Below are 57,671 nucleotides of genomic sequence, written 5' to 3'. Positions count from 1 at the left end.
GCCAGGAATTTCTAAGTTAATTACGTGAGAAACACCTTCGATATCAATCCCACGTGCAGCAAGGTCCGTTGCGACCACGAATTGATAATCCATTTGTTGGATTTGTTTCATCACACGGCGACGTTCTCTTGAAGGGATATCTCCGTGAATCGTTGCCACTTTGAAGTTATGATTGCGAAGGTCTTTTGTCACTTCGTCCGCTTTTTGTTTCGTATTGACGAAAATAAGGACTAGGTAAGGATGTCCCATCACCAGTAATTGACGAAGAACGTCCATTGGATTTTGAGCCTTTGTTACAAGCAATTGATTTTTAATCGTTGGTGAAACGAGTTGTGTATTCTCGATTTGAATGACCTTTGGATTGCCCAAGTATTTCTTCAAGAATGGTCTGATCTTATCTGGAATCGTTGCAGAGAAAACGGACATTTGTAAGTTTTCTGGCATACGAGATGCGATTTCATCGACGGTTTCTAAGAATCCTAAGTCAAATGTCATATCCGCTTCGTCGACGACCATCATTTGTACCGTTTGAACGAAGAGGGCATTCTCTTGCATTAAATCAAAAATACGACCCGGTGTCCCAATCACGATATGTGGTTGGGTTTGCGTCAGTTTAGCCACTTGACGTTTTTTATCGGTACCACCGATACATTTTTCTAATAGAATTTCTGTATCACTAAAGGTAATCAACTGGGCTGCTACAGCTGTTAATTGCTCGGCGAGTTCACGGCTTGGGACTGTAATCACTAATTGCAACTCTTGGCGACTAGGGTCAATTTTGTTGATGAGTGGTAATAGGAAACTATGGCTCTTTCCGCTTCCTGTTTGCGATTGACCAATCACAGATTCTCCTTTTAATAAAAGAGGAATGATGCGTTCTTGAATAGGAGTTGGTTGTGTAAATTTTAAGTCAGCCAATGCTTTTTGCAAATAAGGCTGTAATGCGTAATCTGTAAATTTCATGTTTTCATCTCTTTTCTTTCTCTGTGTAGCGGGATTATTATACCATAAATTGAAGATTAAAGGTGGAATTGGGAAAGTGGGCATAATTTTTGCCTATGGTGTTTAGTGGATGGTATGATAATTAAAGAAAGAAACAGTTTTCAAAACTGTATTTAAAATTAGGAGGAATCTAGTAATGACTTATGAATTACCAAAATTAGAATACGCATTTGACGTATTAGAACCACATTTTGATGCACGTACAATGGAAATCCACCATGACAAACATCACAATGCATATGTTACAAATTTAAACGCAGCGGTAGAAAAACACCCTGAATTATTCGAAAAAACAGTTGAAGAATTAGTTAGCGATTTAAACGCTGTTCCAGAAGATATCCGTGTAGCTGTTCGCAACAATGGTGGTGGGCATGCAAACCATAGCTTATTCTGGACTCAATTATCTCTTGATGGTGCAAAAGCTCCAGAAGGTGCTTTATTAGCAGCTATCAACGAAGCATTCGGAAGCTTCGACGAATTCAAAGCAGCATTCGCACAAGCAGCAGCAACTCGTTTTGGGTCTGGTTGGGCTTGGTTAGTTCTTTCTAACGGAAAATTAGAAGTCGTTTCTACTCCAAACCAAGATAACCCTCTATCAGAAGGCAAAACTCCATTATTAGGATTAGATGTATGGGAACATGCATACTACTTAAACTACCAAAACCGTCGTCCAGACTACATTTCAGCATTCTGGAATGTTGTGAACTGGGATGAAGTAGCTCGTCGTTTCGAAGCTGCTAAATAATCTATAAAAACGAAGACCGATGTCTCCTAGGAGTCATCGGTCTTTTTGCGTCTGGTTAACAAAATCAGAATAATAAACACGATAGAAGCAAAGCTAATCATCGAACCTTCAATCAGATAAGGAGTCGTATAATGATATTCGACAGAATGTTTTCCTGGGGAAATACTAAATCCGAGAAGAGAATCGAGAATTTTAAAAGTTTCTACAGGTTGACCATCTACACGAACCGTCCATCCAATTGAGTAAGGAATCGTCGTTAAAACTGTACTTTCTTCTTCTACCGTCATCGTTCCAGAAAAATGGGTAGAGGAGAAGGTATCTATTTTTAATTCTTGAGCTTTCGTTTGTTGAATTCTATCTTGTAATAATGTTTCATTTAAGGAATAAAGATTCAATCTTGTAAATGAAAATTGATCTTTTTGAATCGTGAACTCTATCGTTTGAGGGATTCCTTTTTTCTTGGAAGCAATACTTAAAAGAACGGGTCTTGATTCAACAGGATAAAAGAAATACTCTTTTCCATTTAAGGTCATCGTGAAACTATCTTCTTCCATATCTCCCGCTAATTCTAAATAGATAGGATCATCGGTTTCTGGCGTGAAGGTTAATTTAATGCTCCCTTTTTCTTCACTATTTTCCAACTGTATCGTTTGGTGAGCAAAAGGGCGACCTTTAATATTACTGTAAGCCATTTGAGAAGGAATTCTCGTGAAAATATCCTTTGGTGAATGGGTTCCTGCAAGAGCGTTAGATAATTGATTTTGCATGGCAACCGGCTGATTAACGGGGACTTTCATCGCTTTTAATATGGGTTTCATTGGATAAGCAATAGAAAGAACATTGTCATTTTGAACAACAGTACCTTCTTCAAATTGCTGTGCAACGTCCATCATTTCTAAATCTTTTCTTTCCCATCGATGATTATAAGAAGCCTGGTCATTTGCTATAAAACTTGTTTTAATTCCAAGAAGGGCATCCGTTAGTAACGTTCCATTACTATAACTTACGTAGGCCACTCCTTGTCGAACACCGATAGCTTCAAAGAAACGTTCACTTTCTTTTTCAAAGGTAGATGAAAAATGAGAGATTCCGTAAGTAGGAACTTGAAGACTATCATTTTTTGAACGCGCAATTGTTTTTTCACTTCTAAAGAACGTGTTGTCAGGTGCTGATAGAGATTTGCTCCAAAGCTCTAAAGAGGCTTGATAGTTAGTGAAATCTGAATTCATCACATATCCCAGTCTAGCCAAGTTAATTCCACTATTCAACACAAGTTCAATGAGGACTAAACTAATCCATAACCCACGAGAACGCTTCTTGAATCTGGTTTGAGCAATTAATCCATAGAGAATACCCATTGAAATTCCAAACCCTAGGACGATTTGCCAGGATTGAAGGTAAGATTGGGGATAAAGGATAAAACCAATACTGATGCTAAGCATAAAAAAGAAAAATGTAAAAGCTTCAAACATTGAAATCTTTGAGGACTTCAAGGTTTGTTGATACCCGATGTAAACAATCCAGAAACTAAATAAGAATGAGAAACGGTAAGGATACCAATTCGGAAGTTGACCAGCATGCCAAATTCGATCTAAAAAATCGATATTAAAACTCACTAAAAAGAAGAGAGTAATGACAAAGGCGATGATTTTTTCAGCGAGTCTAATTATCTTATGAGTAAAATAGGTAAAAAAGGAAAAGAGTGCCAAGCTACCAACAAAAATATTTGGGTATCCTTTAGGCATTTGCTGAAAGTCAAAACTACCAATGAATAATTTTGATAGCATCAACAAAGGATTGTATTCTGATTTTAGAGACCAGAGACTTTGCTTTGCTGCTCCTTTACTTCCAAGTAAACTATAAGCACTTGGAAGTAGAACAATCATAATGAGCCCAATTGCTAATATACTGTATAAAGCAAAACGAGCTCCGGTTTTAAGAAAATCCTTCCATTGAAAGCTTCTTTTTTGAAGCAAATAAGCATAAGGAAAATAAAATACTAAAAAGAGGCAAATCATATATCCTGTATAATAATTGGCCAAAACGGTGATTGCCAAAGGGAGAATATAACGAATCGGATTTTCATTGTTAATGATGGAGTCGACCCCTAATAAAATGAGTGGAAGACCTATCAAGGCATCTAGCCACATAATATTGAGTTGGTTGACTGAAAGATAACTCATAAATCCATAAGAGAGTGAAAACAGGAGTGCATTCATATTTCTTTCCCCAAATTTCTTATCTAAAAAATAGGCAAAGCTGACCGTGCAAAAAATGAGTTTCAAGAAAATCAAAAGAGAAACTCCTATTGTAATGTATGATTTTGGAATCATGAGAAATATCAAGTTAAAAGGACTGAATAAATAATAAGACCATAAGCTTACCATTTCTCCACCAATGGATTTGGAAAAGCTGTAAAAAAACTGTTCAGGATGGTGTAATAGAGTATCCTGATAATAAGCAAAGAAATCGACGTATTGTTGACCCAAATCGACGGTCAGCCAGGTACGATTTCCAAAAGGAGTCATTGAAAAAAGAATAAATATAAAAAGTAGAAGGAATACGGGGATTAAAATACTAAGGCTATAGTATTTTCTTTTATTCCAATTGCTTTTAGATTTCATAGGGACCTCCTTAGTTGTATTCAATGATAGCATAGCACGTTCTTAGATTTGCTGCACGAAAAATTTGGTGAGAAGACCAAAATCTTAGTATTTTATTAACCCCTTTTTATATAGTTCAAAAGGGAATTTATGGTATACTGTTATGAGTTACTAGAATATGCATGGAGTTTATTATGTTGAATAAAAGAAAATCAAAAAACAAAAAGAAAAAATCACATATTCCATTTCGTTTAAATTTATTATTTTTAATAGTATTCTTTTCATTTATTGCGTTGATTAGCCGTTTGGCATATGTTCAATTGGTTAAAGGGGATGAATTTGTTGCTCTCGTTCAACGAACTGAAACAACCACTTCTAAAAAAGCTGTTCCACGAGGATCTATCTATGATAGCCAAGGTCGAGTTTTAGTAGGGAACAAGCCTAAATTATCGATTAACTATACAAGACCTGCAGATGCGAAAGCCTCAAAAATGTTAGAAATCGCCAAAAAATTAACTTCATTGATTTCAGTCGATACTTCTGAATTAAAAGAGCGTGATTTGAAAGATTATTGGGTAGCTTTAAATCCTGACAAGTTAGATGGATTACTGACGGCTGAAGAAAAGAAACAAATTTCAAAAGAAAACCTCTCTTCAAGTCAAACGTATGAGATGCAATTAGCTCATATTCCTTCAGATGAGTTAAACTATAGTGAAGCTGAAAAACAAGTGATTGCTATTTTCACAAAGATGAATAGTGCTTATTCTCTTTCAACTGTTACGCTCAAAAATGAAGGAGTAACCGAGCAAGAAGTCGCAAAAATCAGTGAACGATTAGGCGAGCTTCGTGGAGTAGATATTGATTCTGATTGGGACCGTGAGTATCCAATGGGGGACATGTTAAAAACAATCCTTGGAACGGTTTCTTCTGAAAAAACAGGATTGCCTTCTTCAAAAGTAAAATCATTACTATCTCAAGGATATTCACTCAACGATCGTGTCGGAACGAGTTATTTAGAAGAACAGTATGAGAATGTTTTAAGTGGTTCTAAGACTGTCGTTCAATCTCAAACGAATACAAAAGGACAAGTCATCAAAAATAACGAAACTTATCCAGGGAAAGCAGGTTCTAATTTAGTATTAACCATTGATACTGAATTCCAGAAAAAAATAGAAGAAATTGCCAAAACTTCTGTTGAAGAAATGACGGACCCAGCTGCTGACCGCGTGTATATCGTTGTAATGAATCCTAAAAATGGAGACGTTCTAGGAATTACGGGTAAGAAAAAGAAATTTGATGGGAATTTCCAATCCAATGGAGTGGAAGACGATGCTTTAGGAGCGATTAACAACTCATTTGGAATGGGGTCAGTAGTTAAACCAGCGACTGTTCTATCGGGTTATATGGATGGAGCATTGACGCTTGAAGATAATAAAATAGTCGATGAACCGATTGAATTTGAAGCTTCTAAACCGAAGAGTTCATGGTTTAATCGCAATGGACAAATTGAATTAACCGATTTAGATGCATTGGAACGTTCTTCAAACGTATATATGATTAAATTAGCGATGAAAATGGGTGGACAAGCAGAATACGTGAAGGGCGGAAAATTGAATATCAATTTAAGCCTATTTGATAAATTGCGTGAATATTATGCTCAATTTGGATTGGGTGTAAGAACTGGGATTGATCTACCAAATGAAGGAAAAGGATATAATGGTGGAACAGCCGATGCCTTTTCTGCACTTGACTTTGCGTTCGGTCAGTTTGACTTATATACACCGCTTCAATTGGCTCAATATATGTCTACGATTGCTAACGGAGGAACACGTATTGCTCCTCGTTTAGTGAAAGAAATTCATGAAACGAGCCCTAAAGGTGGAATTGGAAATCTTGAAGATGTCATTCCAACCAAAATTATGAATACTCTTCAAGTAGAGAAGAAAATTCTGGATCATATTAAAGAAGGACTATACCGTGTTACTCATGGGGAGAACGGAACATCTGCTTCTACTTTCAAAAATTACTCTCCTGAAGTGGCTGGTAAAACAGGGACTGCAGAAGCATTCTATTCTGGGCCAAATCCTGCTTATAAGAATGAGGCTGTAGAAAACTCAACATTCATTTCGTACGCTCCGTATGATAATCCTGAAATTGTTGTATCTGTAGTAGCACCATATTTTAAAGATGGATCGCCATCAGATTATGCTGCTAAAATTGCTAAAAAAGTGTATGAAGCTTATTTTGGTAAAAAAAGTAATTCTGAAACCAATGCTGCAACAGTAAATACACAAGTACAACAAAATAACAGACAATAATTCGAAAATGAGTGATAGTTTTATCACTCATTTTTTGTCTTTAAAGTTTAGTAAAATCGATTGTTGAAATGCTTAAAACCAATTATAATAAAGCAAAATGGAGGCGAAATTATGGATTTTACAGAAAAAACAATTCAAAGAGATATTAAATATTCAGGACGTATTTTTACAGTAACACAAGATATCGTGGAGCTACCGAATGGGAAAACTTCTACGCGAGACCTCGTATTTCATACGGGAGCAGTAGCAGTACTCGTGATTCGTGACGGAAAGATGCTACTCGTTCGTCAATATAGAAAACCATTAGAAATGCACTTCTTGGAAATTCCAGCAGGGAAATTAGACTCGAAGGAAGAAGTGCCTCTAGAAGCCGCAAAACGTGAATTAGAAGAAGAAACAAACCTAGTTGCCGAAGAATGGGTGAAGATGATGGAAATGGTCTCTACCCCTGGATTCTGCGATGAGAAAATTACATTATTCCAAGCAAAAAATGTGACGGTCCAAGAAAATGCGAAACCAGCAGACGAAGATGAATTTGTTGAAATCTTATGGATGCCACTCGAAGAAGTGATGCAAAAAATCCAAACGGGTGAAATTGCGGATGCGAAGACGATTATTGCAGCACAGTATGCTTGGATGCATAAAGGAGAATAATCAATGCCAAATGAACCTTTATTAACGAGAAAATCGTATAAAGAACAATTAGAAAAACAGAATCGAGAGTTAGAAGAACTAGAAACTAGGCAAGAGCGAAGAGACAGTCGTGGACGCTCTTATGAAAAGGAGGAAGAGTTGTACGCTGAACGCGAGGAAGAAGCTTCACAAGTACACCGCACGCCAAAATCAGGACTTAGAAGATACAATCATTTTCTAAATGTATGGCTGGTTTCTGTCATTGTGATTTTAATCATTGTGATTGCGATTCAAATGTTCTTTTAAACCAATTAAGATTAGTTTTTCTTTTCATTTTGAAGCCATTATGATAGGATAAAGCATATATAGAAAACACATTGATGGAAAAGGGTTTTTAACAAAGCTTTTCAGGGAGGAAGATCCTGACTGCAAGTCTTCCAAGTCACGTTTCAAACTTTTCACTTCCGGAGTGACCATTGGGATTCACTGATGAATAATGGTTCGGGTCGCCCCCGTTAACAGCGTCCAAGTGTCTTGAGCCTGCCTCAAGGAACAAGGGTGGTACCGCGAAATTTCGTCCCTTATAGTCTATTGGCTATAAGGGATTTTTATTTTTTATAAGGAGGAATACAATGAATTTAGAAGAAATGAAAGTGCAGTTTGATGCGATTCGTAAAGATGTACTTGCTTCTTTAGAAGAAGTAAAAACATTAAAAGAGCTCGATCAAATTCGTGTACAACAATTAGGGAAAAAAGGACCCATCACGGAAGTTCTTAAAAACATTAAAAACTTAGCCAACGAAGAGAAACCAAAAGTAGGGGCTCTTGCCAATGAATTACGTTCTTTCTTAGAAGAAAAAATCGCTTCTGTTAAAGAAGTGCTTGAAGCAAAAGCGTTAGAAGAAGCGTTACAATCTGAGACCATCGACGTCACAATGCCAGGTCGTCCAGTCGAACGTGGAACTGCTCATGTATTAGCGCACGTTCAAGACCAAGTGGAAGATTTCTTCATCGGCCTTGGATACCAAGTAGTAGAAGGCCCAGAAGTGGAATCAGACCACTATAACTTTGAGATGATGAACTTGCCAAAAGATCACCCAGCGCGTGATATGCAAGATACATTCTACATCACTCCAGAGTACTTACTTCGCACACAAACTTCTCCAGTACAAGCTCGTACAATGGAAAAACATGACTTTACAAAAGGTCCATTGAAGATGTTAAGTCCGGGCCGTGTATTCCGTCGTGATAACGATGATGCAACGCACTCACATCAGTTCTATCAAATCGAAGGTCTTGTGATCGATAAACATATTACGATGTCAGACTTAAAAGGAACTCTTGCGGCATTTGCTAAAGAAATGTTCGGGGAAGACCGTGAAGTGCGTCTTCGCCCAAGTTACTTCCCATTCACGGAACCCTCTCTAGAAGTGGATATTAGCTGCTTCAAATGCGGTGGCGAAGGCTGTTCTGTATGTAAAGGAACAGGTTGGATTGAAGTATTAGGTAGTGGTATGGTTCATCCAAACGTTCTTGAAGCTGCTGGTGTAGATTCAAGTGTTTACGGTGGATTTGCCTTCGGATTAGGCCAAGACCGTATCGCAATGTTGAAATATGGGATTGAAGATATTCGTTCATTATATACAAACGATGTACGTTTCTTAAGCCAATTTACGAAAGAATCATAAGAGGAGGAAGAACATGAAATTATCATACGAATGGTTAAATGAATATATTGATTTATCACAAATCACTCCTCAAGAATTAGGAGAAAAAATGTCTCGCACAGGGATCGAAGTCGATAGCGTTACGGTTCCAGGCGAAGGATTAAAAGGATTAGTGGTTGGGTTAGCAACCCAAGTCGTTGACCATCCAGATTCAGACCACTTACACGTTGTCACAGTTGAAGTAGGTGATGACGAGCCGCTTCAAATCGTGTGTGGCGCTCCAAATATCGCAGCAGGTCAAAAGATTATCGTGGCGACTCACGGTGCACGCATTGCGGGCGGTCATAAAATTAAACGTGGAAAACTACGTGGCGTAGAATCTCAAGGAATGATTTGTTCCTTACAAGAAATCGGCGTGCCAAGTAACTTAGTACCCAAAGAATACGAAGATGGAATTTACGTCTTTACTGATGACAGCATTGAAGTAGGAAGCGACGCCGTTCATGTATTAGCGCTTGATTCAGCAATCGTGGAACTTGATATCACTGCTAACCGTTCTGACGCGTTAAGCATGCGCGGTTCTGTTCACGAAATTGGTGCGATTTACAACTTGAAGAACAATTTAGAACCAGATGCATTCGAAAAAGGAACTTCTTCTGAAATTCCAGGCGTTGTTACAGTTTCTGTAGAAAACGAAGCAGACGCTCCTGCATACCACGCATTCTTAATCGAAGGTGTTAAAGTGGCTCCAAGTCCACAATGGATGCAAAACCGTTTAATCGCGGCTGGCGTTCGTCCAATCAATAATTTAGTGGACGTAACCAACTACATCTTAATGGAATACGGTCAACCGCTTCATGCATTTGACTACGATAAATTACCTGAAAAAGCGATCCATGTTCGTCGCGCAACTGAAGGCGAAACATTAGTGACTTTAGATGGGGAAGAACGTACATTAGAAAACGAAATCGTGATTACTTCAGGCGGCCAACCAGTCGCATTAGCTGGGGTAATGGGTGGATTAGACACTGAAATCTCAGAAGAGACAACTACAGTGTTATTAGAAGCAGCCTTGTTCGATCCTAAAGCGGTTCGTCTTGCGTCACAAAAACATAACTTACGTAGCGAATCAAGTGCTCGTTTTGAAAAAGGCATTAACAAAGCAACCATTGTTCAAGCTGGAAAACGCGCAGCAGCATTGATTGCCAAGCTTGGTGGCGGAACTGTGAAAGAGGCCTTTGCTTCTTCACAAAGCTATGACTTAGAATTACCAGTTGTAAGCATCACTCTAGAACGCTTAAACCACGTTTTAGGAACAAGCTTAACACTTGATGAAGTGAAACAAGTATTTGCACAATTAGAATACCCAACAACTGTAGAAGGAACACGTTTCGACGTGACAATTCCTGCATGGAGATTTGATATTTCTATCGAAGCAGACTTAGTGGAAGAAGTAGGACGTATTTACGGATACGACAAGATTCCTGCAACATTACCAACAACTGAAAGTACAGTGGGTGGGTTAACAGATAAACAACGCTTCATCCGTTACACTCGTCAATTCATGCAAGGAGCTGGACTTTCACAAGCGTACACTTATGCCTTAACAACTCCAGAAAAATCAAAATGGTTTACGAAGAAAGACGCAACAAGCGTGCGTTTAAGCTGGCCAATGAGTGAAGATCGTAGCGAATTACGTCAATCACTATTACCAAGTTTATTAGAAGCCGTTCAATACAACGTGGCTCGTTCACAAAACAACGTGAAATTATTTGAAGCAGGCCGTGTGTTCAAACTAGGAGCTGCTGGAAGTGAAGATTTCATCGAAAACGAGGTCATCGCGGGTATTTTAACAGGAGACGTGACAAGTGCGAACTGGAACCATAAAGCAGAGAAAGTGGATTTCTATGTGGTAAAAGGAATTCTAGAAGCGTACTTCGCACAATTAGACTGCTTAGACCGTGTACGTTTCGAGCCTTTAACAGATATTGAAGAATTACACCCAGGACAATCAGCACGTATTCTTTTAGACGGAGAAGTGATTGGTTTAATCGGTAAAGTTCATCCAACGGTTCAAAAAGCATTAGACTTACAAGACACATTCGTCTTCGAGTTAGATGTGGAACCATTACTTGCAGCTAACTTACAAGAAGCAGTGATTCAATCGGTTGCGAAATATCCAAGCATGACGCGCGATATTGCTATCTTAGCACCAACTTCATTAACACATGCTGAGTTAGTGGATGTTATCCGTGAAAATGCTGGTGAGTTCTTATCAAAAGTAACGTTATTCGACGTTTATAAAGGGGAACATGTGCCAGAAGGATTCCAATCATTAGCGTATTCATTATTGTTTGTGAACCGCAATGCGACGTTGGAGGAAGACGTTATTAAGTCCGCCATGACTCGAGTAGAAGAAGCATTAGTGTCTTTAGACAACGTATCTATTCGATAAAATAAAGTAAGTACGAAGATTATTTTATGTAGTACTATAAAAACTTAGATTACCTTCGGTTATCTTCATAATAACGACAATAGCTGTATCGGATTGTGCCAAGGTCTCAATCTTATCGAGCCTCAAACGGGGGAGTAAGACCAAAGACAAAAGCGGACTCACACTGTGAGTCCTTTTTGCTTTGTAGTCTTACCCCCGCAAGGCTGATTAGAATTAAGCGAATCACGAGTGGTGAAGCTTAATTCAATCAGCTACTGCGTCTAACTCTATAGAGTTTTTTAGGTAAGGAATGAATTCCTAACTCCTGCTAATTCGCATCGATTACACTCGCTATTGTTGTTATTATAGAAACCGAGGTAATCTACGTTTTTATACATAAGATAGCTAATCTTCGTACTTTTTTGTTGTGCTAGTTTATAAAGTGCTAATACTCCTTCTACGCTCGTAAAATAAGAAGAGCATGGGGCACCGGCTCGAGCCGGTGTCTCTCGCCTTTGAAGCCTCAAAGCTGGAGTAGGAAATAAATTTCTTACCCCAGCTTATTCGTTTCAATGCTAGTCCCACTATTCTTTCAATAAACTGATTCTTTTTTGTAATCCTTGAACACTTTGATTAAAAGCACTAATGTTGTTCTACGCTCGCTGAGAAGGAAGGGAAGAGGATGACATTACCAAATATGGCAATTTTGTATCATTTTTGATACGTATCATAAATGATACAAAAGAAGATGTAACAAAAATGTGACGTCACATTTTTGTTACATCGTAAATTTTAGACAAGAACACAGCACCAAGGACATTCAAGGAATGTCTTTGGTGCTGTGTTTATTGGGTTGAGGTTATTTTTTTACATATCCATTTTTTTCTAATTTTTTAACAGCTTCACTATAATATAGTGGATCATTTTTTGGTGGATATTTCTTTGGATTACGTTTGTTTAGTTCTACAAAGTCCATTGTATTATAGTCAAACGTGTTTTTACGGGTATATACCCCGTCCTTAAATTCAAGCGTTCCTTCGATTCCCTTAACACCTTTTGTTTCGTCAAAAGCTTTTTGGATGGTTACTTTAAATTGTTCTGGATCTTGACCCATTTCTTTTGGATTATAAACATAAGTACCTTCTTGTTTATAAACAACGTCATCTTTGTAGTAGTACTTCAATGTAACAGTAACACCAGGCTCTTTGTATTCGTAAGTTGCTTCGCCTGTTTGATTGCTTTTAGCAGATTGAGTGGTCGTCGCTTTTGTAGTTGCAGCTTGAGTAGTAGGTGCTTGTGTAGTTGCTTGAGCAACGGTTGTTTGCGCTGAAGTTTCATCAACTTTCTTTTCTCCACTTTGACATGCTGCTAGAGCAAAAGCAGTCGATAATAATGCAATAACTTTATAAGTCTTTTTCATGATTTTCTCCTTAAACATCGATTATATTATTTTTGTTGGAAACCAGCTTCTAAAAGTACTTTTTTCATGGCTTCGAAGCTCGTAGAATATTCATTCAGTTTAAATTTAGGATCAATTTCTTTTAGCTTAGCAACATCAATTTTTGTATAATCCATATCAAAAGTTTGGATTAGTTTTTCACCTTCAGTTTCAAGCTTAACGAGAAATCCTTCCATATCTTTGAATTGTTCCTTCGTAATTTTATAAGTTGCTTCAACCGTTTCTTTTTGTGCCTTAGCAATGATTTCTTTTGTTTCCTCTGTTATGCCAGGTAATGATGTAAAGTCAAAGATATTCTTAGTGATCTGTCTAGTCACTTGATCACCTTTATGATAAACGATCATAGTTGTAATGCTTCCTGGAAGAGAAATTTCGAATACAGCTTGATCTTCCTGAGCATTTGAATCATCTGCTTTTGCAACGGTTGTTTGAGCGGTAGTCGTAGGAGAAGCCGTTGTTGTCTGCGTCGTTGTTTGCTCGACAGTGGTTTGAGCTTGCGTCGTTTGGACTACCGTTGTGGGATCCTTTTCTTCGGAATCTTTATTTTGTCCACAAGCAACCAGAAAGAAACCACATGTGGCAAGAAGAGCCAATTGTTTGGTACGTGTATTCATATTAATTTCCTTTCATAACGATTCCTTCGAGGATCAAGTAAGACTATTGAACTTCTTTGAATCCTTCTTTAACTAGGAAGTTTTTAGTAACTTCATAGCTTACTGTATTATCATCTTTTGGTTTAAAGCTTGGAACGAGTTCTTTTAATTTAGCAAAGTCTGTTTTTGAATAGTCGATTGTAAAGTTTTGGATGACTTTACCATCTTTGACCTCAACTGATGAAGAGATTCCTTCTACACCTTTATAAGCTGCAAAAGCTGTCTCGAGTTGTGTTTTGATTTGTTCTTCAGTAGCTTTAGTTTCCATTTCTTTTACGTTGTAAACATTCTCAGTCGTTTGTTTTACAAGAACGTCACCTTTAGAGTACATGATTACACGAGAAGTTACGCCCTTATCAGACTGTTCTAACACTGTTTTCTTTTCACCTTCAGTTGCTGCAGTAGTTGTAGCTACCGTAGTTGTTGTTGGAGCGGTTGTTGTAGCAGTAGTAGTTGTTTCTTTTGTGGTAGATGATGTAGTAGTGGTTGTACTATTATCTTTTTGACCACAACCAGCTAATACTAAACCTGTAGTAAATAAAATGGCTAATACTTTCGATTTTTTGTTCATGATCTTTTCCTCACTTTTCTTGTTTTAATTATAGGAAAACCGGACGAAGAGTATATTCTTCCCCCGGTTTTATGAATATCCTTTTATTTCTTTTCTTTGTATCCAGCTTGTAATAAAGATTCTTTAGAAGCTTTAAAGCTGATTTTATCGCCGTCTCCAGTGAATTCTTGAGGGAATGCTTTTCTTAATTCAGAAACTTTAGCTTTAGTGTAATCCACTGTTAAAGTTTGAATGATAGTACCATCTTTAGATTCAATACTAGCAGTAACGCCATCAACAGCTGTATATTTATTATTTACTCCTTCGATTTGTTTTTTAGCGTCTTCTTCAGTTACGCCTAATTTCTTTAAATCATAAGTATTTGTAGCAGTTTGTTTTGTTACTAAATCGTTATTATAGTAATAAGTTAAAACTGAAGTTACTCCGTTTTGATTTAATTCAAATGAAGATGATTCTTCTTTACCGCATCCTAGTAATACGAATAGTGCTGCGAAAAATACAGCGATTAATTTCAAAGTTTTTTTCATGAAATTCATCCTTTCAATTTGTAATATATTTGTATTATAAATCTAAAGATTATATTATGCAAGAAATTTTGTAAAATTCTTGGGAGTATCTAAAGAGAAGCATGTTCATTAGTTAGATTTTATAGGGATATGCTATACTAAATCTATCGTGAAATGGAGGAAAGAAAATGAACCAAACAATCGATTTCTTAAAAGAATTAGTAGCCATTCCATCTCCAACAGGGTACACAAAAGATGTTCAAGATTATTTAATTGAAGTGTTAACGGATATGGGATACCAACCAAAACGTACAGCGAAAGGGCTTGTCATTGTAACCGTAGAAGGAGCAAACGATAAAGAGCAGCGCGCAATTACGGCTCATATCGATACGCTTGGAGCGATTGTAAGAGCGGTGAGACCAGACGGACGTTTGAAGTTGGATCGTATTGGTGGTTTTGCTTGGAATATGATTGAAGGAGAAAATTGTACTGTTCATATTGCCTCAAACGGAAATACGGTTTCAGGAACGATTTTATTACATCAAACGAGTGTTCATGTATACAAAGAAGCCGGAACGGTCGAACGCAGTCAAGACAATATGGAAGTTCGATTAGATGAGAAAGTCACTAATGAAAAAGAGACGCGAGCTTTAGGAATTGAAGTGGGAGATTTTGTTTCTTTTGATCCGCGATGTGTTGTCACACCAACCGGATTTGTTAAGAGTCGTTTTTTAGATGATAAAGTTAGTGCGGCAATTTTACTTACCTTATTGAAGAAATATAAAAAAGAGGGTATCACCTTGCCAGTAACGACTCACTTTATGTTTAGTTGCATTGAAGAAACGGGAACTGGAGCTAACAGTAGTATTCCTTCTGAAGTGGTTGAGTTTCTTGCAGTGGATATGGGAGCAATGGGGGATGACCAACAAACCGATGAATATACGGTTTCGATTTGTGTCAAAGATGGGTCAGGACCTTATAACTATGATTTCCGTCAACAGTTAGTCAGTCTTTGCAAGGAAAAAGAGATTCCGTTTAAACTAGATATTTATCCTTATTATGGAAGTGATGCTTCTGCAGCGATGCGAGCTGGGGCAGAAGTAAAACATGCACTATTAGGAGCAGGAATTGAATCGAGTCACTCTTATGAAAGAACGCATATCGATTCTATTGAAGCGACTCAATCGTTAGTAGATGCTTATTTATTAAGTGATTTAATCGAAGAATAACCGTAACCCTTCCCATAGATTTGTGGGAAGGTTTTTTTGCTTAAAAATTTGGAATATCTTTATTGACAGCACTCCCCCTCAAATAGTATACTCTAAAACGTAAAACTTACGATTTAAGAAAGTGGGAGATGAATGAATAAAAAAGAGAAGGTATTTCTAGGTGGAGCAGTTGCCTTAGGGCTTGTCTTCGCTTCAGGAATGATTTTAGCTAATCAACAAAGTCAAGTGAATCAAGTAGCGGAAAGTACTGTTGAACAAACAACGATTTCTCCTGAGCAGATGGCAAAGTATGAACAAGCTGCAAAGGAAATTAAAGAGAATAAACCTAAAACAATTGTGGGAGAAGTTTTTGAAAACGGGTATCTAAAGAAACATGGAGACCATTACCATTTTGTTTTTGGGACTCCACCTTCTGATGCGATTTATGAGCAAAAGAAACAAATTAGCCAAAACAACCATTCAGATGATGATTATGTTTTTAATCCAAAAGATATTGTGAGTGAAAATGAATTAGGGTTTGTGGTGAGACACGGCGACCACTATCACTTTATTTATCGTTCACAACTGGCAAATGCTCAAACCGTTACTAGAGAAGATGAAACGGGGAAAAAACGGACTTGTAAATTACTCCGAATTCCTCATGGGGATCATTTCCATGATGTATTAGACTGTGGGGATGGAAGTGCCAATTATACTTTTGACGATGAACCTACGTCTCATCGTGGAGGAGGAACGAGTGGAACAGTTGCTGCTGCCTCTACTCCTTCAAGACAACATCAAAATAGTACGGCTACAACACCTACCGTTCAAACGTCTACAACAGATATGACGACACCAGGAGATAAAGAATTAACCTTACAATCTCCTGAAATTCAAAAATATTTGGATTATATTACGTATGCATATGGTGTAGAAAGAGATAGTATCAAATTCGAATCAGTTACCAATGATCAAGGTGAATATATTGGAAAAGTATTTGCCTTTCAAAATATGGAGCAAGGGCAAGATAAAAATCATATCCATCCTTGGGTCATTCCTTTGAAACGATTTGAAGTACCAAATTCTGATCCATCGATTCCTGCAGAAGTGAGACTTTCACAGGAAATTGATTTAATTGCACGACGTATGGGAATTTCTCGTACATCGATTCGTATTGTCAATGGACGTTTTGATATTCCACACGGTGACCACAGTCATTCAATGAATATCGTGAATAAAGATGGGATTGAAGCTTACGAAAAAAATAAATTGCCTGGAATCGTTCCACCATTTGTGGCAGGGGATTTAAATGAAGAAGAAGTGTTTCAAAAAATTGACGAGGTGAAAACTCACGCACAAGAGAAATACAAAGATGATCCAGTTACTTTAAATCGAATTTTAGTGGCTTTAAATGAATATAAAGAGCAAGTACAACAAAAAGGGAATTCAACAGAAGGCTTTGTTAAAGGACTAGAAAACTTTGAAAAGAAAGTCGTGAATAAAGAACAAGATGTTGAAAATTCGGTAACACCGCAAGAGCAAAAGATGAATGCAACTCATGAAGAAACAATTCGTAAGATTAGTGAGTTATCATTGAAAGACTACGGAGTTACTGCGGATGAGCTAAGAGATTTAGCTACAAAAGCAAGAGAAAGTGGAAAAGAAGCGCAAGTGAATGCAATTGCTTCATTAATTCAAGCATTACGGGATGCTAACGATCGCATTAGTATTGAAGGGATGCGCTATTTATACTTCCTTACACAACATGTACTAGACCAAGAATTGCCAGCTGCTTTAAGAGAAGAAGTGGCTAGCCTCATCAAACGGTATATGGGTTCTCGTTTGAATTTCGGAACAACAGCCGTTGAAGCGCTCATTATTGAATCTTATCGTACTAAATTAGCGATTAAAGAAGCGCATAAGAATTTTAATGGTAAAGTTGAAGGAACAATTGGTAAGAATCTAAAAGAGATTATGACACCGGCTTCTGCAGATGAACTAAGTATCTTAGAGGAAGCAAAAGATTTCTCTGAAGGCACTTTAGATGAAGCAGATAAAGATAATAGTATTCCAAAGAGCTCTATTTTAGACAAAAAAGTAGAGGAAAAATCTACTGAAGCTACAACAGTGTCATCAAGCACTTCAGAGACACCATCTATTTCTACGCAGGAGAGTACAGAGGAAAAGAGCACTAGTGCTCCTGAAACAGAAGCTTCAACCTCTCAAGAAGTTACAACAGAAGCTCCTAGTGAGACGACGAGTGAACCAACGCAAAAATAGTGGGAAAAGAATAAGGAAATTGGGAATCAATCTCTTAATTTAAAAGGAAGAAAATATGAATGAAAAGCATGTCAAATGGTCTATTTTGGAACGTTGACATGCTTTCCTTTTAGTCAAAAAAAGAAATTATGTTATACTAATACAGCATTCTATACGAAGGAGGGGTTTAAATGAGCGTAATGCACTTTGGAGATAATACTTGGATTAACATCAATTCAGATTTGATTAGTGAATACTCATCCATTTATGATACGTATGAAATCGATGATGAAATGATTGAATATGCACTGGATAAAAATGAGCGAGCACATATGGAATATAACCGTCGAACGAAAACGCTGGTTGTTATTTATAATGTATTAAACTTGTCTAAAGAAGAGAACCACTATGAAACGATTCCGTTAACATTCATTGTTCGTCAAAATCAAATTGTCACGATTTCAAATAGTCAAAATGAATACATTATCGATGCGATCGTAGAAGAGTTGGAAGAGAATCTTCATTGGAATGTGTTTAATCTTTTACTGCATAGCCTTTTTGTCATTTCGGAGCATTACTTCCCAGTAATTGAAAAATTAAATAAAGAACAGCAAAATATTAGCAAACTCCTTCGAAAGAAAACGACTAAGAATAATTTATTTGCACTTTCCGATTTGGAAATTGGTGGAATGTATTTAGTATCTGCCACTAAGCAAAATGCTGTAGTTTTAGAGCAATTGAAAACGCAACAAGCCTTTAAAGAATTCGATGATTTTGAAAGAGAGCAATTGGAAGACAATATTATCGAAGCAAAACAATTAGTTGAGATGACAGATTTACATCTTCAAATTTTAAGACAAATTTCCGGAACATATAACAATGTTTTGAATAATAATTTGAATGATACGATGAAATTTTTAACAGTTATTTCTATATTGATGACGATTCCAGATATTGTCACGGGATTTTTTGGAATGAACGTTCAAATTCCTTTGACGGAACTACGATATGGATGGGCAATTATTCTCTTCATCATTGCACTCGGTTGGATGGGCGCACTTAAAGTGATTCAAAAACTAATGAAAGATTAAAAAAGAGCAACTTCCTTGGTTTGAGGAAGTTGCTCTTTCATTATTTCATTCGTTTTGCTTTTTCGGTATTGGCGAAGTGGAGTTTTGCGACTTTACGTAAAATATTCATTCCGTTGTGCTTTAGAATTTTTGCAGCAATTTGGTCCACATTGCTTCCAGCACCACTTGGTAGTTTATACCCGAATTCTGTACTTAATGAGTCTAAACCATCCAGGAAAGCGCATCTAGCAATCATTGACGCCGCCGCTACAGCGATATGATGGCTTTCGCCTTTTGTAATAAAGTACGTTTTATTTTTATCGACTAAAGGCTGTCCTTTTAAATAACGATAATATAATTCTGGTTTACAAAATTGATCAATTAAAAACCCTTCAGGTGATTCTGGCATTATTTTTTCACTTAAGAGACGTAAGGCTTGGTTATGAAGAAGAGCCTTCATTTCATTTAAGTTTTTGACTTGTTGAACCTCATTGTATTTTTCAGGCCAAAGCGTCAATAATTTATACGGAATGACTTCTTTAATTTTAGGAACGAAAGCTCGGATTTGTTCATCCGTTAAATCTTTAGAGTCTTTCACTCCCATTTTTTTAAGAAGAGGGATATTTTCTTTTGAAACGTAAGCACTAGCAACCGTTAAAGGACCAAAGTAAGCTCCATTTCCAACTTCATCGCTACCCATCACACTCCAAGAAGAAAAGTCCTTTGGAAGAGAAGGAGCGTCTTTTGATTTTCCTTCAGATGTTTCCATCAAAGGTTCCAGCTGATTCTTTTGAATAAACGATTCAATGCCTTTTCCTTGAAATAGCACTTTTCCGGATTGATAGGCCGTAATGGTTAAGCCGTCAATCTTCAACCTTAAAACGGCGTATGGAGGAGGGGACTCTACATATGAAGGATATTTTGCTTCTAATGCGGAAACCTGTTCGGCTGAAAGTGTTAATGTTAATGAATTCATAGTAATCCTCCTTGTTCTTTTTAAGAATACCATGAGAACATTTATTCGTCTACTCCTTCAAAAAGAGGATTATTCGTGTTTTTTTGCTCAGGAAATGGTAAAATAAGGTGATATTATGAGGAATGGAGATGATCTATTGTGAAACAACCGAAATCAAGAGTTAAAGCAGTCATTGCCGGCAAATCCTATACGATTATTGGGAAAAAGTCTCAACAAGAAATGCAAAGTATTGTGAGAGTCTTACAAGAGCAATTAGATCAAATCACCCGAGTATCAGACAAATTATCGAATGAAGAAGTAGCACTCCTAGCAGCGATTAATGCTATTTCAAATCAATTCGAAAAACAAGAAGAAGTTGTCGCACTGAAGAAGAGAGTAGAGCAGTTAGAAAAAGAAGTGCAAAATTCTCATCATAAGCGACCTTCCATTGACTCAAAAAGAAAACAAGAATTAGAAAAACAATTTGAATTACAACAAGATTTGTTGAGAAGGTAGGGTTTATGATTACATTAATCATTTTATTTTATTTAATCGTTGGAATCTATACGGGCGCTCGTAGAGGATTAACATTACAATTAGTTTATATTGCGGGTTATTTTATTACCTTTTTAGTGGCGGTATTTACGCATGAAAAGCTAGCTAAATTTTTATCGGTATTTATTCCGTATCCGTCCTATGTTCCCGGGAATCAATTAGCGATTTTCTCTCAAGAACAAGCAATGAATTTAGACCACTCATTTTATAGATTGATTTCATTTTTAATGATTATGATTTTAGGTTGGTTAGTGGTTCGTTTCTTAGGATATATTGCTAGCGAATTAACATTTTTACCATTATTAAAACAATTTAACACGATTAGTGGTGCTGCATTAGGATTTGTTATGAACTATTTATTTATTTATTTTGTTCTTTATGCGATTGCGATGATTCCACTGGCTCCAGCACAAAAAATGATTGAAGGCGGACTGCCAAACTTTATTATTACCAAAACTCCAATTCTGACACAAATTGTTTCAAGTTGGTTATTACCTAAATAAAAACGAGAGCGTGGGACAGATTTGTTCCACGTTTTTTAAGAAAGAAGGACTGTTATGAATTCGAAAATCGAAAAGGTTTTAGAATTTGATAAAATTAGAGCCCAATTAGCTGAATATGCAACCTCTGAAAAAGGAAAACAAATGATTAAAGAACTTCCAATAGAGGTGGAAGAAAAGGCGATTCAAAATAAAATTGAAGAAACTGCAGATGGTGTTGAGCTCCTCCGCTTAAAACAAGGAATTCCGATTCCACGGTTGAAAGATATTAGTTTTGCTTTGAAACGATTGGAATTAGAAGCGGGATTGAATGGGCGTGAATTAAGTGACATTTTACGAGTGCTAACGACAACGCATGAGGTAGAACGTTTCTTTGAAAAAGTAGAAGAAGAGGAGATTGCTTTAAAGCGCGTCCCAAGGCTAGTTGAAAAATTAGAAAGTATCCCTGAAGTGACTAAGGAGCTAGAAGCATCGATTCGAGAAGATGGATATGTATTAGATAGTGCGTCTCCTAACTTGCATGGCATTCGAGTAGGCATTCAGAAAACGGAACAAGAGATTCGTCGCCAAATGGATCAATATCTCACTGGTAAGAACGCGCAGTATTTAAGCGATACGATTATCACGATTCGTAATGACCGTTATGTACTACCAGTAAAAGCAGAGTATAAATCTGTATTTGGTGGTACTGTACATGATCAAAGTGGAACGGGACAGACTCTCTTCATGGAGCCTCAAGCAGTTGTTAATTTGAATAATAAATTACGAGAATATCAAGTCCAAGAAAAGCGTGAAGTCGAACGCATTTTATGGGAACTTTCTCAAAAACTCATGCCATACACGAATTCATTGCATCAAAATCATTATGTATTAGCACGATTAGACGTAGTGAATGCAAAGGCTCTATATGCTAATGAAATAAATGCAACGGAACCTATTATTGACCGTCAAAATCATGTCGCGCTTTGGAAAGCATGGCATCCACTATTAGACCGTGAGAAGGCTGTTTCAAACGATATTATTCTTGGAGAAGAGTATCAAGCCATTGTCATTACAGGACCGAATACGGGAGGAAAAACGATTCTCTTGAAGACGGTTGGAGTGATTCAATTAATGGCACAGATGGGACTGTATATTCCTGCGGGTGAAAATAGCCGTGTAGGAATCTTTACCGAGATTTTTGCAGATATTGGGGATGAACAATCGATTGAACAAAACTTATCAACATTCTCATCTCATATGTCTAATATTGTTTCTATTTTGAAGCAAATTAATGATAAGAGCTTGCTTTTAATTGACGAAATCGGTTCAGGGACAGACCCACAAGAAGGCTCGTCTCTTGCGATTGCGATTCTTGATTATATTGCAAGTAAGCAAAGTTATGTGATTGCTTCAACTCACTATCCAGAGTTAAAAGCATACGGGTATGACCGTCCTAAAACCATTAATGCGAGTATGGAGTTTGATGGAGATACTCTTCAGCCAACGTACCAACTCTTACTGGGAATACCAGGGCGTAGTAATGCCTTTGATATTTCAAAACGTCTTGGGTTGCCAAGTATCATTATCGACCAAGCGCGCGGACTTCTATCTGAAGAAGACCAAGACTTGAATGCGATGATTAGTGACCTTGAGCAAAAACGTCGCCGTGCGCAGCGTGATGCCGATAAGATGCGTCATCAATTAGAGTTAAGTACACAGTTATTAGAAGATTTGCAAAAGGAAACTGAACAGTTTAAAGCCAATAAAGCAAGACTTCTAGAAGAAGCTAAAGAGCGTGCAAATTCTTTAATTGAACAAAGTAAGGATGATGCGGATAAAATCTTGTCAGAAATCCGTGAATTACAACTGAGAAGTAAACAAACTACGGTTAAAGAACATGAAATGATTGAGAAAAAGACAGCTTTAACAGACTTGAAACATGAGCAAGCCTTGAAGAAGAACAAGGTGCTTCGCAAAGTAAAAGCGAAGAAGGCGCTGCAAGTCGGACAAAGTGTCGAAGTTCTTTCATTTGGACAACGCGGAACTCTTGTTGAAAAAGTCAGTGACGAGGAATGGGTTGTTCAAATGGGGATTATCAAGATGAAGATTGCTATAGAAGACTTAGCCCCAATTGCCGAAACGCAAGAAGCTAAGCAACAAGTGATTGTGAAAAGTGCTAGAAGTAGTCATGTCTCTTCAGAATTAGACTTACGTGGAAAACGATATGAAGAAGCGATGAAGGATTTAGAGTTATATCTGGATGCAGCCATTCTTGCGAACTATCCACGTGTCACGATTATTCATGGACGTGGAACAGGAGCCATCCAGCAAGGCGTTCATAAGGTGCTACGTAGCCACCGTTCTGTTGCAAGTTTTGAATTTGCGCCGATGAATACGGGTGGAAATGGAGCGACCATCGTGACCTTTAAGTAAACCGTGAGCAGAATAGTTGGTCACCTTCTGGGGTGTTGCTATACTAGGTTTATAGAAAAAGGAAAGGATGATTCGAATGGTAAAATCATTAACAGATAAAAACTTTGTAGAAGAAACTAAAGACGGAGTAGTTTTAGTAGACTTTTGGGCTACATGGTGTGGACCATGTCGTATGCAAGGACCAGTTATTGACCAATTAGACGAGGAAATGGGAGACAAAGTAACTTTCACTAAAGTGGATGTGGACGAAAACCCTGAAACCGCTCGTGCTTTTGGAATTATGAGCATTCCAACTTTATTAATCAAAAAAGATGGAGAAGTGGTTAATAAAGTAGTTGGCTACCATGCTAAAGAACAATTAGAAGAATTGTTAGCACAATATTTATAAAATCATATTTTTGAAGGAGTGATGAAGCAAGGAGAACCCTTGTTTTATCACTCCTTTTTTTATTTTCAAAATATTTAAAAAAAAAGTGTTGACAAAATAGTTTTTTAGTTTTATAGTTAATTACACAAGTAACTAACCAACAAACACAAAACTAAAAGGAGGTGCGTTATGAAATTTGATTTTCAAAGTGATATCGCGTTATTTCAACAAGTAGCCAATCAACTAGAAGAAGAAATCTTCCATGAAGTCTACAAAGAAGGAGATCAAGTACCGTCGACAACTGAGATTTCCACAGGGTATCAAATCAATCCAGCAACCGTATTGAAAGGAATGAACTTACTCGTGAGCGAACAAGTATTAGAAAAAAGAAGAGGCCTTGGAACGTTTGTAGCAGAAGGGGCAAGAAAAATTATTCTAAGCAAAAAGCAAAATGAATTTACGAATCAGATGGTTCCAAATTTCTTAAAAGAAGCGCAAGCACTAGGAATTACAAAAGAAGAATTAGTTAAAATTATCGAAGGAGGGTTCCTAAAATGACAATCCAAGTGAAAGGGTTAAGAAAGAAATATTTCAATAAAGAAGCTGTAAAAGGGGTCGATTTTACGATTGAACCGGAGAGTATTATTGGACTATTAGGTCGAAATGGAGCTGGAAAAAGTACCGTTTTAAATATGATTGCTCGTCGTATTGAGAAGACAAGTGGAGACATCACTCTTGATGGCGTGGATCTTCATAAAACTCCAAGGGCAATGCATCAAGTGTACTTATCGAGTACAGAAAATTGGTTCCCAAAAGAATATAAATTTAAAGATTTATTATCTATTTATAAGAAAACTTATCCAGAATTCGACAGTGAATTTGCAGAAGAGTTAATTAAAGTTTTTGGAGTCAATGTGAAAGAAAGATTTTCAAAGGCCTCTACTGGATACCAAAGTATTATGAAAATTATCCTAGCGCTTTGTAATCCAAGTGAGTACATCTTTATGGATGAACCAGTACTAGGATTAGACGCGAATCATCGTCATATTTTTAACAAAAAATTACTGGAAGCTTATGCAAGAAATCCACGGACATTTGTCATTGCGACGCATTTAATCGAAGAAGTTGCTTCCTTTCTTGAAAAAGTCATCGTTATTAAAGATGGTGTAGTTACAGAGGAAGTGATGGTGGAAGAGGTTCTTGGAAAAGGATATGTTGTTAGCGGTGCTACAAGTCTAGTTCAAGAATTTGTCGCAGATAAGAATGTACAAGAAACCGAACAAATTGGAAATATCACTCGTGCAGTAGTGATTGGCAAAAAAGGGGAGATTCCTCAAGGATTAGATTTTTCACCATTAACATTGCAAGATTACTTTATTTCAATTACTCGAAAGGAGAATGAATAAGATGGACCGTTTAGTATCAGTTGTTAGCATGGGGCTAGTGAAAAGATGGAAATCGATTTTAATCTTTTTAGGAATTTGGTGGGTTTTCGCAGGCCTATTCATGAAGATATTTGCAAATGGAGATTTTACTTCATTTGGAGTCTATTTCCCAATTTATTTTGATAATGAAGTCGGACTCATTATTTTAATCATCGGAATTGCTTATATCATTGAACAATTCCGCCTAGAAAGCCAACTAGGATTAACGAGAAATGAACAAATTCAAAGTCTCTTTATTCAAACAATTATTGATTCACTCATTTTAACGTTTATCTTTAGCATATTGTTACCATTTAGAGAAGGAATCACGGTATTCAATACGATCAAAATTGAATCAAGGTTAAGCACTTTGTATAATCCTGAAAATCTATTTTTAAGTATTGCAACTTTTTTTGCACAAGTATTATTGATTCATCTGATTGCAAATGTGATTGGGATTGTCATGAATAAAATGCCATTAAAAACAGGACTATTCGCACTTGGGGGAGTTACTTTATTAATGGGTATTATAATCAGTGGAGTGAGTCATCAAGGGAAGGAATTACCAGATTTTGTTAAATTTATCATTCAACTAGGAAAATCTATCAACGAAAACCCTGGCTGGGCCATTTCAATAACTTTCTTAGTAGTGATTGTTCTCTTAATATTAGTGACTAGAAAACATCAAAGTAAAGATCCAAACGTAGCATAAAAAACGAGAACTTCTGCACAGCAGGAGTTCTTTTTGTTTAGTGCGGAGGTTTCTCCCCTTTCTTTTTTAGTCACCTGGTCGTATTGCAAAACGTTATGAGCATCATTGTTTGAATGAAAAGGTCGGAGGAGTCAAACGGAGGGCCTATCGGATTCTATAGTGTGAGTAATAGCTCAGTAGGTGAGAGACCACGGCTCGAACCGCTACAGCTATTACAAACACTATGAAGATATCCGATAAAGGCACGCAGTGTAGACCCTTCAAAGCCTTTTCATTCAAACACCGAAGGGTCTTCTCTTTGATTAACTTTTTCATAATACGAACCACTTTTGAATCAGCCAGGTTTGAACTATGGTATACTATAGAAGACAAAAGATAGAGAGGTTGGCAAAATATGAAAAGACCAATTGGATTTATTGATTCAGGAGTGGGAGGCTTAACGGTTCTCAAAGAGGCATTAAAACAATTACCAAACGAATCAATGGTCTTCTTAGGAGATTCCGCTCGTTGCCCATATGGGACAAGACCGAAAGAGGAGATTCGACAATATACATTGGAAATGGTGCAATTTTTACTACAAAAGAATATAAAAATGCTGGTCATTGCCTGCAACACGGCCACGGCAGTCGTCTTAGAGGAATTGAAACAAACATTAGAGATTCCAGTGGTGGGAGTGATTCAGCCAGGAAGTTTAGCAGCTATCAAGCAAACATCTAATGACCGAATCGGAGTATTGGGGACGAATGCTACGATTTCAAGTAAAGTGTATCCAAAAACAATGCACGACAAGAATAAGAACATTCAAGTATTTGATATTGCTTGTCCAAACTTTGTTCCACTTGTCGAAAATAATCAATCGGATACCCCAGAAGCTTGGGAGATTGTAAAAGAAACCCTCAATCCATTAGAAGGAACTAATGTAGATACAGTAATTTTGGGTTGTACACATTATCCGCTTTTAAGAAAAACGATTCAAAAAGTTGTTGGAAATCAAGTTTCCTTGATTGATTCAGGTGCAGAAACTGTTTCTAGTGTGAGTGCTCTTTTAGATTATTGCAAACTCAGTGAAACTCCTGAAACTAATCCAAATCCCACTTTAGAAATTTATACAACGGGAGATGCAACACTTTTTGAAGAGATTGCGGAAAATTGGCTCTACAGAAAAGGTTTAGAGGTGAATACGGTGAGTTTAGAGAAAAAATTAACGCCTCTTCAACTTGAAAAAGAAATTGTTATTGCAACGAATAATGTTGGAAAAGCAAGAGAATTTGCCAAAATTTTTGAACCAAAGGGCTATAAGGTTAAAACCTTAAAAGATTTCCCAGAATTAGATGAAGTAGAAGAAACAGGAACGACTTTTGAGGAAAATGCGAGACTGAAAGCAGAAACGATTGCGAATGCTTTACAAACAATGGTTTTGGCTGATGATTCAGGACTTTGTGTAGATGCTCTAGAAGGACTTCCCGGAGTATATTCTGCAAGATTTGCAGGAGAAGAAAAGAATGATGCGGCAAATAACGCCAAACTGTTATCAGAACTAGGTGGGCTTAAAGGTAAGGAAAGGGCAGCTCATTTCACATGTTGTTTAGTGTTAGCAGCTCCGTTTCAGGAATCTCTTGTGGTACAGGCAGAATGTCACGGAGAAATTGCCACTTTACCGTCAGGAGACAGTGGATTTGGTTATGATCCATTATTTTTAGTGCCAGAGTATCAAAAAACATTTGCGGAACTCGGAATGGATATCAAAAATAAAATTAGCCATCGTGCAAAAGCGATTGAATTACTAGTTGAAAAATGGGAACATTGGACAAATTCTTTAGGAGCTGTGGAGGAAACAGAATGAAAATAGTCATTGTCAGTGATAATCATGGTCAAGAGTTGACGCTTCGAAAAATTTTTGATCATTTTTCTGGAGAAAAAGTAACTTTTGTTCATACAGGAGATTCTGAATTTCCTTATAAGGATGGATTATTATCTCATTGTGTGAGAGTTACAGGAAATTGTGATTATGATATGGAGTATCCTGAGTTTGAGGTGTTTGAAGTAGAAGGGATTACGTTCTTTGTCACTCATGGGCATCATCAATATGTAAATGCTGGTAGAGAGTATTTAGCAAATATGGCTAAAGAAAAAGGAGCTAGTATTGCTTTGTATGGGCATACTCATAAGCTAAATGCAGAGACTGTTGATGGAGTTTTATGTATTAATTCAGGATCGACGAATTTTCCAAGAGGGACTTATGCAGGAACAGCGAGCTATGCTGTATTAGAGATTTTGTCAAAAGAACAAATTTGTTTAACGTATTATACGACGAAGCATGAAGTATTAGATGATTTAGTTTTAAACTATACTTGGAGCCCTGAAGGAGGTTATACGCTTGATTCATAAGAGAATACAAGAATTATTATTGGAAAATCGAGAGCAGCTCTTTATTGATGCTGAGAATGTAGCGATTCTACAAGAAGACCATACATTAGAGCATGCCATGTTAGTTCTTACGAATGTACGATATTCTTTAATCCCTGTTTTGAATAAAGAAAATCAAATTGTAGGCTTAGTGTCTTTAGCAATGATTTTGCAAAAGATTACTGGAGTCGAGCAAATTCATATGAATCAACTCAGTAAGTATAAAGTTCGTGATGTCATGAAGACGGAGTTTCCAACGATTTTCGTTGATACAGATATGGAAGATGTATTGAGGGATTTGGTGGATCAAAGTTTTATTTGTATTACGAATGAAAGCCAAGAATTTTTAGGAATTGTGACTAGAAAAGAAGTATTGAAACGCATTAATTTCATGGTTCATGAATTAACTAGAGAATTTGATTTAGTTGAAAAATAAAAAAGAAGGCGAAAATTTTTCGCCTTCTTTTATTTTGTCAGATAGGGAATCGTTGGAGTCGAAAGGTCGATTCCTTTTTTTAATAATGCTTCTTGATATAAAGTTAAGTATTTTTGATAAGTTGCATGTTGCAATCCATTCTTCGTCATGATGGAAATCGTGAAGACAAATTGTCCAGTTGGTTTTGTTTGAGGGCCAACAATATTTGGAGCAGAAACTAGAGCCTCATCGGATTTAGCATAACGAGTATTCACAGCTTCGATGGTTTCATAGACCGTTTTTAAATCAACATTACTATTGAGTGGAAGTTCGATTAAAGCTCTCATATTTCCTCTAGACTGGTTACTAACGATGGTAATGTTTCGATTGGGAATGTAATGCAGGGTTCCGTCATATCCTCGAACTTGGGTTGTACGAACGCCAACGCTCGCAATCGTCCCAGAAATAGTATTAATTAAAACAGCATCCCCGACTTCAAATTGACGTTCCATTAAGATAAACAATCCATTGATGACATCTGATAAGAAACCTTGTGCTCCTAGACCTAAAGCAACCCCAGCGATTCCGGCACCTGCTAGTAAACTAGAAATTGGGACTCCGATAATCGAAAGAATCCAATAGATCAAAATGAAATATAAGAAATAATCCAACATATTCTCTAATAATTTAAGAATGGTTTTCTTGCGACTTTCCGATTGAGTAGAGACTCTCATAGAAGAGAGAATGGTTTTCTTAAAAAGAAAATGAGCTAGTTTTTTTCCTAAATAAAATAGTAAAAATAAAATGACTAGTGATAGTAGTTTAGTAAAAAGATTAGATAAAATAGATTCCCATTCAATCCCATTCCAATAATTGATAAAGAAATTAGAGATGGAATCGAACCATAAAAATACGCGCATAATCAGTCTTCCTTTAATTTTTAATACAATCAGTGTAGCATACCAAAAAAACGAATGAAAGAGATTCATTTTACAAAGAATTTGATGGTAATTTTAAAGGGATAGTGTTATGATTGAATCATACTAGAAGATTGGAGGAATGGCTCAATGACAGGTATTGAGATTGCTGCATTAATAGCTGCATGTGCTTTATTAGCCTTAGTAGTTTTTGTGATTGTCAAAGTATCACCGATTTTATCAAAATTAAATAAAACCGTTGAGAACATGAATCATTCATTAGAGATTATTACTAAAGATGTAGACAGCCTCTCAATTGAAGTAGAGGGGTTATTAAGTAAAGCCAATGTATTGGTGGATGATATCAATGGTAAATTAAAAGCCACTGATCCATTGTTTACTGCAGCTGGAGATTTAGGTGTGACAATTTCAGATGTAAATGCATCTTCACGAAATCTAGCAACAAAAGCAGTAAAACTTTCTAAAACGAGTCGTGTAGCCACGGCAGTTAACTTCGGAAGAGCATTTTTTTCCAAAAAGAAAAAAATATAATTAATGAAATGGAGTGTTGAACATGAGTAAAAAATGCGGATTTTTATTAGGAGCATTAATCGGGGGAACAGCAGCAGCAGTAACTGCATTGCTATTTGCACCAAAATCAGGAAAAGAATTACGTGAAGATTTAGCAAAAGAAGCTAATCGTTATAAAGAACAACTGTCAGAATATGGTGAAATTGCTCTAGCAAAAGGAGCAGAATTCACTGAAGTTGCCAAAGCTTCAACTCAAGATATTCGTATTAATTTACAAGAACAAGCTTCTCATCTAAAAGAACAAGTTTCTAAACATACTGAAAACTTAAAAGACCAATTCAACGAAACAGTTGATAAAGTAAAAGAAAACTTCTCTAAACAAAAAGAAGAGTCAGCTGAAGTAGTTGCTGAATTAGCAGAAGATGTAAAAGAAAAAGCTCAAGATGTGAAAGAAGAAGCTAAAAAAGAAGCAAAATAATGCATCCTTAAAAAGACTGGGAAATTTCCCAGTCTTTTTTGTTTGTCTAAAAATCATATTTTACTTTAGTGAAGAGTTTTGAACCATTTTCGGTAACAGCTAAACAGTCTTCGATACGAACACCGAAGTCACCTGAAATATAAACACCCGGTTCTACAGAGAAACACATACCTTCAACGAGTTCCATATCATTTCCTTCCATGATTGAAGGAAATTCATGTACGCTTTGGCCAATCCCGTGTCCAAGGCGGTGGATGAAGTACTCACCGTATCCAGCTTCTGTAATAATATCACGAGCGATTTTATCAATTTGGCTTGCTTTCATCCCTGGTTTTACAGCTGTGATGGCTGTATCATGCGCTTTTTGAACGATATCATAGATTTCTTTGTGACGTGGATTTTTTTCCTGGCGATTTCCAAAGAAGACGGTACGTGTAATGTCACTTGCGTACCCATCTACCATTGTACCAAGGTCAAATAGAACCCATTCATTTTCTTTAAGGGTACGGTCTCCAGGTTCACCGTGAGGATCTGCCGCGTGATCTCCAAAGAGCACCATTGTATCAAAGCTCATTTGAGAGACGCCGAGTTTTTTCATTTCAAATTCGATGATGGCTACCACTTCACGTTCGCTGATGCCTACTTTTAAGGCGTTCTTTCCGATTTCAATCGCTTTGTCAGCAAAGGTTCCAGAGTAGACGAGTTTTTCAACGGCTTCTTGATCTTTTACAAGACGAAGTTGTTGAACGATTGGCGTTAAATCTACAGAAAAATGAACATCTTTAAAATGCTTTTGAATTTGTTCTGCTGCAAAAAGAGAGAAGTCCACTTTTTCTACAGCAAAATTGGACTGAGAAGGAAAGTGATCCTTAATGGCATCTGATAAGAGTTTCCATCCATCTTCATGATCGTGATAACTTTTCACGATAAAATCTGGTTCCGCTTTTTGAGCGACTTGATGCTCTAATGCTGGAACAAATAATAGTGGGGTAGTATTGGGTGAGTAGACAAGTGCCACAATCCGCTCATGAGGATCTGTTGAAAAATTCGTTAAAAGACGAATGGTTTCAGGATTTTGGATTAGAGCAATCGGATTATTTTGTTTTGATAATTCAGTTTCTAGTTGTTTGAAAGTAGGGTTTAAATTCATATTAATCATCTCCTTAAAACTATTGTAGCATACTTATTATATCAAGAATGTAAATAGTTTCAAAAAGTTTTTGAAAATTTTCGTTAAACGCTTGCATTAATTTTATGAAAGTGCTACCCTAATGATAGATGAAAAGATGCACAAAGGAGATTTGTAGATGGAAAAGCAAACAATTACGATTTATGATGTTGCGCGTGAAGCGAATGTATCCATGGCTACAGTATCGCGTGTTGTTAATGGAAATCCAAACGTTAAACCAGCAACTCGTAAGAGAGTTTTAGATGTAATTGACGAATTGGATTATCGTCCAAATGCCGTTGCGCGTGGGTTAGCGAGTAAGAAAACAACGACTGTGGGAGTTATTATTCCTGACGTTACAAACCTTTATTTTGCTAGTTTAGCTCGTGGGATTGATGACATTGCTACAATGTATAAATATAACATCATTTTAGCAAACTCAGACCAAAATAATCATAAAGAAATTCAAGTGTTAAATACTTTATTCTCTAAACAAGTAGATGGAATTTTATACATGGGAAACCATCTAACACCTGAATTACGTGCTGAAATTGTTCGTTCAAAAACACCGATTGTGTTAGCGGGAACAATGGATGCGGAACATGAAATTGCTTCTGTAAATATCGATTTCAATGAAGCAACAAGAGAAGTAGTGGAAACTTTAATCGAAAATGGACATAAGAAAATTGCTTTTGTCACTGCTGCAATGAAAAATGTAGCTTCAGTCGATTTCCGTTTAGAAGGATATAAAGCTGCTTTAGAAAAAGCAGGAATCAAATTCGACGAAAAATTAGTTTACGAAGTTCCTCTAACCTATCATGCAGGGGAGTCTGTAGCTGAACGTATCCATAAAGCAGGTGCGACTGCTGCGGTGGTAACCGATGATGAAACTTCAGTAGGATTATTAAACGGATTAATTGATTTAGGCGTTAAAGTTCCTGAAAAATTTGAATTGGTTTCAAGCAATAATTCTAAATTAACGAAAATGACTCGTCCAATTCTTTCAACGATTGCACCTCCTTTGTATGATATTGGTGCCGTTGCGATGCGTCTTTTAACAAAGATAATGAATAAAGAAGAAATCGTAGATTCTGAAATTACGTTACCATACAAGATTGAATGGAGAAATACTACTAAATAAGTAGTGCTCACTTTAAAAAATTACACAATAAAAAGGCTGGACATTATCCAGCCTTTTTATATTAGTTTGATCGAGTTGTTTGACTTTGAGTCGAAGGAGATTGAGTGGTTTCCTCTTTCTTTTCATTCTTCTTCTCATCTTTTTTCTCGTCTTTCTTTTCGTCCTTCTTGGTATCTTTCTTCTCTTCTTTCTTAGGAGTAGCTTTATTCCAGAAGTTATTCATTTCTTCAGGAGTAGCTCCAATAGCGAAGTTGTAGAAAGGATTCATCGGTGGGAAATCCTTCTTGAACCAGTCAGTCGTCATTCCACCACTGATCGAGTAGGTTCCACCGTTTTCAGCTTTGAATGTTCCGGCTTTCGTACCTGTTGTGGATACAACAGAATCACGATAAACAGAATCTGGTTGTTTAAAGGTTGTTTCTTTACCGATTAATTCAGGATTTGCTTCATATGCGGCCTTCATTAAGTAAGTCCATTGACGTTGACTTCTAGTAGTTGGTTCTCCGTATCCATCACCAGCAGTAATAGCATAACGGGCATTATAGAAGTTATCGTATCCAATCCAAGAACCTAACGTTACGGTTGGGGTATATGCGACAAACCAGTTATCAATTTCATTTTCAGAAGTACCAGTCTTACCAGCTAAGTCTGAACTGAAGCCCATATTTCCCTTCATATTGTAGAATTGAGTCGAATTTGCAATATCTTGAAGCATATTCGTTGTTAAATAAGACGTTGCTTCAGAGAAGACACGTTCTTTTTTGTCTTCGTGTTGGTAGACAATATTTCCTCTGGAGTCTTCAATTTTTTCGATTAAGTAAGCATCATGGTGTTCACCACCATTTGCTAACGTAGAAAAGGCACTTGTTTGTTCTAAAACAGTCGGACCTGTTCTGGTTCCCCCAATGGAGAGGGCGATATTTTGATACTCATCTTCAGTGATCCCTTTAATACCCATCTTCTTCAAGTATTCACCTGCGTTAATGCCTTTTTGAAGCATTGTTTGGTAAATCTTGATAACAGGATTGTTAAACGAACGGAATAGTGCATAACGGACCGTTAAGAATTGGTTTGTTATTGTGTTTCCGTAGTTCGTTGGTTGCCAATAAGTTCCGTTTCCTTGAGGAATACTTACTTTAGTATCAGGAACAATACTTGCTGGATAAATCAGATTATTTTCAATAGCAGGAGCATAAACCAAGATTGGTTTAATAGTTGACCCTGGTGAACGGTGCGTAGTAAACGCGTGGTCTACTTGGTTTGATTCGAAATCTCGACCAGCAACAAATCCAAGAATACGACCTGTTTTGTTTTCAATCATAACCGCTCCATTTTGAGCAGGCTCTGTTTGTGTTTTGGTTTCTCCAGTATTTTGATCAACATATTGTGTATTATACGTTGGTCCAATTTGGTTTCCATAACTTGCAATCGCTTTTTGCATTGCATCATAGACTTTTTGATCGATTGTTGATGTAATCTTATATCCTGAAGAACTTAGCTCACGACTAGCTTCATCGTAATATTTGCTGTAAAGCTCTGAGTCATTACGAACTTCATCATAAGTTAATTTATTCTTTTGAGCTGCTTTAGTGATTAAGACTTTAATCGCTTCACGGTTAACAGCTTGGTAAAGATAAGATTGTCTATCTGAAGAAATTTCTTTTGGCGGAAGGAAGTCTTTTGTAATATCATACGCTAGAGCTTCTTCGTATTGTTCTTTAGTAATTTTGTTTTCACGATACATACTAAAGAGAACAAATTTCATCCGTTCAATACCCGCAGAAGTATCTTCCTTTAAGGTAGCTTGGTTTGTGTAAGGAGTATACACAATCGGATTTTGTGGCATCCCAACAAGATAAGCAGCTTGTGGTAAGGTTAAATCTTTTGCAGCCACACCGAAAACACCTTGAGCGGCTTCTTCGATTCCTGCGATATTTAATCCATTATGATTTCGACCAAATGAAGATACGTTTAAGTAGGCTTCTAAAATTTGATCTTTCGTAAAGTGTTTTTCAAGACGTAATGCGTATAAAATCTCGTTGGCTTTACGTTTGAAAGTGACTTCACTCGTCAAAATTTGTTGCTTAATTAATTGTTGCGTAAGAGTGGAACCACCCGTCGCGCCTGATCCAGAAGAAACAGCTTCTTGGAGAATAGCACGAAGTAAAGCTTTTGGTACGATTCCATTGTGTTCGTAGAATGAACTATCTTCGGTTGAGATAATTCCATCAATTACGTATTGAGAAATTTCTGATAGAGGTTTTACAATTCGTAGTTCATCAGAATTCACATCTGAAATTTTTGTACCATCATTATAATGGAAACTAGAGATTAAATTAAGATTTCCAATTGCGTCACTCATTTGTTCTTGGGTAAGGGGCTCTTCATTGGAAGTTAAACTTGCAAAATATCCTAATCCAATTCCACCACCAAATATTCCTAATAGCATTAAGAATAAAATCGCAATTACAAAAATATTTTTTAGAACTGAATAAGCGATGTTAAAAATAAATCGAATATTTTTCAATATAGGTTTATTCCAAAAAGTTAGTAGAGCCTCGCGCCAATCTGGGGTTTGGTTCTGAACTGACATAATTTCAACTCTTTTCGTTTATACATATTTTTATCCAGTATATCAAAAATATGCATAAAATTCTATTTATTACTTGTTTTAATAGGGTTTAGAGCATTTTTAGAACAATTTTTCTATGGTGTAAAGATAAAATACTTTACAACCATTCTTCTTTCTGCTACACTATGTAACTGTGAGATTAATACATGGAGGTGTAAATAATGGCAGTTAAAATTCGTTTAAAACGTATGGGTTCTAAGAAAAATCCTTTCTACCGTGTAGTTGTAGCTGATTCACGTTCACCACGTGATGGTCGTTTCATCGAAACAGTTGGAACATACAACCCAGTAGCAAACCCAGCAGAAGTTTCAATCAATGAAGAATTAGCATTAAAATGGTTAGCTAACGGTGCGCAACCTTCTGATACAGTTCGTAACTTGTTATCACAACAAGGTATCATGAAGAAATTCCACGAATCAAAGTTTTCTAAGTAATTTCCATAAAGTCGACAATTCGATGGAGAGGTGAAAAGAATGCCTGATATTAGTGAATTAGTATTATCAATGGTTAAACCATTAGTAGAATTCCCTGAAGATGTTCGTATTGACATCTCTGAATCAGATGAATTCATGGAATATACTTTACACGTAAATCCTGAAGATATCGGTCGCGTGATCGGTAAACAAGGACGAGTGGCTCGTGCGATTCGTACGATTACTTATAGTGTTCGTACTCGTGGACCGAAACGTGTTCGTTTAAGTATTGAAGCCTAAATAAAACAATGAAGCCTTGGAGAAATCCAAGGCTTTTTTGTGCTATAAGGGGACTGATAAAACGATGACTTCGAATCCTTACGGATTACTTTATACTAGCTGTACTGGGGCACCGGCTTGAGCCTGTAGTCTCAAGCACTTTCAAGATTCAAATGGACTCTAAAAAATGAATTTTTAAGAGTCCATAATTCACTTTGAATGCTATCCCCCAGTACTGCTAGTATAAAATCCGTAGCATTCTCCGTCATCGTTTAGTCATTATAAAAAGTCTGGATTTCTACAAGACTTCACCGGGAAGAGACGGAAGAGGGTTTGTGCTTTCAACGAGGGCTTAAAAAAGTTAGTGCTACACTGGTTGGATTTATGCATTGAGTTATAGGGAAAGAAAAATACGAGTGATATCTTATAAGGTATCACTCATTATAATGTATACATTATAATGAGTGTTCTTTTGTTGTTGTTGGCACTTGGTTTTTTGATTGTTTTCCGTGAGTTTGTTATGATAAATAAGTAATATTATAGTTGAAGGGAAGACCGTATGAAGAAAAAGCCGATATTAAAAAAACAGATGAATCGACAATATTATTATTTATTCGGCCTGTCCGTAATGCTAATGATACTAGCATTTGTCATCGAATCACCACAGTCGTTAGTGAGTGGGATGATGACGATATTAGTATCGCCAAGTCAGTTGTTTACGGATTATATGGAAATTGCGTCTGTTGGAAGTACCTTGTTAAATGTTGCGATTATGCTTGGTATCAGTATTTATAGTTATAAAAAACTGGAAATTCCTCTAAACGGAACAGTGATTGGAAGTTTGGGCATGCTTGCTGGATTCTCATTTTTCGGGAAAAATCTTTTCAATAGCATCCCATTTATGATAGGGGTATGGATTTATACGAAGGTAACGAAGCAAAATTATCGAAATTATGTCATTGTTGGATTATTTGGATCTGCTTTAGGCCCATTAATCTCTTTCCTAGCATTTAGCGGAGTTCTACCACAAGGATGGAGTGTTCTAATCTCGTATGCTTTAGGAATATTTATTGGCTTCATCTTACCTCAACTATCCACACAGTTTCTTGGGTTCCATCAAGGGTTTAGCTTGTATAATGTCGGGTTTACTGCTGGAATTATTGGAATGGTAGTTCTAGGATTTATGAATGCATTTGGAATTGAAGTAGAGACTAGAACATTAACAAGTACACAGAGCCCACTGATTTTGTATCAACTGCTAATCGGATTTTGTGTGATTTTGATAGTAACAAGTTTCTATTTACACTTTAAAAAGAAAGAAAAATATCATTATAAGTTACTCTTGAAGCTTTCAGGGCGTTTGCCAAGTGATTTTGTTGAAATGACGAATATGGCAACAGTGACACTGAACATGAGTATTATAGGATTTATATTATTAGGATATGTCCTTATGAATGGTGGCCAATTAAATGGTCCAATTGTCGGAAGTATTATTGGTGTAATGAGCTTTGGAGCTTTTGGGAACCAAGTGAAAAATACGGTTCCAGTATTAGTGGGGATTATGATTGGTTCTTACTTGACGGGAGTAGAACCTACAAGTACGAGTGCCCTTATTGCAGCGATTTTCGGAACGACACTTGCTCCGGTTAGTGGTTATTATGGGCCGTTTGCGGGGATGATAGCAGGATTTGTTCATATTACACTAGTAAGCCATGTGGTTGTAATGCATGGTGGATTAAACCTCTATAACAATGGATTCGCTGGAGGATTCGTTGCAGCGGTTCTCGTACCAATTTTTGAAATTTTTGAAGGCATTCGTCAAGAGATGAAAGAAAGAAAGGCAGAGGGATAATGGCAACAGAAAAGGATTTTGTAAAACGTATCGTAAAGGAAATGGTGGATTATTTCCTGTATCATGAATTATATGATGTGACTGCACATGTATCTTATGTGCCGCATGAAAAAGCAACGATTACGTGCACTGCTCCGTATACAAAATTACCTAAAGACTTAGATTTATTAGAAGCAGGGCTTTCGGTGGAGAAACATTTAGAATTAGATTCGATGTATAGTTCACTGATGGGAACGCATAATCGTGATAAAAATTATTGCATGCTCGGACAATGTATTGACGATTATGATGTGGAAGTCTCAGATACCACATTAAAAATAATTGTTGAGCGACTCTTTTAAGGAGGAAATAGAATGACAACTTTTTATAAAGTAGGAAAAATCGTAAATACTCAAGGTCTTCGGGGAGAAGTACGAGTGATTTCGACGACCGATTTTGCTGAAGAACGTTATAAAAAAGGAACAGAACTAGCCATTTTTAAAGATGGGGAGTTTCTTACATTTGTCACGGTAGCAAGTCATCGTCGTCATAAAAATTTTGATTTGTTAACATTCGAAGGAATGAATCGTATCGAAGATGTTGAAAAATACAAAGAATGTCTCCTTAAGGTAGCCGAGGAGCAATTAACGGAATTGGAAGACGATGAATTTTATTACCATGAAATTATTGGACTCGAAATTGTAACGGATGAAGGCGAAGTGCTTGGGAAAGTGACTGAAATTCTTTCTCCTGGTTCAAACGATGTCTGGGTTGTAAAACAAAAAGGGAAGAAAGAACTGTTGATTCCATTTATTGAACCAGTCGTTTATAAAGTCGATAAAGAAGAAAAGAAAGCTTATATCCATCTATTGGAAGGGTTGATCGATTAAGATGAAGATTGATGTATTAACATTATTCCCTGAAATGGTAGAAGGACCGATGACGCAATCGATTATCGGAAAGGCCATTGAAGCCGGGAAAATCGAGTTTGAAACAACGGATTTCCGTCAGTTTTCAAATAATAAACATAATCATGTGGACGATTATCCTTTTGGCGGTGGAGCGGGGATGCTTCTAAAAGTGGAGCCGATTGACTTGGCACTAGCATCAATTCGTGAGCGTTCACCAAAAACGAAGCCACGTGTGATTTTAATGGATCCAGCCGGGAAGACTTTTACGCAAAAGGACGCTGAAGAATTAGCCAAGGAAGAGCATCTGGTATTTATTTGTGGTCACTATGAAGGCTATGATGAACGGATTCGTACACTTGTGACCGATGAATACTCAATTGGAGATTTTGTACTAACGGGTGGAGAATTAGCTGCCACGGTGATGATTGATGCAACAGTTCGACTGTTGCCAGATGTATTAGGAAATGATGCTTCTGCAGTGGGAGATTCTCATTCCACAGGATTGTTGGAACATCCGCAATATACGCGCCCAAGAGTCTATAAAGAGATGGAAGTACCTGAAGTATTGTTCAGTGGAAATCATGCAAAAATTGCGGAGTGGCAAATGAAAGAATCCCTTCGTAAAACTTATTTAAGAAGACCGGATTTACTGGATAAGTATGAACTTTCAAAAGAAGAAGAGAAGTTGCTGGAGCAAATTAAGGAAGAAGAGGGATGTTAAATGAGAGAACATTTAAGTCCAGAAGAAATAAAAGTTTTTCAAAAGGTAATCGAAAACGATTCGGGTAGGTCAGAAATGGTGCAACTCTTTAAACTTCTAGGAGATAACACTCGGTTGAATATCATTACGCTTTTAACCAGAAAAGAACCTTTATGTGTGGAAGACTTGATGAAATGTACGGGGATGGAGCAATCTGCAATTTCTCATCAGTTAAAAAAACTAAGAGCCCACCATATCGTGAAGGCAGAAAAAGTTGGAAAACATGTTTGGTACTCCTTAGAAGATCATCATGTATTACAACTTTATAATTTAGCGGATGAACACTGCTGCGAAGAGCATTCGTAAGTCTTATTTTTACTAAGAAATTCTCTGTAATTTGCTTGCAATTGAAATGCAAGTATGCTAATATATTTCGAGTGAGTGAGACTTCACTCAGAGATAACGATATTCCGCTGATTGGACAAGCGGCCAAGTCATGAATGTTTGTTGGAAGGAGAAAAAAACATGAGTAAATTAATCGAAGAATTAACTCAAGAACAATTACGTTCTGATATTCCTGCATTCCGCCCTGGTGACACTGTACGTGTTCACGCTAAGGTTGTTGAAGGAACTCGCGAACGTATCCAAATCTTCGAAGGCGTTGTTATCAAACGTCGTGGGGCTGGCATCAGCGAAACTTACACAGTACGTAAAGTTTCTAACGGTGTTGGTGTGGAACGTACATTCCCATTACACACTCCACGTGTAGCACAAATCGAAGTAGTTCGTTACGGTAAAGTTCGTCGTGCTAAATTATATTACCTACGTAACCTACGTGGTAAGGCAGCACGTATCCAAGAACGTCGTCGTTAATAGAAACTTCAAAAGAGATTGGCTTTGCCAGTCTCTTTTTTTACGCAAAAATAATTTAGAATAATTCTAATATATCGCTTGACACATGAATAACTGTTCATGTAATATAGGGATAACAAGAAATAGTGAGGGGAGATATCATGGATTTCAAAGAATTAACTCATAACTTGAAACATAAATTTGAATACCTATTAAATAAAGAAGAAACTCATGAAGGAGAAACATGTCAAGATCATTACTTACATCATGATGATCACGAACATAAGCACCATCATGACCATGGACATCATCACGGTCACGACCACGATGATAGTAAAGCAGTCATCTTTTATATTGCGGGATTAGTGCTTTACATTATTGGGATGGTTCTTCATTTTATGGGGAACGGGATTGCGAATATTTTATTCATTCTAACGTTATTCTTATCGGGCTACCATGTAACAATGGAAGGTATTGAAGATACGATTGAAAAAACCAAAAAGAAAGGGAAGTTCCAACCAAATGTGCATATCTTAATGACGCTTGCGGCAGTTGGAGCAGTGCTGATTGGGAATGCAGAAGAAGGAGCTTTACTGATTTTGATTTTTGCAGGAGCACACTTCCTTGAAGAATATGTTGAAGAGAAAAGCCGTAAGTCGCTAACGGCATTGTTACAAATGAATCCAACGCAAGCGCGTCTCATCCAAGAAAACGGAGAAGTCGTTGTCGTTGAAGTCGCTAGTTTAAAAGTCGGCGATACATTAGAGGTATTGCACGGAGATCAAGTGCCAATCGACGGAGTGATTACAAAAGGGTTAACATCGATTGACGAAGCTACGATTACTGGTGAAAGCATGCCTCGTTCAAAAGGCGAAGGAGATGAAGTATTTGCAAGTACTGTCAATATTTCAAATCGTTTCGAAATGCAAGTAACTGCAGCAAGTACGGATACAGTCTTCGCGAAAATTATGAAGGTTGTTGAAAATGCGCAACATTCAATGAATAAGCAAGCAACCTTTATTCAGAAGATTGAACCAATTTATGTCAATATCGTATTAATCATTTGGCCAATCTTCCTATTATTTGGATATTTCTTAATGGGATGGGATTTAAACACAACGCTTTACCGTGGAATGGTATATCTCATCGGGGTGTCTCCATGTGCGTTAGCAGCGAGTGCGGTTCCAGCAACCTTAGCAGCGATGTCTCGTTTATCAAAAATGGGGATTTTAGCTAAAGGTGGAGCAGCGATTTCTCAATTACAAGAATTACGTGTCATCTCATTTGATAAGACTGGAACCTTAACAAAAGGAACTCCAGATTTAACAGATTACTGGTTTGAAGATGAAGCGATTATTCCTGCTATTGTAGCAATGGAAAAACAATCGACACATCCACTTGCGCAAGCAGTTGTTCAAAGATTTAATGAATGGACAGTGCTTAAAGAAGAAATCGAAGTAGAAGTTCTTGTGGGACAAGGGGTACGTTCTGTTGTTAGCGGTGAAGAAATCCAAATTGTGAAACCACTAGATACCACCAACCGTTCGGCAGAAGTTTCTTCTCGTATGCAAGAATGGGCAAGCGAAGGAAAGACAGTTGTAACAGTTGTTAAAGACAATATGATTGTTGGGTTAATGGCATTTATGGACCTTCCAAATGAAGCTTCAAAAGCGGTGCTCGATTACTTCAAGAGCGAACTCGTGCATACAACAATGATTACAGGGGATTCAAGAGAAACTGCTGAAATGATTGGAATGAAGCTTGGAGTACAAGAAGTTGTCGCAAATGTATTGCCAGAAGAAAAATTAGAAAAGATTCAGTCTCAAAAAGAACGCTATGGCTTAACAGCGATGGTAGGGGACGGCGTGAATGATGCCCCAGCTCTTGCGACAGCAGATATCGGGATTGCGATGGGAAATGGGACAGATATTGCGATTGAAACAAGTGATATCGTGATTATGCGAAACGACTTACAAAAGCTCGTTTCCGCTCATAAGATTAGTAAGAAATTACACCGTGTCATTTTAGAAAATATGATTTTTGCGATGTCAGTCGTTGTGATGCTCTTAGTCCTTAACTTTTTTGGATTAACGAACATCGGTTGGGGAGTTGTCTTACATGAAGGAAGTACGATTTTAGTACTCTTAAATGGATTACGATTGCTTGCACCAATAGAAGAATAAATGAAAAAGCAGAACAAGGACGCAGAGAAATAAGATTGTCCGAGTTCTGCTTTTTTGCACTTTGAATCACGCTTGTTCAAAACAAACGCGGTAAGTGTCACTTTCAGGAATGAGTTCTAATGGGAAATTCGTTCTATAAATACTATAATCAGGGAATTGCTCTAAAAACATGACGAAGTTATTTGGATAAATACTCAACATCTTTGTAAAGACATTATCTTGATCTATAATCACAGTTTTTATTTCACTGATATCTTTTACCCATGGGGTTTCTACATGGAAATAACTCCCAGGAGCAATATGATATTCATACTTTAAAATAGTTATCGCTTGTTCTAACATAAAATCCCTCCATTCATTACACTTTAAGTATAGTGTAAATGTATACGTTTTACAAATAGATGTTCATTTTTGAGCAAAATATCCCAAAAATTTCTACATAATAACCATTTTTCATTTCGGATTCATTAATAAAAAAGAGTAGAAAGAATGATAATTCAGAAATTAAGCCGTTTTTACATACAAAGGGGATACTTTGTGATACAATGGATAAAGAAGGTGTTGGAAATTGGCGAGACATGGAAAGAGGCGGGAGCAATGGTAAAACGTGTCACGAAAGAAATCAAGAGTACAGTAGAAACCGAACTCAGAAAAGGAACAAGCAAATCAAGAATTGCCCATTTGTTAGGTGTTCCGTATGAAGAAGGAGTTCAGATTATTACACAAATCAAGGAATCGATAAGACCAGAAGTTGGCAATCGGATTCGATTTACTTTTAGAGAGCAAGAGATGATTGGGATTATTTGGAAACTACTAGCCAATAGTGCTGTTGTTGTCATCGATTGGAATTCCTCTAACCAATGCATGAAGGATATTTGTGAAGCTAGAACGGTTGTTAATTTTAAGGATATTGTGGAATTTTTACCGATTGAAAAATAGAGGAAGGTCCAAGGTAGGATGAGCTACCTTAGGGCCTTTTTATTTTGATGAACTTTCTAATTTGGGTCCTTTAAAGTATAATATAAATGAAATGACTGTGGAGGAAATCGATGACTGAAAAATATACAATCACAAATGATCTTCAATCCGATGATTTTGAAGAGAAGTTAGAATGTGCAATCGAAGAATTTGAACATAAGATTAGCACAAAAGACTATCAAGCCGACTTAGTCCCTTTTTTACAATTGCTAGAAAAAGGGAAACGGTGGGACGATTTAACTTACTATGTAGAAGAAGCAGCACTTGAGTTTGACACCAAAGCGAATCAGTGGGAGTGGAAGATAAAAGTTGCGATTCATAACCATCAATTCCATCAAGTGGAAGAGTGGATGCAAAAAGAAGAACTGATATCGGTTTTAGGAATGGAACGTATTTTAGAATTAACGTTGTTATGTGAAAAAGAAAAAAGTGAATTTACCCAAAGTGAAGTAGTAAAACTGCAACAGTTAAGTGAGAAGCTTAAGAAGGATGAGGTTTTATCCGAGGAACAGAATTCCTATATTGTAAGAACGTTAACCCAGATGCAGACTCCTTTAAAATGGTCTGTAGTGGAGTCTTTTCTTTCAAGTGCCAACACACAATTATTTTGGAAAGGATTTTTAGTGGAATATTGGTTAAAAGAAGGTCCTTCTAAAAGAATAAATTTTTATGATGCTTTTTCTAATAATAGAGTGGAAATTTCTAAGGAGAATACTACATCGGTTTATGAAAATCGCATATTCATTGAAATTGAGTCTCTAATTTCTAAACAAGCCCAGTTAAGCGAAGATATGAAGGAATTGTTACTTCAAAAACTTCATTCGGATTTTTTACGTGTAGCTCCTTTTGCTGAAGAACATTTTAAAGATGCTGGGGAATGGGTAGAGACACAATTACAAAGGGATGATTTACTATTAAGCTTGTATGAAGGAGATAAGATTTTTATAAAAGCTCACCAAACACTTCATAACTGTTAAAAATTATCGTATCCAGTATAATAGAGATATATCATTAAAGGAGGAATCCATATGGAAGTCGGAATTGTAAAATGGTTCAATAACGAAAAAGGATATGGTTTTATTCGCAATACAAAGACGGATGAAGATATCTTTGTTCATTTCACAGGAATTGTGGCAGAAGGTTTCAAATCGTTAAAAGAAGGCCAAAAAGTGACTTTTGAAATTTCAAAAGGAACACATGGAGTTCAAGCGACCCATGTGGAGACACTTGTAAATCATGATTAAAGTATATACGGATGCAGCCGTCAATGGAAATCCCGGTGAAGTGGGGTTAGGAATTCTACTGGTAAAAGATGGGGAGCAATTTCCTTTTAAATTTCCTATCGAAAAGAAAATGGATAATCACCTTGCCGAGTTTACTGCGATTTCTAAAGCATTGGAATTATTAGATGCCCAGCAGCACCAAGAAGAGTTAATTTTTATACATACGGATTCTAAAGTAGCTGCAGACGCAATTTTAAAAAATTATACTAAAAGAGAGGATAATAGAATTGTCCTTCAGGAAATACAACGTCAGTTAAAACAGTTTCTTCAAGTATTTATTAAATGGATACCAGAAAGTGATAATCGTGGCGCAGATCAATTAGCGCGCCAAGCCTTACAGCAACGATTAACACATCAATAAAGGAGAGATTTCATGAACGAAAAAACTTTATATTATAGTAGCTTATGCCCAGATACAGCTCCATTCAAAGAAGCGATGGCAAAACTTGGAATTTCTGCTAGAGAAGTGGATATCACCTCTAGTATGAAAAACTTAAAAGAATTTCTCAGATTACGAGACCTTGAAGAAGTGTTTATCCCAAGGAAAGAGCAAGGGATGGTGGGGATTCCTTGTTTGATTACTGAGGAAGGTGCGTTCATTTTTGAAGTGAGCACCTTAGAAGAAAGGTATCTCTAATCAGTGGAGTTTCCTAAAGAATCATTGCAGACAGTCCTTTCTATTTATTTTGTTGGGATGAATAGTTTATTATTCATTCTGATGGGGATTGATAAGAGTTGTGCAATTTTAAAAAAATGGAGAATTCCAGAGAGAACTTTATTGTTGCTTGGAATTCTTGGTGGAGGTTTTGGGGGTCTACTTGGGTTATTCATTTTTAATCATAAAAAGAGGAAAAACTATTTTTTAATCACTTTTCTAGTGAATATTGTTTTCTGGTTAGTGATTGGGGTAGTTTGGATGTATAGAAAGTAGGATACATGGATAAACAAGAGAGATTTTATTTTGATATTTGGATTGCTTTATTAAGTATGTTATCGGGAATGGTTAATGTATTGACCTTGTTACTGTTTTTAATACCAGCTACCCATTTTACCGGGAATATTACGCAATTTGTTTTAGCGTTAAATGAGGGGGAATGGAGCGTGGTAATCCGCTTTCTAGGAATGATACTTTGCTTTGGCGGAGGCGGGGTACTGTCGGGGGTCCTATTTTCTAAGAAAAAATTTGAACCTACTAAACGATACGGACTTTTACTGTTAACTTTCGGCATCATTATGTTAGGATTATTTTTGATAGGGCTTAGAGATGAACGCTGGCTCTATTATTTCTCATTTGTCGTGGGAACACAAAATGGAATGTTTATTTATTATCATGGAATGATTGTGCGAACCTCACATTTCACTGGATATTTAACGGATATCGGGGTTGTGATAGGTCGTTTAATTCGTGGTCAGAAGAAGGAACGTTGGAAGGTACTTTTCTATTTTACAAGTATGCTGTTTTTTGGAATTGGTGGGACTATTTCTTTCCAATTTTTCCAACTCTATTCGGATGCGACGATTGTACTGATTAGTGTGGGATATATGATTCTTGGTTTTTATTATTTCTCATTCCGAAAACTATTTTTTCATTAGGAGGAAAATGTATGAAAGTTTTAATTGTTGTAGATATGCAAAATGATTTTGTAAATGGAGTATTAGGATCAAAAGAAGCCGTTGAGATGATTGATACTGCGGTTGAAACCATTAACTCATTTGATGGGAAAGTATTTTATACTCAGGATACTCATGGAGAAGACTATCTAGATACTGAGGAAGGCCGTCATTTACCGGTCGTTCACTGTATTAAAGGAAGCGAAGGATGGAAAATTCATCCAAAAATTGAAAAAGCATTATTATTAAAAGGCGCAACAGGAATTGAAAAATCTACATTTGGTTCTGAAAATTTAATGGGAATCATTGAAAAGGAAGTTCCGGAGGTAGAAAGCATTACACTTATTGGGATTTGTACAGATATTTGTGTAATTAGTAATGCAATGCTTGCTAAAGCGCATTTTCAAAATACTCCTGTTAACGTTATTTCTAGCGCTTGTGCTGGAGTTACACCAGAAAGTCATGAGAATGCTTTAGCAGCAATGAAGATGTGTCATATTGAAATTCAATAATGGAGGAAGCGGATGAAAGAGCAAGATCCAAAAGATAGAATTAGAGAAATGTCCGTGTTGAATCTCATCATGTTGATTGGGATTGCTATCGGATTTGGGATTGGGATTCTAATCGATAATATGATTGGTGGGATTGCCATCGGGATGTTAGGGGCGTTTATTTGTCGTCTATTATACATTCGTAAAAAATATAAAGAAATCAATCCAAAAGATAAGAAAGAGTAGGCACATTTGTTGCACTACTCTTTTTTCATTGTCATAATGGAGAAAAATGAATGGAGGGATTTTTAATGGATCAATTTGCAAAAGATGTAAGCCAATTTGTGGAAACAACAGCGGAGAAAGTAGAAGCGTTAATCGGTGAAGGAAAGGAAGTCGTTCTTTTCGTAGGACGTCCAACTTGCCCATACTGCCGTCGCTTTGCTCCAAAAATTAACGAAGTGCGTGAAGAATTAGGAAAAGAAATGTACTTCATCAATTCAGAAGACAGAGCTAACGAAGCGTTAGCAGCTTTCCGTGCGAAATACAATATGCCAACAGTACCTGGTTTATTAGTCGCTCGTGGCGGCGAAGTGCGTGTGGTTTGTGACTCATCACAAAGTGTGGAACAAATTAAAGCATTTATTGGATAATAAATGTAAAGTGAGACTCTCCGTGAAAGTGATTCGCGGAGAGTTTTTGCATGCAAAAAATAGTTCATTACCATATATGGTAATGAACTATTTTGGGTCTGTGCTCAAATTCGATATTGTGATAGAATGAAATAGAAATAAAAAGGAGGGGTTCGATGAACGAAATTAAATGTCCACATTGCCAAACGATATTTACGATTGATGAGAATTCGTATGCAGATATTGTGAGCCAAGTGCGCAATAAGGAATTTGCAGAAGATGTTCATAAGCAGTTGGAATTTGCGAAGAAACAATTTGAGACGGAAAAGGCACTCGCAAAAGAGCAAGAAAAGCGTCTTTATGATGAGGAACGTGCCAACTTTGAACAGAAGATTCTTTCACTCGAATTAGCATTGAAAAATGCAGACGTTAAAGAAGAAAAGAATGTGCAAGAAGCACTCCATCAAAAAGAGAAAGAATTCAATGCACTTCAAGCAGAATTGGACCAATTAAAGCAACAACTCCAGTTTAAAGAAGTAGAATTGTCTCAAAAATTCCAAGAAGATTTACACGCAAAAGAACGTACGATTCTTGAATTGAAACAAGAAAAAGAGTTGCAACAAAAAGAACAAGAAGTGCAACAAACGGCCTTAAAAGAAAAATACGAATTGGAATTACGTTCGAAGAAAGATCAGTTTGAATTAGAGTTGAAGGCAAAAGACGAAGCCATTGCGTTCTATAAAGATTTTAAGGCCAAACAATCAACAAAGATGGTGGGAGAGAGCCTCGAACAACATTGCGAAATCGAATTTAATCGCCTTCGTATGACGGCGTTCCCTCGCGCGGAATTTGGCAAGGACAACGATGCCAAAACAGGAAGTAAGGGGGATTACATCTACAGAGAATATGATGAGAATGGAATTGAAATTTTATCGATCATGTTTGAAATGAAGAACGAAAATGACGAGACAGCAACGAAGAAGAAAAACGAACACTTCTTTAAAGAGTTGGACAAAGACCGTCATGAAAAGCAATGTGAATATGCGATTTTGGTGAGTCTTCTTGAAGCGGATAATGAACTCTATAACACGGGTATTGTAGATGTATCCTATCAATATCCGAAAATGTATGTGGTGCGTCCGCAGTTCTTTATTCCAATTATCACCTTGCTTCGTAATGCAGCGCTAAATTCATTGCAATATAAACAAGAGTTAGCATTGATGCGTGACCAACATATCGATATTACCCATTTTGAAGAAGACCTTGAGACGTTTAAAAAAGGGTTTGCTCGTAATTATGAACTCGCAAGTAAGAAATTCCAAACGGCCATTGATGAAATCGATAAAACGATTAAGAGTCTAGAAAAAACAAAAGCCGCCTTGCTTTCTTCTGAAAATAATTTGCGTTTAGCCAATAATAAAGCGGAAGACCTAACCGTGAAGAAGCTCGTGAAGAACAATCCGACGATGAAACAACGCTTTGAAGAGCTAAACTCGGACGAATAATAAATACAAAGCTCTATTCCGTAGTAATGCGGAGTAGAGTTTTTTATGATGAAATATCGATAACTGTTCTCATTTAGAATTAAAATTAAGAAAAATGACCATCTTCTATGAACACTTAAAAAATATTGAAAAATAAAGAAAAATTACTGTTTAAAGCGAATGATATCGTTTGCTTTTTATGTACCGAATGTGTAGGATATAAGAGTATAGATAATAATTATTCTTATCTAGAACAATAATAAACAAAAGTGTTTATAGGAGGAAATTTGATGAAAGTTGTAGTAGTTGGATGTACTCACGCGGGTACTGCTGCAGTCAAAACAATTTTAAATGACAATCCAGGAACAGAAGTCGTTGTATACGAAAGAAATGATAATGTTTCATTCTTATCTTGTGGGATTGCTTTATACGTAGGAGGAGTTGTTAAGGACCCTCAAGGACTATTCTATTCTAGTCCAGAAGAATTAGCTTCATTAGGAGCTACAGTTCGTATGGAACACGATGTAACAAGCATCGACACTGTTGGTAAAACATTAACAGTGAAAGACTTAAAAACAGGCGAAGAAAAGACTGATTCATTTGATAAATTAGTACTTACAACTGGATCATGGCCAATTCTTCCTCCAATTCCAGGACGTGAATTAGAAAACGTACAATTATGTAAAAACTACAACCAAGCAAAAGAAATCTTTGCTAAGAAAACTGACAAGAAGAAAGTTGTTGTTGTCGGTGGTGGATACATCGGTATCGAATTAGTAGAAGCATTTGCTTTAGAAGGTAAAGAAGTAACATTAGTAGACGGATTAGACCGAATTTTAAACAAATACTTAGACCCAGAATTCACTGATATCTTAGAAGAAGACTTACGTGAACGTGGTGTTAATGTTCGCTTAAACGAAATGGTTAAATCATTCGAAGGCGAAAATGGCGTTGTAAACAAAGTTGTAACTTCAGGTGGCGAATACGAAGCTGACATGGTTATCTTATGTGTTGGTTTCCGTCCAAACAACGACTTAGTAAAAGACCAATTAGAAACTATGCCTAACGGTGCTATCATCGTTAACGACTACATGGAAACATCTGTTAAAGATGTATATGCTGCAGGAGATAGCTGTGCTGTTAACTACAATCCAAACGGTGGACATGCTTACATTCCATTAGCAACTAACGCTGTACGTATGGGTTCATTAGTAGGTAAAAACATCAACGGTCACAAAGTGAAATACCGTGGAACTCAATCAACATCTGGATTACACTTATTCGGATGGAACATTGGTTCAACTGGGGTTAACGTAGGTAGCGCACCTCACTTTGGATTAGATGTACGTTCTGTATACGTGGTAGATAACCACCGTCCAGAATTCATGCCAACATACGAAAAAATCTACATGAAATTAGTTTACGAAGTAGGTACAAACCGTATCGTAGGTGGACAAGTAATGTCTAAATACGACTGTACAGCTTCTGCAAACACATTGTCATTAGCAATCCAAAACAAAATGACAATCGAAGACTTGGCTTACGTAGACTTCTTCTTCCAACCAGTATTCGACCGTCCATGGAACTACTTAAATATCTTAGGACAAGCTGCTGTTGAACAAGAACGCGTATTAGCAGAAGGTAAATAATACACTTTAGAAAGAGGATGCTTGCATCCTCTTTTTTGATACACTTTTCCTCGATGCTCAAAATTCACTTATAAGTGAATTTTGGGCATTTTCACTTTAAAAAAGATTTTTTTAAAAAGTGATAGAAGAACTCCACATGGAACCTTTTCAAAGCTGGTTAGACCGTTTCTTCCTAGAAGAAAAAAGGTTGTATTTATGATACAATAATTGAGATACAATAAAAGAAGTGTGGAATTCACTACAAGAAAAGGGGAGGACGGTTGTGCAGAGATTGAAAAAGTTTGGAAACAGGCTTTGGAGTATTATTCAAGAGAATTTAATGCACGTGAATATTGGTGTAGAATCTGCAGCATTAACATATTATATTTTGCTATCCATTATTCCGATTATTATGTTGATTGCCAATATCATCCCACTTTTACCAATCCCTGTTGATGTTATTTTTAAAACGATGAGAACTATTTTTCCTGCGGATATTAATGAAGTGTTGATTCCGATTTTAAGGAATTACCTTGGCAATTTTAATGGAGGAGCCCTTTCAGTGGGTCTTTTAATTTTATTTTGGCCAGCTTCTCAAATGTTTAGTAGTTTGCAAAGAGCATTGAATGTTTTATATGGTGCTCCTGTTCGAAGGAATTTTATTTTTGAAAGATTTTTTGCGATTGTAATTGCGATGGCTGCAATTTTAATGATTTTTGCAGTTTCTGTATTGTTTATCTTTGGAGAGCAATTTTTACGTCTTATAGGAGAGTTTTTCTCGTTAAATTTATCAACCATTATTTTAGATTTTTCATTTATTAAATGGGGAATGCTTTTCATAACGGTATTTTTATTACTGAGTTTTATGTATTTTGCAATTCCAAATGTGAAATGGTCGTTCCTCTATGCTTTGCCTGGAGGATTCTTTGCAACCATTGGATTTGTATTAATTTCGCAACTATTTTCGATCTATATCCACTACGCCGGGCGCAATTTAACAGCGAATGGTGCATTTGGGACATTGATTGTATTTATGATTTGGCTGTATTTTATAGCTAATGTAATGATTTTAGGCGGAGTTCTGAATGTCATTATTTATCGATTTAGACACCCTAAAAAAGAAACTGAAGGAGTAACTGATGAAAAAAAAGAACTTAATGTACAATGATAAAGATTCACGAATCGATTATGGTGTCATTCTTCCAGTATTGTTATTGGCGTTTATTAGTATTGCTACACTATTTTCTACGACATATTTAATTAGTGGAAATGGTTCATTAAGAATGGTACTCATGCAGGTTGTGTGGTATGTAGTTGGAGTCATTGCAATTATTGTCATTATGCAATTTGATTCGGAGCAACTATGGAAACTGACCACTTGGGGTTATATTTTAGGCTTACTCATGCTATTAGCCGTTCTCTTCCTCTATGATAGAGCCACATTTGCAGATACGGGGGCGAAGAGCTGGTTCAGATTCGGTACTTTCTCATTCCAGCCTTCAGAGGTCGTGAAGATTTTTTATATTTTAATCTTAGCAAAAGTTGCGACTTCTCATAATATGAAGACAAAATATAAAACTAGAAGAACCGACTGGCAATTATTCGTTAAATTAGTGTTATGGGCAGCTCCAGCGTTGATTTTAGTGATCCTACAAAATGACTTAGGAACAACCTTAGTTTTCTTAATGATTCTAGGTGGGGTCATGATTATGTCAGGAATTAGTTGGAAGATTCTCCTTCCAATTATCATTACAGTGATTTTAATTGGAGCCCTTTTAATCTATTTAGTTGTTTATAACCGTCAACTACTATTAAATATCGGATTTAAAAATTATCAATTTGCTCGTATCGATTCGTGGTTGGATCCATATCGTGATCAAGGTGGAAATGGTTTCCAATTGTTCCAAAGTTTGAAAGCAATTGGTTCTGGTCGAATGTTTGGTAAAGGATTTGGAGTTTCTGATGTTTATGTTCCTGTTCGAGAATCTGACCTGATTTTTGCGACAATCGGAGAAAACTTTGGGTTCCTAGGGGGAACATTCTTAATCGCGATTTACTTTATTTTGATTTATCAAATGATTCGTGTTTGCTTTGATACGAAAAATGAATTTTATACTTATATCGCAACAGGCGTTATTATGATGATTCTATTCCACGTTGTTGAAAATATTGGAATGACGATTGGGCTATTACCACTTACAGGGATTCCATTACCATTTATTTCTCAAGGGGGATCGAGTCTGCTTGGAAATATGATGGGGATTGGACTTATTATGTCCATGCGTTACCACTTCAAGAGCACCATATTTGATGATGAAGAAGATGCATTCGGAGCAAAACACCAAGATGCGACCATGTTACGTTTACGTCAGGAGGATGGAAAATGATTGTTTATGTTCACCCAACATGTACAACTTGTAAGAAAGCTTTAAAATGGTTTGAATTAAATGGAGTAAAGTTCGAGCAAAAGGATATTCGTGAGAACCCTCCAACTGCCAAAGAACTTTTGAAAATTAAAGAAACTCAGAACTTAGAGTGGAAGAAAATGGCGAATACGAGTGGAGAACTTTACCGCTCTCTTGGCTTAAAAGATAAATTACCTTCGATGAGTGATGAAGAAGCAGCAAGTCTCCTTTCAAGTAATGGGATGTTAATTAAACGTCCGCTTGTATTGGATAATGGCGAAGCAACATTTGGATTTAAAGAAGAAGTGTATGAAGAGAAATGGAAGAGATAAGATGAAAAAGTATAGTGAAAATGGACTTTGGATTAAAAAAGAAGGAGAAGAATATATAATCGGTCTTTCTCCTAAAGGGCAAGATGATCTTGGCGATGTGAGCTTTGTTGAATTGCTTAAAAATAAAGAAGTAACGACAGAAGATTCCATTATTAGCGTAGAAGCGGCTAAAGCAGTGACTGAACTGTTATCGCCACTTAGCGGAACAGTCGTTGTTTTCCATGACGATTTAGAAGAAAATCCAGAATTCTTAAATGAATTAGCAGAAGAGAAAAACTGGATTCTACGCCTAACTGGAGTAGACGAAGCAGCATTCAATGCTTTATTAGATGAAGACCTTCCATGTGAACAATGTGAAGTGAAATAAAGATAAGAAAAGAAAACTACGAGTTCTCAACGAGTGAGAATTCGTAGTTTTTTATTTTGCATTTTGCTTTGAGCGATTAACGCGTTCCACAAAGTTATCAAATAACCCTTGCATCACATTACTATCTTCAATTAATAGTTCAGGATGCCATTGAACGGCAACCACGCTTTGGTCCTCCGATTTAGATTCAAATGCTTCAATAAGCCCATCCGTACTCCAAGCAACAGGGACAAAATCCGAGGCTAATTGTTTAACCGCTTGGTGATGATAAGAGTTCACAGGAGTCGTTGTTCCAAGAACGCGAGAAAGTTCGCTACCACTTGCGATTTGGATCGTATGAGTTGGTTGGCTCGGCATTGTTTTTTGTGTATGTTTCACAGAAATATTATCATATTGTGATTCAATATCTTGGTAGAGTGTTCCGCCAAGTGCGACGTTCAGAATTTGTAAGCCGCGACACACTGCAAAGATTGGTTTGTGTTGTCTATAAGCTTCTTTAATGAGCTCAATTTCAAACGCATCACGAGCAGGATAAGTACGTGCCAAGTTAAGATGTGGTTCTTCGCCATATAATAATGGAGAAACGTCTTGTCCACCCGCTAATAAAAGTCCATCAAGTCGAGAAATGAATTCTTTTGCAAATTCTGGGGTACTGATGGGAATAATGACAGGAATCGCTTTTGCCTTTTCAAGACCACGGACAAAACCATTTGGCGCATACGATAAAATGTAGCGATCTTCTTCCGTGTTATCTTGGCGATGATTTCCTGCAATACCAATAAGTGGATAAGTTTGCATGTGCATCAGCCTTTCTTTCAAAAATTAGTACCATCATAACTCATTTTCATTGAATTGAAAAGTATTTGTATCATTTTCAAAGAGAGCGTCTATTTGCGAATCGTTCTCAATTAGGATAAAATAAGACAGAATAGAATGATTATAAAGGAGAATGAATTGTGGCAACTTTAGAGATTAAAAATCTACATGTATCGATTGAAGACAAAGAAATTTTAAAGGGCGTTAATTTAACGATTAACACTGGAGAAATTCATGCGGTGATGGGTCCGAATGGAACTGGGAAATCAACACTTTCTGCAGCTATTATGGGTCATCCAAGTTATGAGGTAACGCAAGGGGAAATCCTATTAGACGGTGAAAACGTCTTAGAAATGGAAGTAGACGAACGCGCTCGTGCTGGTCTATTCTTAGCGATGCAATATCCAAGTGAAATCGTTGGGGTGACAAATGCAGAATTCATGCGTTCAGCAATCAACGCACGTCGTGAGGAAGGCGACAAAATGGGAGTTCGTGAATTCATCAAGAAACTTGATGAAAAAATGGCCCTATTAGATATGCCAGAGGAAATGGCAGAACGTTACTTAAATGAGGGGTTCTCAGGCGGTGAGAAAAAACGTAATGAAATTCTTCAATTACTAATGATTGAACCAACTTTTGCGATTTTAGATGAAATCGACTCAGGCTTAGATATTGATGCCCTAAAAGTTGTGTCACGTGGAGTGAATGCGATGCGTGGTGACAATTTTGGATCATTAATTATTACGCACTACCAACGTCTTTTAAATTACATTGAACCTGATGTAGTACATATTATGATGGATGGCCGTGTTGTGATGACAGGAGATGCGTCTCTTGCTCGTCGCCTAGAAGCTGAAGGATACAAAGGAATCAGTGAAGAATTAGGAATCAAGATTGAACATCAAGAGTAGGAGTGAGATTGTGGCAGAGACAAAATTAACCATAACACCAGAAGAAATCACCGCATTCTCTCTTACAAAGAATGAACCAGAGTGGTTTCTACAAACACGTTTAAAAGGGTTAGAACTTGCTAAAACGCTAGACTTACCATTTATTGAACGTGTGAAATTCCACCGTTGGAACTTATTTCAGTCTTCAATTGGAGAAGGCACTTCAATGATTGAGGAGCTCCCAAAAGTGATTCCAACAGCAGCTGGAAGTGCCAAAATTGTACAATTAGGTGCGGTATCTTACTGGGAAGAAATGAATGCTGAAACAGCCATGAATGATGTTCTGGTGATGGATTTATTTGACGCTTTGGAACAATATCCAGAGCTTGTAAAACCGTACTATATGACAAAAGCTGTACCAGTCGATGAAGATAGCTTAACGGCTTATCACGCTGCGATGGTCAACTCAGGAGTATTTATTTATATTCCTAAAAATGTAGCCGTGGAAGAGATTATTGAGTCTCATTTCGTTCAAAACAACTTAGTGGACGAAGCGTTCGTGAAACACGTGTTAATTGTGGCGGATGAAAATAGCTCGGTCTCTTATGTGGAACGTTTTGAGAGTGTTGGAGACAAAAAGAATACAGCAAACATTGTTGTAGAAGTGATCGCCAAACAAGGGGCGAAAGTTCAATTTGCGGCTGTGGATACTTTAGGTCAATCAACAGATGCGTATGTGAACCGTCGTGGTTATCTTGAAAAAGATGCAACGATTAACTGGGCGCTTGGCATTATGAATGATGGAAATGTGATTGCAGACTTCGACTCTGAATTACGTGGAGATGGTTCTCATTCACAAGTGAACGTTATCGGTATTTCTACAGGACGCCAAGTACAAGGAATCGATACTCGTGTGACAAACTATGCGCCACATTCTGTAGGGCATATCTTACAACATGGTGTTATTTTAGATAAATCAACCTTAACTTTTAACGGAATTGGACATATTATTAAAGGAGCGAAATTCGCAGATGCCCAACAAGAAAGCCGTGTACTCATGCTTTCAGAAGGCGGACGTGGAGATGCGAACCCAATTCTATTAATTGATGAAAATGAAGTAACGGCTGGACATGCAGCAAGCGTGGGGCAAGTAGATGATGAACAATTATTCTACTTAACAAGCCGTGGAATCTCTGAAGCAGAGGCAAAACGCCTTGTAATTCGTGGATTCTTAGGAGCCGTGATTCGTTCAATTCCTTCAAGCACTCTTCAAAAAGAACTTGTAGATATGATTGAACAAAAGTTGGTTGCAAGCTATGATTAGTAAAACGATTCGAGAAGACTTTCCGATTTTAAAGCGTGAAGTCAACGATGAAGTGCTTGTCTATTTAGACAATGCAGCCACCACACAAAAGCCACGTCCAGTCGTAGAAGCCCTTGAAAAATTCTATGCAATCCACAATGCCAATATTCATCGTGGGGTGCATACATTAGCACAGGAAGCAACAGACTTATATGAAGCGGCTCGCGCTAAAGTGACGAAATTTATCCATGCTGGGAGTACAAAGGAAGTGCTCTTTACGCGTGGAACAACAACCAGCTTAAACTGGATAGCACAAGGATTCGCACAAGGACGCTTGCAAAAAGGGGACGAAATTTGGATTAGCCCGGCTGAGCATCATTCGAATGTGGTGCCTTGGCAACAAGTAGCCAAACAAACAGGAGCCGTCTTACGTTATTTTTCATTAACCAAAGAGGGTGAATTAGACCTTGAAACAGCAGGAAAATCTTTAACCGAGAAGGCGAAAATCGTATCGATTAACCACGCTTCAAACGTTCTA

The 57,671-nt window shown here is 36.9% G+C and carries 62 protein-coding genes (2 of these 62 cut by a window edge); 50 read left to right on the top strand and 12 right to left on the bottom strand.

Annotation, left to right across the window (positions count from 1 at the left end):
• Positions 1–963: the 5' portion of a DEAD/DEAH box helicase gene (locus tag NQ540_RS07085; protein ID WP_039849098.1), read on the bottom strand. 342 nt of this gene lie to the left of the window's left edge; only the first 963 of its 1,305 coding nucleotides appear in the window; the start codon lies at positions 961–963; its stop codon lies beyond the left edge, outside the window.
• Between the two features lie 175 nt (positions 964–1,138).
• Here NQ540_RS07085 and NQ540_RS07080 point away from each other — a divergent pair, with 175 nt between their 5' ends.
• The gene (locus NQ540_RS07080) at positions 1,139–1,747 is read left to right on the top strand and encodes a superoxide dismutase (RefSeq protein ID WP_005606784.1); all 609 of its coding nucleotides are present in this window, start codon (positions 1,139–1,141) and stop codon (positions 1,745–1,747) included.
• Between the two features lie 26 nt (positions 1,748–1,773).
• Here the strand turns inward: NQ540_RS07080 and NQ540_RS07075 are convergent, their stop codons facing one another.
• Positions 1,774–4,371 carry a YfhO family protein gene (locus NQ540_RS07075; protein ID WP_039849097.1) on the bottom strand — a complete coding sequence of 866 codons (2,598 nt, stop codon included), beginning with the start codon at positions 4,369–4,371 and terminating at the stop codon, positions 1,774–1,776.
• 173 nt (positions 4,372–4,544) lie between these two features.
• On the opposite strand from NQ540_RS07075, the gene NQ540_RS07070 reads away from it, so the two are divergent.
• From NQ540_RS07070 to pheT, 5 genes are all read left to right on the top strand, one after another.
• Positions 4,545–6,668: a peptidoglycan D,D-transpeptidase FtsI family protein gene (locus NQ540_RS07070; protein WP_156780452.1), complete on the top strand. Its 2,124-nt coding sequence runs from the start codon at positions 4,545–4,547 to the stop codon at positions 6,666–6,668.
• 111 nt (positions 6,669–6,779) lie between these two features.
• Complete coding sequence (locus NQ540_RS07065) at positions 6,780–7,322, top strand: NUDIX domain-containing protein (RefSeq protein WP_039849095.1); 543 nt, start codon at positions 6,780–6,782, stop codon at positions 7,320–7,322.
• A 3-nt stretch (positions 7,323–7,325) separates the two neighbouring features.
• A complete protein-coding gene (locus NQ540_RS07060) occupies positions 7,326–7,607 on the top strand; it encodes a hypothetical protein (protein WP_005606775.1) in 282 nt (93 codons plus the stop codon).
• A gap of 326 nt (positions 7,608–7,933) precedes the next feature.
• Positions 7,934–8,989: a phenylalanine--tRNA ligase subunit alpha gene (gene pheS, locus NQ540_RS07055; protein ID WP_005606773.1), complete on the top strand. Its 1,056-nt coding sequence runs from the start codon at positions 7,934–7,936 to the stop codon at positions 8,987–8,989.
• Between the two features lie 13 nt (positions 8,990–9,002).
• Complete coding sequence (gene pheT / locus NQ540_RS07050) at positions 9,003–11,423, top strand: phenylalanine--tRNA ligase subunit beta (protein ID WP_005606772.1); 2,421 nt, start codon at positions 9,003–9,005, stop codon at positions 11,421–11,423.
• Positions 11,424–12,261: 838 nt separating this feature from the next.
• Here the strand turns inward: pheT and NQ540_RS07045 are convergent.
• The 4 genes from NQ540_RS07045 to NQ540_RS07030 all read right to left on the bottom strand — a co-directional run bounded on the left by NQ540_RS07045 (position 12,262) and on the right by NQ540_RS07030 (position 14,612).
• The gene (locus tag NQ540_RS07045; protein ID WP_039849094.1) at positions 12,262–12,822 is read right to left on the bottom strand and encodes a DUF1307 domain-containing protein; all 561 of its coding nucleotides are present in this window, start codon (positions 12,820–12,822) and stop codon (positions 12,262–12,264) included.
• A gap of 26 nt (positions 12,823–12,848) precedes the next feature.
• The gene (locus tag NQ540_RS07040; RefSeq protein ID WP_005606769.1) at positions 12,849–13,475 is read right to left on the bottom strand and encodes a DUF1307 domain-containing protein; all 627 of its coding nucleotides are present in this window, start codon (positions 13,473–13,475) and stop codon (positions 12,849–12,851) included.
• Between the two features lie 43 nt (positions 13,476–13,518).
• Positions 13,519–14,085 carry a DUF1307 domain-containing protein gene (locus NQ540_RS07035; RefSeq protein WP_005606767.1) on the bottom strand — a complete coding sequence of 189 codons (567 nt, stop codon included), beginning with the start codon at positions 14,083–14,085 and terminating at the stop codon, positions 13,519–13,521.
• Positions 14,086–14,168: 83 nt separating this feature from the next.
• Positions 14,169–14,612, bottom strand: a complete 444-nt coding sequence (locus NQ540_RS07030) for a DUF1307 domain-containing protein (RefSeq protein ID WP_050755098.1) — start codon at positions 14,610–14,612, stop codon at positions 14,169–14,171.
• A 167-nt stretch (positions 14,613–14,779) separates the two neighbouring features.
• On the opposite strand from NQ540_RS07030, the gene NQ540_RS07025 reads away from it, so the two are divergent.
• From NQ540_RS07025 to NQ540_RS07015, 3 genes are all read left to right on the top strand, one after another.
• On the top strand, positions 14,780–15,820 hold the full coding sequence (locus NQ540_RS07025) for a M42 family metallopeptidase (protein ID WP_005606764.1): 1,041 nt from the start codon (positions 14,780–14,782) through the stop codon (positions 15,818–15,820).
• A 132-nt stretch (positions 15,821–15,952) separates the two neighbouring features.
• Positions 15,953–18,079, top strand: a complete 2,127-nt coding sequence (locus NQ540_RS07020; RefSeq protein WP_005606762.1) for a pneumococcal-type histidine triad protein — start codon at positions 15,953–15,955, stop codon at positions 18,077–18,079.
• Between the two features lie 170 nt (positions 18,080–18,249).
• Positions 18,250–19,149 carry a magnesium transporter CorA family protein gene (locus NQ540_RS07015; protein WP_005606761.1) on the top strand — a complete coding sequence of 300 codons (900 nt, stop codon included), beginning with the start codon at positions 18,250–18,252 and terminating at the stop codon, positions 19,147–19,149.
• A gap of 40 nt (positions 19,150–19,189) precedes the next feature.
• Here NQ540_RS07015 and rnhC read toward each other — a convergent pair whose 3' ends face one another.
• A complete protein-coding gene (gene rnhC / locus NQ540_RS07010; RefSeq protein ID WP_039849093.1) occupies positions 19,190–20,104 on the bottom strand; it encodes a ribonuclease HIII in 915 nt (304 codons plus the stop codon).
• Positions 20,105–20,242: 138 nt separating this feature from the next.
• Here rnhC and NQ540_RS07005 point away from each other — a divergent pair, with 138 nt between their 5' ends.
• From NQ540_RS07005 to cbpB, 10 genes are all read left to right on the top strand, one after another.
• A complete protein-coding gene (locus NQ540_RS07005) occupies positions 20,243–20,599 on the top strand; it encodes a cell division protein ZapA (RefSeq protein WP_005606756.1) in 357 nt (118 codons plus the stop codon).
• Positions 20,600–20,604: 5 nt separating this feature from the next.
• The gene (locus NQ540_RS07000; protein ID WP_005606755.1) at positions 20,605–21,141 is read left to right on the top strand and encodes a CvpA family protein; all 537 of its coding nucleotides are present in this window, start codon (positions 20,605–20,607) and stop codon (positions 21,139–21,141) included.
• A gap of 54 nt (positions 21,142–21,195) precedes the next feature.
• Positions 21,196–23,553, top strand: coding sequence for an endonuclease MutS2 (locus NQ540_RS06995; protein WP_005606753.1), 2,358 nt, complete (start codon positions 21,196–21,198; stop codon positions 23,551–23,553).
• 76 nt (positions 23,554–23,629) lie between these two features.
• A complete protein-coding gene (trxA, locus tag NQ540_RS06990) occupies positions 23,630–23,941 on the top strand; it encodes a thioredoxin (protein WP_039849092.1) in 312 nt (103 codons plus the stop codon).
• Between the two features lie 168 nt (positions 23,942–24,109).
• A complete protein-coding gene (locus tag NQ540_RS06985; RefSeq protein WP_005606750.1) occupies positions 24,110–24,478 on the top strand; it encodes a GntR family transcriptional regulator in 369 nt (122 codons plus the stop codon).
• Positions 24,475–25,326, top strand: a complete 852-nt coding sequence (locus NQ540_RS06980) for an ATP-binding cassette domain-containing protein (protein WP_005606748.1) — start codon at positions 24,475–24,477, stop codon at positions 25,324–25,326. The genes NQ540_RS06985 and NQ540_RS06980 overlap by 4 nt, the downstream gene beginning before the upstream one ends.
• 1 nt (position 25,327) lies before the next feature.
• Positions 25,328–26,056, top strand: coding sequence for a hypothetical protein (locus NQ540_RS06975; RefSeq protein WP_039849091.1), 729 nt, complete (start codon positions 25,328–25,330; stop codon positions 26,054–26,056).
• 394 nt (positions 26,057–26,450) lie between these two features.
• Positions 26,451–27,899: a glutamate racemase gene (gene racE, locus NQ540_RS06970; protein WP_005606746.1), complete on the top strand. Its 1,449-nt coding sequence runs from the start codon at positions 26,451–26,453 to the stop codon at positions 27,897–27,899.
• Positions 27,896–28,444, top strand: coding sequence for a metallophosphoesterase (locus NQ540_RS06965; protein ID WP_005606745.1), 549 nt, complete (start codon positions 27,896–27,898; stop codon positions 28,442–28,444). Before racE ends, NQ540_RS06965 begins: the two co-directional genes overlap by 4 nt.
• Entirely contained in the window at positions 28,434–28,898 is a 465-nt protein-coding gene (gene cbpB, locus NQ540_RS06960) for a cyclic-di-AMP-binding protein CbpB (RefSeq protein ID WP_005606744.1), read from the top strand. The genes NQ540_RS06965 and cbpB overlap by 11 nt, the downstream gene beginning before the upstream one ends.
• Positions 28,899–28,927: 29 nt before the next feature.
• Here the strand turns inward: cbpB and NQ540_RS06955 are convergent, their stop codons facing one another.
• On the bottom strand, positions 28,928–29,797 hold the full coding sequence (locus NQ540_RS06955) for a mechanosensitive ion channel family protein (protein ID WP_156780451.1): 870 nt from the start codon (positions 29,795–29,797) through the stop codon (positions 28,928–28,930).
• A 147-nt stretch (positions 29,798–29,944) separates the two neighbouring features.
• Between NQ540_RS06955 and NQ540_RS06950 the strand changes: the two genes are divergently transcribed.
• On the top strand, positions 29,945–30,346 hold the full coding sequence (locus NQ540_RS06950) for a DUF948 domain-containing protein (protein WP_005606742.1): 402 nt from the start codon (positions 29,945–29,947) through the stop codon (positions 30,344–30,346).
• A gap of 22 nt (positions 30,347–30,368) precedes the next feature.
• The gene (locus tag NQ540_RS06945; RefSeq protein ID WP_005606741.1) at positions 30,369–30,803 is read left to right on the top strand and encodes a YtxH domain-containing protein; all 435 of its coding nucleotides are present in this window, start codon (positions 30,369–30,371) and stop codon (positions 30,801–30,803) included.
• A 46-nt stretch (positions 30,804–30,849) separates the two neighbouring features.
• Here NQ540_RS06945 and NQ540_RS06940 read toward each other — a convergent pair whose 3' ends face one another.
• Entirely contained in the window at positions 30,850–31,953 is a 1,104-nt protein-coding gene (locus NQ540_RS06940) for an aminopeptidase P family protein (RefSeq protein WP_039849090.1), read from the bottom strand.
• Between the two features lie 157 nt (positions 31,954–32,110).
• Here NQ540_RS06940 and ccpA point away from each other — a divergent pair, with 157 nt between their 5' ends.
• A complete protein-coding gene (ccpA, locus tag NQ540_RS06935) occupies positions 32,111–33,112 on the top strand; it encodes a catabolite control protein A (protein ID WP_005606739.1) in 1,002 nt (333 codons plus the stop codon).
• Between the two features lie 61 nt (positions 33,113–33,173).
• On the opposite strand, the gene NQ540_RS06930 is transcribed toward ccpA, so the two are convergent.
• A complete protein-coding gene (locus NQ540_RS06930) occupies positions 33,174–35,705 on the bottom strand; it encodes a transglycosylase domain-containing protein (RefSeq protein ID WP_005606738.1) in 2,532 nt (843 codons plus the stop codon).
• 200 nt (positions 35,706–35,905) lie between these two features.
• Here NQ540_RS06930 and rpsP point away from each other — a divergent pair, with 200 nt between their 5' ends.
• The 9 genes from rpsP to NQ540_RS06885 all read left to right on the top strand — a co-directional run bounded on the left by rpsP (position 35,906) and on the right by NQ540_RS06885 (position 42,913).
• Positions 35,906–36,178 carry a 30S ribosomal protein S16 gene (gene rpsP, locus NQ540_RS06925; protein WP_005606737.1) on the top strand — a complete coding sequence of 91 codons (273 nt, stop codon included), beginning with the start codon at positions 35,906–35,908 and terminating at the stop codon, positions 36,176–36,178.
• Positions 36,179–36,217: 39 nt separating this feature from the next.
• Positions 36,218–36,457: a KH domain-containing protein gene (locus NQ540_RS06920; protein WP_005606736.1), complete on the top strand. Its 240-nt coding sequence runs from the start codon at positions 36,218–36,220 to the stop codon at positions 36,455–36,457.
• Between the two features lie 568 nt (positions 36,458–37,025).
• The gene (locus NQ540_RS06915; RefSeq protein WP_039849157.1) at positions 37,026–38,288 is read left to right on the top strand and encodes a DUF1576 domain-containing protein; all 1,263 of its coding nucleotides are present in this window, start codon (positions 37,026–37,028) and stop codon (positions 38,286–38,288) included.
• Positions 38,288–38,629 (top strand): hypothetical protein, encoded by a 342-nt coding sequence (locus NQ540_RS06910; RefSeq protein WP_005606734.1) that lies wholly within the window; start codon positions 38,288–38,290, stop codon positions 38,627–38,629. The genes NQ540_RS06915 and NQ540_RS06910 overlap by 1 nt, the downstream gene beginning before the upstream one ends.
• 12 nt (positions 38,630–38,641) lie before the next feature.
• Entirely contained in the window at positions 38,642–39,157 is a 516-nt protein-coding gene (gene rimM / locus NQ540_RS06905) for a ribosome maturation factor RimM (RefSeq protein ID WP_005606733.1), read from the top strand.
• A 1-nt stretch (position 39,158) separates the two neighbouring features.
• Positions 39,159–39,899 (top strand): tRNA (guanosine(37)-N1)-methyltransferase TrmD, encoded by a 741-nt coding sequence (gene trmD, locus NQ540_RS06900; protein WP_005606732.1) that lies wholly within the window; start codon positions 39,159–39,161, stop codon positions 39,897–39,899.
• Positions 39,900–40,244, top strand: a complete 345-nt coding sequence (locus NQ540_RS06895; protein ID WP_005606731.1) for an ArsR/SmtB family transcription factor — start codon at positions 39,900–39,902, stop codon at positions 40,242–40,244.
• A 159-nt stretch (positions 40,245–40,403) separates the two neighbouring features.
• A complete protein-coding gene (rplS, locus tag NQ540_RS06890; protein WP_005606730.1) occupies positions 40,404–40,751 on the top strand; it encodes a 50S ribosomal protein L19 in 348 nt (115 codons plus the stop codon).
• A 140-nt stretch (positions 40,752–40,891) separates the two neighbouring features.
• Positions 40,892–42,913, top strand: coding sequence for a heavy metal translocating P-type ATPase (locus tag NQ540_RS06885; protein ID WP_005606729.1), 2,022 nt, complete (start codon positions 40,892–40,894; stop codon positions 42,911–42,913).
• Between the two features lie 66 nt (positions 42,914–42,979).
• Here NQ540_RS06885 and NQ540_RS06880 read toward each other — a convergent pair whose 3' ends face one another.
• Complete coding sequence (locus NQ540_RS06880; protein ID WP_005606727.1) at positions 42,980–43,255, bottom strand: hypothetical protein; 276 nt, start codon at positions 43,253–43,255, stop codon at positions 42,980–42,982.
• A 195-nt stretch (positions 43,256–43,450) separates the two neighbouring features.
• On the opposite strand from NQ540_RS06880, the gene NQ540_RS06875 reads away from it, so the two are divergent.
• From NQ540_RS06875 to NQ540_RS06800, 16 genes are all read left to right on the top strand, one after another.
• Entirely contained in the window at positions 43,451–43,852 is a 402-nt protein-coding gene (locus NQ540_RS06875; protein ID WP_308609700.1) for a DUF2187 domain-containing protein, read from the top strand.
• Positions 43,853–43,962: 110 nt separating this feature from the next.
• The gene (locus NQ540_RS06870; RefSeq protein WP_005606723.1) at positions 43,963–44,868 is read left to right on the top strand and encodes a hypothetical protein; all 906 of its coding nucleotides are present in this window, start codon (positions 43,963–43,965) and stop codon (positions 44,866–44,868) included.
• 51 nt (positions 44,869–44,919) lie between these two features.
• The gene (locus NQ540_RS06865; RefSeq protein ID WP_005606721.1) at positions 44,920–45,135 is read left to right on the top strand and encodes a cold-shock protein; all 216 of its coding nucleotides are present in this window, start codon (positions 44,920–44,922) and stop codon (positions 45,133–45,135) included.
• Positions 45,128–45,535: a ribonuclease HI family protein gene (locus NQ540_RS06860; RefSeq protein ID WP_005606720.1), complete on the top strand. Its 408-nt coding sequence runs from the start codon at positions 45,128–45,130 to the stop codon at positions 45,533–45,535. The genes NQ540_RS06865 and NQ540_RS06860 overlap by 8 nt, the downstream gene beginning before the upstream one ends.
• A gap of 12 nt (positions 45,536–45,547) precedes the next feature.
• The gene (locus NQ540_RS06855; protein WP_005606719.1) at positions 45,548–45,811 is read left to right on the top strand and encodes a hypothetical protein; all 264 of its coding nucleotides are present in this window, start codon (positions 45,548–45,550) and stop codon (positions 45,809–45,811) included.
• A gap of 3 nt (positions 45,812–45,814) precedes the next feature.
• Complete coding sequence (locus NQ540_RS06850) at positions 45,815–46,105, top strand: DUF1294 domain-containing protein (protein WP_005606717.1); 291 nt, start codon at positions 45,815–45,817, stop codon at positions 46,103–46,105.
• A gap of 5 nt (positions 46,106–46,110) precedes the next feature.
• Positions 46,111–46,767: a YoaK family protein gene (locus tag NQ540_RS06845; protein WP_005606716.1), complete on the top strand. Its 657-nt coding sequence runs from the start codon at positions 46,111–46,113 to the stop codon at positions 46,765–46,767.
• Positions 46,768–46,778: 11 nt separating this feature from the next.
• Positions 46,779–47,297 carry a cysteine hydrolase family protein gene (locus NQ540_RS06840; RefSeq protein ID WP_005606715.1) on the top strand — a complete coding sequence of 173 codons (519 nt, stop codon included), beginning with the start codon at positions 46,779–46,781 and terminating at the stop codon, positions 47,295–47,297.
• A gap of 12 nt (positions 47,298–47,309) precedes the next feature.
• Positions 47,310–47,522: a hypothetical protein gene (locus NQ540_RS06835; RefSeq protein WP_005606713.1), complete on the top strand. Its 213-nt coding sequence runs from the start codon at positions 47,310–47,312 to the stop codon at positions 47,520–47,522.
• A gap of 65 nt (positions 47,523–47,587) precedes the next feature.
• On the top strand, positions 47,588–47,929 hold the full coding sequence (locus NQ540_RS06830; RefSeq protein ID WP_039849151.1) for a thioredoxin domain-containing protein: 342 nt from the start codon (positions 47,588–47,590) through the stop codon (positions 47,927–47,929).
• A gap of 155 nt (positions 47,930–48,084) precedes the next feature.
• Positions 48,085–49,413: a DUF2130 domain-containing protein gene (locus NQ540_RS06825; RefSeq protein WP_005606710.1), complete on the top strand. Its 1,329-nt coding sequence runs from the start codon at positions 48,085–48,087 to the stop codon at positions 49,411–49,413.
• Positions 49,414–49,682: 269 nt separating this feature from the next.
• Positions 49,683–51,041, top strand: coding sequence for an FAD-dependent oxidoreductase (locus tag NQ540_RS06820; protein WP_005606708.1), 1,359 nt, complete (start codon positions 49,683–49,685; stop codon positions 51,039–51,041).
• Between the two features lie 262 nt (positions 51,042–51,303).
• Positions 51,304–52,188: a YihY/virulence factor BrkB family protein gene (locus tag NQ540_RS06815; RefSeq protein WP_049555187.1), complete on the top strand. Its 885-nt coding sequence runs from the start codon at positions 51,304–51,306 to the stop codon at positions 52,186–52,188.
• Positions 52,160–53,407: an FtsW/RodA/SpoVE family cell cycle protein gene (locus NQ540_RS06810; RefSeq protein ID WP_005606705.1), complete on the top strand. Its 1,248-nt coding sequence runs from the start codon at positions 52,160–52,162 to the stop codon at positions 53,405–53,407. The genes NQ540_RS06815 and NQ540_RS06810 overlap by 29 nt, the downstream gene beginning before the upstream one ends.
• Positions 53,404–53,757, top strand: a complete 354-nt coding sequence (locus NQ540_RS06805) for an arsenate reductase family protein (protein ID WP_005606703.1) — start codon at positions 53,404–53,406, stop codon at positions 53,755–53,757. Before NQ540_RS06810 ends, NQ540_RS06805 begins: the two co-directional genes overlap by 4 nt.
• 1 nt (position 53,758) lies before the next feature.
• Positions 53,759–54,124: a glycine cleavage system protein H gene (locus tag NQ540_RS06800; protein WP_039849088.1), complete on the top strand. Its 366-nt coding sequence runs from the start codon at positions 53,759–53,761 to the stop codon at positions 54,122–54,124.
• A 51-nt stretch (positions 54,125–54,175) separates the two neighbouring features.
• Here NQ540_RS06800 and NQ540_RS06795 read toward each other — a convergent pair whose 3' ends face one another.
• Positions 54,176–54,922 carry a gamma-glutamyl-gamma-aminobutyrate hydrolase family protein gene (locus tag NQ540_RS06795; RefSeq protein ID WP_005606701.1) on the bottom strand — a complete coding sequence of 249 codons (747 nt, stop codon included), beginning with the start codon at positions 54,920–54,922 and terminating at the stop codon, positions 54,176–54,178.
• A 158-nt stretch (positions 54,923–55,080) separates the two neighbouring features.
• On the opposite strand from NQ540_RS06795, the gene sufC reads away from it, so the two are divergent.
• The 3 genes in view from sufC to NQ540_RS06780 are tightly spaced (at most 10 nt apart) and all read left to right on the top strand, a layout consistent with a single transcriptional unit that may run on beyond the window.
• Positions 55,081–55,851, top strand: coding sequence for a Fe-S cluster assembly ATPase SufC (sufC, locus tag NQ540_RS06790; RefSeq protein ID WP_005606700.1), 771 nt, complete (start codon positions 55,081–55,083; stop codon positions 55,849–55,851).
• Between the two features lie 10 nt (positions 55,852–55,861).
• Positions 55,862–57,154, top strand: coding sequence for a Fe-S cluster assembly protein SufD (sufD, locus tag NQ540_RS06785; protein WP_039849086.1), 1,293 nt, complete (start codon positions 55,862–55,864; stop codon positions 57,152–57,154).
• Positions 57,147–57,671, top strand: the beginning of a protein-coding gene (locus tag NQ540_RS06780) for a cysteine desulfurase (RefSeq protein WP_005606696.1). It continues 708 nt past the right edge of the window; 525 of the gene's 1,233 nt are visible here — the first part of the coding sequence; it begins with the start codon at positions 57,147–57,149; its stop codon lies beyond the right edge, outside the window. Before sufD ends, NQ540_RS06780 begins: the two co-directional genes overlap by 8 nt.

The organism is Granulicatella adiacens ATCC 49175 (assembly GCF_025150565.1).
GTDB classification, from domain to species: Bacteria; Bacillota; Bacilli; order Lactobacillales; family Aerococcaceae; genus Granulicatella; species Granulicatella adiacens.
This window is presented reverse-complemented; position numbering and strand designations above follow the sequence as displayed.

Coding starts and splice junctions, on each gene's coding strand:
- NQ540_RS06855 (WP_005606719.1), top strand. CDS start 45,548: ATGAACGAAAAAACTTTATATTATAGTAGCTTATGCCCAGATACAGCT.
- NQ540_RS07020 (WP_005606762.1), top strand. CDS start 15,953: ATGAATAAAAAAGAGAAGGTATTTCTAGGTGGAGCAGTTGCCTTAGGG.
- NQ540_RS06895 (WP_005606731.1), top strand. CDS start 39,900: ATGAGAGAACATTTAAGTCCAGAAGAAATAAAAGTTTTTCAAAAGGTA.
- NQ540_RS06805 (WP_005606703.1), top strand. CDS start 53,404: ATGATTGTTTATGTTCACCCAACATGTACAACTTGTAAGAAAGCTTTA.
- NQ540_RS07080 (WP_005606784.1), top strand. CDS start 1,139: ATGACTTATGAATTACCAAAATTAGAATACGCATTTGACGTATTAGAA.
- NQ540_RS06930 (WP_005606738.1), bottom strand. CDS start 35,705: ATGTCAGTTCAGAACCAAACCCCAGATTGGCGCGAGGCTCTACTAACT.
- NQ540_RS06870 (WP_005606723.1), top strand. CDS start 43,963: ATGACTGAAAAATATACAATCACAAATGATCTTCAATCCGATGATTTT.
- NQ540_RS06840 (WP_005606715.1), top strand. CDS start 46,779: ATGAAAGTTTTAATTGTTGTAGATATGCAAAATGATTTTGTAAATGGA.
- NQ540_RS06865 (WP_005606721.1), top strand. CDS start 44,920: ATGGAAGTCGGAATTGTAAAATGGTTCAATAACGAAAAAGGATATGGT.
- NQ540_RS06915 (WP_039849157.1), top strand. CDS start 37,026: ATGAATCGACAATATTATTATTTATTCGGCCTGTCCGTAATGCTAATG.
- NQ540_RS06920 (WP_005606736.1), top strand. CDS start 36,218: ATGCCTGATATTAGTGAATTAGTATTATCAATGGTTAAACCATTAGTA.
- NQ540_RS06860 (WP_005606720.1), top strand. CDS start 45,128: ATGATTAAAGTATATACGGATGCAGCCGTCAATGGAAATCCCGGTGAA.
- NQ540_RS06950 (WP_005606742.1), top strand. CDS start 29,945: ATGACAGGTATTGAGATTGCTGCATTAATAGCTGCATGTGCTTTATTA.
- NQ540_RS07070 (WP_156780452.1), top strand. CDS start 4,545: ATGTTGAATAAAAGAAAATCAAAAAACAAAAAGAAAAAATCACATATT.
- rplS (WP_005606730.1), top strand. CDS start 40,404: ATGAGTAAATTAATCGAAGAATTAACTCAAGAACAATTACGTTCTGAT.
- NQ540_RS06985 (WP_005606750.1), top strand. CDS start 24,110: ATGAAATTTGATTTTCAAAGTGATATCGCGTTATTTCAACAAGTAGCC.
- NQ540_RS06910 (WP_005606734.1), top strand. CDS start 38,288: ATGGCAACAGAAAAGGATTTTGTAAAACGTATCGTAAAGGAAATGGTG.
- NQ540_RS06995 (WP_005606753.1), top strand. CDS start 21,196: ATGAATTCGAAAATCGAAAAGGTTTTAGAATTTGATAAAATTAGAGCC.
- pheT (WP_005606772.1), top strand. CDS start 9,003: ATGAAATTATCATACGAATGGTTAAATGAATATATTGATTTATCACAA.
- NQ540_RS06830 (WP_039849151.1), top strand. CDS start 47,588: ATGGATCAATTTGCAAAAGATGTAAGCCAATTTGTGGAAACAACAGCG.
- racE (WP_005606746.1), top strand. CDS start 26,451: ATGAAAAGACCAATTGGATTTATTGATTCAGGAGTGGGAGGCTTAACG.
- trxA (WP_039849092.1), top strand. CDS start 23,630: ATGGTAAAATCATTAACAGATAAAAACTTTGTAGAAGAAACTAAAGAC.
- NQ540_RS06975 (WP_039849091.1), top strand. CDS start 25,328: ATGGACCGTTTAGTATCAGTTGTTAGCATGGGGCTAGTGAAAAGATGG.
- NQ540_RS06965 (WP_005606745.1), top strand. CDS start 27,896: ATGAAAATAGTCATTGTCAGTGATAATCATGGTCAAGAGTTGACGCTT.
- NQ540_RS06885 (WP_005606729.1), top strand. CDS start 40,892: ATGGATTTCAAAGAATTAACTCATAACTTGAAACATAAATTTGAATAC.
- rpsP (WP_005606737.1), top strand. CDS start 35,906: ATGGCAGTTAAAATTCGTTTAAAACGTATGGGTTCTAAGAAAAATCCT.
- NQ540_RS07040 (WP_005606769.1), bottom strand. CDS start 13,475: ATGAATACACGTACCAAACAATTGGCTCTTCTTGCCACATGTGGTTTC.
- NQ540_RS07065 (WP_039849095.1), top strand. CDS start 6,780: ATGGATTTTACAGAAAAAACAATTCAAAGAGATATTAAATATTCAGGA.
- NQ540_RS07075 (WP_039849097.1), bottom strand. CDS start 4,371: ATGAAATCTAAAAGCAATTGGAATAAAAGAAAATACTATAGCCTTAGT.
- NQ540_RS06835 (WP_005606713.1), top strand. CDS start 47,310: ATGAAAGAGCAAGATCCAAAAGATAGAATTAGAGAAATGTCCGTGTTG.
- NQ540_RS07025 (WP_005606764.1), top strand. CDS start 14,780: ATGAACCAAACAATCGATTTCTTAAAAGAATTAGTAGCCATTCCATCT.
- NQ540_RS07000 (WP_005606755.1), top strand. CDS start 20,605: ATGATTACATTAATCATTTTATTTTATTTAATCGTTGGAATCTATACG.
- NQ540_RS06955 (WP_156780451.1), bottom strand. CDS start 29,797: ATGCGCGTATTTTTATGGTTCGATTCCATCTCTAATTTCTTTATCAAT.
- NQ540_RS06795 (WP_005606701.1), bottom strand. CDS start 54,922: ATGCAAACTTATCCACTTATTGGTATTGCAGGAAATCATCGCCAAGAT.
- NQ540_RS06980 (WP_005606748.1), top strand. CDS start 24,475: ATGACAATCCAAGTGAAAGGGTTAAGAAAGAAATATTTCAATAAAGAA.
- NQ540_RS07030 (WP_050755098.1), bottom strand. CDS start 14,612: ATGAAAAAAACTTTGAAATTAATCGCTGTATTTTTCGCAGCACTATTC.
- NQ540_RS07035 (WP_005606767.1), bottom strand. CDS start 14,085: ATGAACAAAAAATCGAAAGTATTAGCCATTTTATTTACTACAGGTTTA.
- NQ540_RS06880 (WP_005606727.1), bottom strand. CDS start 43,255: ATGTTAGAACAAGCGATAACTATTTTAAAGTATGAATATCATATTGCT.
- NQ540_RS07045 (WP_039849094.1), bottom strand. CDS start 12,822: ATGAAAAAGACTTATAAAGTTATTGCATTATTATCGACTGCTTTTGCT.
- NQ540_RS06825 (WP_005606710.1), top strand. CDS start 48,085: ATGAACGAAATTAAATGTCCACATTGCCAAACGATATTTACGATTGAT.
- rimM (WP_005606733.1), top strand. CDS start 38,642: ATGACAACTTTTTATAAAGTAGGAAAAATCGTAAATACTCAAGGTCTT.
- rnhC (WP_039849093.1), bottom strand. CDS start 20,104: ATGAATTCATTAACATTAACACTTTCAGCCGAACAGGTTTCCGCATTA.
- NQ540_RS07015 (WP_005606761.1), top strand. CDS start 18,250: ATGAGCGTAATGCACTTTGGAGATAATACTTGGATTAACATCAATTCA.
- trmD (WP_005606732.1), top strand. CDS start 39,159: ATGAAGATTGATGTATTAACATTATTCCCTGAAATGGTAGAAGGACCG.
- ccpA (WP_005606739.1), top strand. CDS start 32,111: ATGGAAAAGCAAACAATTACGATTTATGATGTTGCGCGTGAAGCGAAT.
- NQ540_RS06945 (WP_005606741.1), top strand. CDS start 30,369: ATGAGTAAAAAATGCGGATTTTTATTAGGAGCATTAATCGGGGGAACA.
- NQ540_RS07060 (WP_005606775.1), top strand. CDS start 7,326: ATGCCAAATGAACCTTTATTAACGAGAAAATCGTATAAAGAACAATTA.
- NQ540_RS06940 (WP_039849090.1), bottom strand. CDS start 31,953: ATGAATTTAAACCCTACTTTCAAACAACTAGAAACTGAATTATCAAAA.
- NQ540_RS06800 (WP_039849088.1), top strand. CDS start 53,759: ATGAAAAAGTATAGTGAAAATGGACTTTGGATTAAAAAAGAAGGAGAA.
- NQ540_RS06845 (WP_005606716.1), top strand. CDS start 46,111: ATGGATAAACAAGAGAGATTTTATTTTGATATTTGGATTGCTTTATTA.
- NQ540_RS06810 (WP_005606705.1), top strand. CDS start 52,160: ATGAAAAAAAAGAACTTAATGTACAATGATAAAGATTCACGAATCGAT.
- NQ540_RS06820 (WP_005606708.1), top strand. CDS start 49,683: ATGAAAGTTGTAGTAGTTGGATGTACTCACGCGGGTACTGCTGCAGTC.
- pheS (WP_005606773.1), top strand. CDS start 7,934: ATGAATTTAGAAGAAATGAAAGTGCAGTTTGATGCGATTCGTAAAGAT.